45 protein-coding genes are annotated in these 46243 nt (G+C 63.9%); 21 read left to right on the forward strand and 24 right to left on the reverse strand.

Annotated features, from left to right (window positions below; all coding sequences use genetic code 11):
- Positions 1-158 precede the first annotated feature (158 nt).
- Positions 159-1037 (reverse strand): SDR family oxidoreductase, encoded by an 879-nt coding sequence (locus tag IRZ56_RS19970; protein WP_196146527.1) that lies wholly within the window; start codon positions 1035-1037, stop codon positions 159-161.
- Positions 1038-1227: 190 nt separating this feature from the next.
- Here IRZ56_RS19970 and exbB point away from each other — a divergent pair, with 190 nt between their 5' ends.
- From exbB to IRZ56_RS20000, 6 genes are all read left to right on the forward strand, one after another.
- Positions 1228-2223, forward strand: coding sequence for a tonB-system energizer ExbB (exbB, locus tag IRZ56_RS19975; RefSeq protein ID WP_196146528.1), 996 nt, complete (start codon positions 1228-1230; stop codon positions 2221-2223).
- Positions 2224-2226: 3 nt separating this feature from the next.
- Positions 2227-2655 (forward strand): TonB system transport protein ExbD, encoded by a 429-nt coding sequence (gene exbD / locus IRZ56_RS19980; protein WP_196146529.1) that lies wholly within the window; start codon positions 2227-2229, stop codon positions 2653-2655.
- Positions 2652-3386 (forward strand): energy transducer TonB, encoded by a 735-nt coding sequence (locus tag IRZ56_RS19985; protein WP_196146530.1) that lies wholly within the window; start codon positions 2652-2654, stop codon positions 3384-3386. Before exbD ends, IRZ56_RS19985 begins: the two co-directional genes overlap by 4 nt.
- Positions 3387-3480: 94 nt before the next feature.
- Positions 3481-4407: a hydrogen peroxide-inducible genes activator gene (locus tag IRZ56_RS19990; protein WP_084855326.1), complete on the forward strand. Its 927-nt coding sequence runs from the start codon at positions 3481-3483 to the stop codon at positions 4405-4407.
- Positions 4408-4411: 4 nt separating this feature from the next.
- Positions 4412-6490, forward strand: a complete 2079-nt coding sequence (gene recG / locus IRZ56_RS19995) for an ATP-dependent DNA helicase RecG (protein ID WP_196146531.1) — start codon at positions 4412-4414, stop codon at positions 6488-6490.
- A gap of 285 nt (positions 6491-6775) precedes the next feature.
- Positions 6776-8179: an aminoacyl-tRNA deacylase and HDOD domain-containing protein gene (locus tag IRZ56_RS20000; protein ID WP_196146532.1), complete on the forward strand. Its 1404-nt coding sequence runs from the start codon at positions 6776-6778 to the stop codon at positions 8177-8179.
- Between the two features lie 31 nt (positions 8180-8210).
- Here the strand turns inward: IRZ56_RS20000 and IRZ56_RS20005 are convergent, their stop codons facing one another.
- The 4 genes from IRZ56_RS20005 to IRZ56_RS20020 all read right to left on the reverse strand — a co-directional run bounded on the left by IRZ56_RS20005 (position 8211) and on the right by IRZ56_RS20020 (position 10576).
- The gene (locus IRZ56_RS20005) at positions 8211-8585 is read right to left on the reverse strand and encodes a helicase (RefSeq protein ID WP_196146533.1); all 375 of its coding nucleotides are present in this window, start codon (positions 8583-8585) and stop codon (positions 8211-8213) included.
- Between the two features lie 154 nt (positions 8586-8739).
- On the reverse strand, positions 8740-9039 hold the full coding sequence (locus IRZ56_RS20010; RefSeq protein WP_043209915.1) for an HU family DNA-binding protein: 300 nt from the start codon (positions 9037-9039) through the stop codon (positions 8740-8742).
- Positions 9040-9228: 189 nt separating this feature from the next.
- Complete coding sequence (locus tag IRZ56_RS20015) at positions 9229-10377, reverse strand: NAD(P)/FAD-dependent oxidoreductase (protein WP_196146534.1); 1149 nt, start codon at positions 10375-10377, stop codon at positions 9229-9231.
- A 31-nt stretch (positions 10378-10408) separates the two neighbouring features.
- Positions 10409-10576, reverse strand: coding sequence for a rubredoxin (locus IRZ56_RS20020; protein ID WP_011536423.1), 168 nt, complete (start codon positions 10574-10576; stop codon positions 10409-10411).
- Between the two features lie 181 nt (positions 10577-10757).
- On the opposite strand from IRZ56_RS20020, the gene IRZ56_RS20025 reads away from it, so the two are divergent.
- Both IRZ56_RS20025 and ubiA read left to right on the forward strand, forming a co-directional pair.
- The gene (locus IRZ56_RS20025) at positions 10758-11315 is read left to right on the forward strand and encodes a chorismate--pyruvate lyase family protein (RefSeq protein ID WP_196146535.1); all 558 of its coding nucleotides are present in this window, start codon (positions 10758-10760) and stop codon (positions 11313-11315) included.
- Complete coding sequence (ubiA, locus tag IRZ56_RS20030) at positions 11315-12205, forward strand: 4-hydroxybenzoate octaprenyltransferase (protein WP_196146536.1); 891 nt, start codon at positions 11315-11317, stop codon at positions 12203-12205. Before IRZ56_RS20025 ends, ubiA begins: the two co-directional genes overlap by 1 nt.
- 123 nt (positions 12206-12328) lie before the next feature.
- Here the strand turns inward: ubiA and IRZ56_RS20035 are convergent, their stop codons facing one another.
- Entirely contained in the window at positions 12329-12700 is a 372-nt protein-coding gene (locus tag IRZ56_RS20035; protein ID WP_196146537.1) for a hypothetical protein, read from the reverse strand.
- A gap of 170 nt (positions 12701-12870) precedes the next feature.
- On the opposite strand from IRZ56_RS20035, the gene phoB reads away from it, so the two are divergent.
- The 3 genes from phoB to IRZ56_RS20050 all read left to right on the forward strand — a co-directional run bounded on the left by phoB (position 12871) and on the right by IRZ56_RS20050 (position 16472).
- A complete protein-coding gene (gene phoB / locus IRZ56_RS20040) occupies positions 12871-13560 on the forward strand; it encodes a phosphate regulon transcriptional regulator PhoB (protein WP_003253341.1) in 690 nt (229 codons plus the stop codon).
- Positions 13561-13641: 81 nt separating this feature from the next.
- On the forward strand, positions 13642-14913 hold the full coding sequence (gene phoR / locus IRZ56_RS20045; protein ID WP_230386147.1) for a phosphate regulon sensor histidine kinase PhoR: 1272 nt from the start codon (positions 13642-13644) through the stop codon (positions 14911-14913).
- A gap of 218 nt (positions 14914-15131) precedes the next feature.
- Positions 15132-16472 (forward strand): hemolysin family protein, encoded by a 1341-nt coding sequence (locus tag IRZ56_RS20050; RefSeq protein WP_196146539.1) that lies wholly within the window; start codon positions 15132-15134, stop codon positions 16470-16472.
- Positions 16473-16535: 63 nt separating this feature from the next.
- On the opposite strand, the gene IRZ56_RS20055 is transcribed toward IRZ56_RS20050, so the two are convergent.
- The 8 genes from IRZ56_RS20055 to IRZ56_RS20090 form a co-directional block, all read right to left on the reverse strand.
- Positions 16536-17435 carry a peptidoglycan DD-metalloendopeptidase family protein gene (locus IRZ56_RS20055; RefSeq protein WP_196146540.1) on the reverse strand — a complete coding sequence of 300 codons (900 nt, stop codon included), beginning with the start codon at positions 17433-17435 and terminating at the stop codon, positions 16536-16538.
- A 186-nt stretch (positions 17436-17621) separates the two neighbouring features.
- A complete protein-coding gene (locus IRZ56_RS20060; RefSeq protein WP_196146541.1) occupies positions 17622-18524 on the reverse strand; it encodes a response regulator in 903 nt (300 codons plus the stop codon).
- A 164-nt stretch (positions 18525-18688) separates the two neighbouring features.
- Positions 18689-19459 (reverse strand): phosphate signaling complex protein PhoU, encoded by a 771-nt coding sequence (gene phoU, locus IRZ56_RS20065; protein WP_196146542.1) that lies wholly within the window; start codon positions 19457-19459, stop codon positions 18689-18691.
- Between the two features lie 159 nt (positions 19460-19618).
- Positions 19619-20452, reverse strand: a complete 834-nt coding sequence (gene pstB / locus IRZ56_RS20070) for a phosphate ABC transporter ATP-binding protein PstB (RefSeq protein WP_084855420.1) — start codon at positions 20450-20452, stop codon at positions 19619-19621.
- A 72-nt stretch (positions 20453-20524) separates the two neighbouring features.
- Positions 20525-22195 carry a phosphate ABC transporter permease PstA gene (gene pstA / locus IRZ56_RS20075; RefSeq protein ID WP_196146543.1) on the reverse strand — a complete coding sequence of 557 codons (1671 nt, stop codon included), beginning with the start codon at positions 22193-22195 and terminating at the stop codon, positions 20525-20527.
- 17 nt (positions 22196-22212) lie between these two features.
- Complete coding sequence (locus IRZ56_RS20080) at positions 22213-24501, reverse strand: ABC transporter permease subunit (protein ID WP_196146544.1); 2289 nt, start codon at positions 24499-24501, stop codon at positions 22213-22215.
- 139 nt (positions 24502-24640) lie between these two features.
- Positions 24641-25639: a phosphate ABC transporter substrate-binding protein PstS gene (locus tag IRZ56_RS20085; protein ID WP_196146545.1), complete on the reverse strand. Its 999-nt coding sequence runs from the start codon at positions 25637-25639 to the stop codon at positions 24641-24643.
- A gap of 230 nt (positions 25640-25869) precedes the next feature.
- Complete coding sequence (locus IRZ56_RS20090; RefSeq protein ID WP_196146546.1) at positions 25870-27159, reverse strand: MFS transporter; 1290 nt, start codon at positions 27157-27159, stop codon at positions 25870-25872.
- 362 nt (positions 27160-27521) lie between these two features.
- Between IRZ56_RS20090 and IRZ56_RS20095 the strand changes: the two genes are divergently transcribed.
- Together IRZ56_RS20095 and IRZ56_RS20100 are read left to right on the forward strand one after the other, a co-directional pair.
- Positions 27522-27920 (forward strand): acyl-CoA thioesterase, encoded by a 399-nt coding sequence (locus IRZ56_RS20095; protein WP_003253317.1) that lies wholly within the window; start codon positions 27522-27524, stop codon positions 27918-27920.
- 73 nt (positions 27921-27993) lie between these two features.
- Complete coding sequence (locus IRZ56_RS20100) at positions 27994-28890, forward strand: D-hexose-6-phosphate mutarotase (protein WP_196146547.1); 897 nt, start codon at positions 27994-27996, stop codon at positions 28888-28890.
- 56 nt (positions 28891-28946) lie between these two features.
- Here the strand turns inward: IRZ56_RS20100 and IRZ56_RS20105 are convergent, their stop codons facing one another.
- The 5 genes from IRZ56_RS20105 to IRZ56_RS20125 form a co-directional block, all read right to left on the reverse strand.
- Complete coding sequence (locus tag IRZ56_RS20105) at positions 28947-29480, reverse strand: DUF3299 domain-containing protein (RefSeq protein ID WP_196146548.1); 534 nt, start codon at positions 29478-29480, stop codon at positions 28947-28949.
- Between the two features lie 47 nt (positions 29481-29527).
- Complete coding sequence (locus tag IRZ56_RS20110; protein WP_084855307.1) at positions 29528-29776, reverse strand: GlsB/YeaQ/YmgE family stress response membrane protein; 249 nt, start codon at positions 29774-29776, stop codon at positions 29528-29530.
- Between the two features lie 95 nt (positions 29777-29871).
- Positions 29872-30954: a 5-(carboxyamino)imidazole ribonucleotide synthase gene (locus IRZ56_RS20115; protein WP_196146549.1), complete on the reverse strand. Its 1083-nt coding sequence runs from the start codon at positions 30952-30954 to the stop codon at positions 29872-29874.
- Positions 30955-30964: 10 nt separating this feature from the next.
- On the reverse strand, positions 30965-31456 hold the full coding sequence (gene purE, locus IRZ56_RS20120) for a 5-(carboxyamino)imidazole ribonucleotide mutase (protein ID WP_043209945.1): 492 nt from the start codon (positions 31454-31456) through the stop codon (positions 30965-30967).
- A 171-nt stretch (positions 31457-31627) separates the two neighbouring features.
- On the reverse strand, positions 31628-32569 hold the full coding sequence (locus IRZ56_RS20125) for a LysR substrate-binding domain-containing protein (RefSeq protein ID WP_196146550.1): 942 nt from the start codon (positions 32567-32569) through the stop codon (positions 31628-31630).
- Between the two features lie 180 nt (positions 32570-32749).
- Between IRZ56_RS20125 and aspA the strand changes: the two genes are divergently transcribed.
- The 4 genes from aspA (at position 32750) to IRZ56_RS20145 (ending at position 37760) form a co-directional block, all read left to right on the forward strand.
- Positions 32750-34174 (forward strand): aspartate ammonia-lyase, encoded by a 1425-nt coding sequence (gene aspA, locus IRZ56_RS20130; protein WP_196146551.1) that lies wholly within the window; start codon positions 32750-32752, stop codon positions 34172-34174.
- 244 nt (positions 34175-34418) lie between these two features.
- Complete coding sequence (locus IRZ56_RS20135; protein WP_196146552.1) at positions 34419-35411, forward strand: AraC family transcriptional regulator; 993 nt, start codon at positions 34419-34421, stop codon at positions 35409-35411.
- Between the two features lie 202 nt (positions 35412-35613).
- Positions 35614-36654 (forward strand): histone deacetylase family protein, encoded by a 1041-nt coding sequence (locus IRZ56_RS20140; RefSeq protein WP_196146553.1) that lies wholly within the window; start codon positions 35614-35616, stop codon positions 36652-36654.
- A gap of 2 nt (positions 36655-36656) precedes the next feature.
- Positions 36657-37760 (forward strand): polyamine ABC transporter substrate-binding protein, encoded by a 1104-nt coding sequence (locus tag IRZ56_RS20145; protein ID WP_196146554.1) that lies wholly within the window; start codon positions 36657-36659, stop codon positions 37758-37760.
- A 102-nt stretch (positions 37761-37862) separates the two neighbouring features.
- Here the strand turns inward: IRZ56_RS20145 and IRZ56_RS20150 are convergent, their stop codons facing one another.
- The gene (locus IRZ56_RS20150) at positions 37863-39392 is read right to left on the reverse strand and encodes a PLP-dependent aminotransferase family protein (RefSeq protein ID WP_196146555.1); all 1530 of its coding nucleotides are present in this window, start codon (positions 39390-39392) and stop codon (positions 37863-37865) included.
- A gap of 89 nt (positions 39393-39481) precedes the next feature.
- On the opposite strand from IRZ56_RS20150, the gene IRZ56_RS20155 reads away from it, so the two are divergent.
- Genes IRZ56_RS20155 through IRZ56_RS20165 form a run of 3 tightly spaced genes read left to right on the forward strand, consistent with a single transcriptional unit; the run spans position 39482 to position 41255 of the window.
- Entirely contained in the window at positions 39482-40111 is a 630-nt protein-coding gene (locus IRZ56_RS20155; RefSeq protein WP_196146556.1) for an FMN-binding negative transcriptional regulator, read from the forward strand.
- 18 nt (positions 40112-40129) lie between these two features.
- Positions 40130-40576 carry a GNAT family N-acetyltransferase gene (locus IRZ56_RS20160; RefSeq protein ID WP_196146557.1) on the forward strand — a complete coding sequence of 149 codons (447 nt, stop codon included), beginning with the start codon at positions 40130-40132 and terminating at the stop codon, positions 40574-40576.
- Between the two features lie 7 nt (positions 40577-40583).
- The gene (locus tag IRZ56_RS20165) at positions 40584-41255 is read left to right on the forward strand and encodes a GNAT family N-acetyltransferase (protein ID WP_196146558.1); all 672 of its coding nucleotides are present in this window, start codon (positions 40584-40586) and stop codon (positions 41253-41255) included.
- Between the two features lie 117 nt (positions 41256-41372).
- Here the strand turns inward: IRZ56_RS20165 and oadA are convergent, their stop codons facing one another.
- Both oadA and IRZ56_RS20175 read right to left on the reverse strand, forming a co-directional pair.
- The gene (gene oadA, locus IRZ56_RS20170) at positions 41373-43181 is read right to left on the reverse strand and encodes a sodium-extruding oxaloacetate decarboxylase subunit alpha (protein ID WP_196146559.1); all 1809 of its coding nucleotides are present in this window, start codon (positions 43179-43181) and stop codon (positions 41373-41375) included.
- Between the two features lie 11 nt (positions 43182-43192).
- Positions 43193-44608, reverse strand: a complete 1416-nt coding sequence (locus IRZ56_RS20175) for an acetyl-CoA carboxylase biotin carboxylase subunit (protein WP_070093419.1) — start codon at positions 44606-44608, stop codon at positions 43193-43195.
- A gap of 187 nt (positions 44609-44795) precedes the next feature.
- Between IRZ56_RS20175 and IRZ56_RS20180 the strand changes: the two genes are divergently transcribed.
- Complete coding sequence (locus IRZ56_RS20180) at positions 44796-45758, forward strand: LysR family transcriptional regulator (RefSeq protein ID WP_084855294.1); 963 nt, start codon at positions 44796-44798, stop codon at positions 45756-45758.
- Here IRZ56_RS20180 and IRZ56_RS20185 read toward each other — a convergent pair.
- A complete protein-coding gene (locus IRZ56_RS20185; RefSeq protein WP_196146560.1) occupies positions 45700-45918 on the reverse strand; it encodes a PA3496 family putative envelope integrity protein in 219 nt (72 codons plus the stop codon). The genes IRZ56_RS20180 and IRZ56_RS20185 overlap by 59 nt on opposite strands.
- Positions 45919-45948: 30 nt before the next feature.
- Positions 45949-46243 (reverse strand): hypothetical protein (locus IRZ56_RS23190; RefSeq protein ID WP_230390472.1); only part of this gene is annotated, 295 nt, incomplete at its 5' end.

Consider the following 46243-nt stretch of genomic DNA (forward strand, 5'->3'; position numbering starts at 1 on the left):
CAGCGCAGCCCGAAGGACTGGGATGTCTCTCATGGAACACGCGTAGCTAGTTGATTTGCGAGGCCCTGTGGGAGCGGGCTTGTCCCGCGATCGGGCCAGGCCCGATCTCCCCGGCGCCTGGCAAGGGCTTCGCCCTTGATCGCGGCGCAAGGCCGCTCCTACAGGGGATCAGCGCTAAACGGCGCCTGACCCTTCAGGATGGCGGCATAGCCTTCCTTGTAGCTCGGATACTGCGGCATCCACCCCAACGCCCGCGCCCGTGCGTTGCTGCAGCGTTTACTACCGGTGCGGCGTACCCGCTGCTCATCCGACCACTCGGTGACGCCCATGTGCTGGCGCAACCAGGCCACCACCTCGGCCAGGGGCGCCGGGTCGTCGTCCACGCCGATATAACAACCTTTCAGCGCCACGTCACGGGCATCGGCCTGCAGCAGGAAAGCCAGCAAGCCCGCCGCATCCTCGGCGTGGATACGATTGCCATACAGCGGTGGCTCCTCGGCGACCCGATACCCCTGACGCACCTGGCTCAGCAGCCATTCGCGCCCCGGGCCGTAGATACCGGTCAGACGTACGACGGTCGCAGGAAGACCACTGTCGACTGCCAACCGCTCGGCCTCCAGCATCACCCGCCCCGAATAGCCCTGCGGCTCGGTCTCGGCATCTTCATCGATCCACTGGCCATCAGCCTGCGCATACACGCTGCTACTGGAAACGAACAGAATCCGCCGCGGCCGCTGTTCGCGCTCGCCCAGCCAGCCCAGCACATGACGCAACCCCTCGACATAGGCCTGCTGGTAACCCGCCTCGTCGTGCTGGCTGGCCGCCACGCAATACACCAGGTAATCCGGCGACTGCGCCGGCCAGGCCACGGGAATCGTCGGCTCGGCCAGGTCGGCGGCGATCGGCCGAACGCCTGCCGGAAGGTGCTCGACCGAGCGCCGCAAGCCGCTGACCTGCCAACCCTGGGCAAGCAGCTGCCGCGCCAGGCGGCCACCTACATCACCACAGCCCACGATCAACACGGATGGTTCCGACATCTCCAAACTCCCAAGGCCAAAGGTTCAGGCTAGCCGGATTAATCGATGGGCGGCTAGACGTTGGTTAAAAAAGGCAACTTTATTACTTCTGCTAACAAGAATTACTTGCAATAATGGCGCCCTGTCTGTTCTCGGCCTGTCTCGAGGCCGTGGGGAACATCAATCTTTTTCTTCATCAGGTCCGGCCAGCATGACACGTACTCAACCCTCCGCTTCGCCAACCACATCGCGCGCCTGGCGCGCCATCGCCGCGCTGACCCTCAGCCTGGTGCTGGCCCCGGCAGCCATGGCCGATGAGCCTGTCGCCCCCGCCACCAACGCCCCGGCAGCCGCCGCAGCCCCCGCGGCTCCCGCGCAGGCCCCGGCAGCCGATGCCAAGGCGCCGGCCGACGCCGTCAATGCCAACGCCGCAGCCGCACCGGCCGACGCCCAGGCAGCAGGCGACGAGAATGTCCAGGCCCTGGCCGAAGACACTTCCCTGGGCATGGCCCATGACCTGTCCCCCTGGGGCATGTACAAGAACGCCGACGTGGTCGTCAAAGCCGTGATGATTGGCCTGGCCATCGCGTCGCTGATCACCTGGACCATCTGGATCGCCAAGGGCTTCGAGCTGATGGGTGCCAAGCGCCGCCTGCGTGGCGAGGTTGCCCTGCTGAAGAAGGCCGCCAGCCTCAAGGAAGCCAGCGATGCCGCCAACAAGCCAGGCACCCTGGCCCACACGCTGGTCCATGATGCCCTGGATGAAATGCGCCTGTCGGCCAACACCCGCGAGAAAGAAGGCATCAAGGAGCGCGTGAGCTTCCGCCTGGAGCGTCTGGTCGCCGCCAGCGGCCGCAACATGAGCAGCGGCACCGGCCTGCTCGCCACCATCGGTTCCACCGCCCCGTTCGTGGGCCTGTTCGGTACCGTCTGGGGCATCATGAACAGCTTCATCGGCATCGCCAAGACCCAGACCACCAACCTGGCCGTGGTCGCCCCCGGTATCGCCGAAGCCCTGTTGGCCACTGCCCTGGGCCTGGTCGCGGCGATTCCTGCCGTGGTCATCTACAACGTCTTCGCCCGCTCCATCGCCGGCTACAAGGCCCAGGTCTCCGACGCCTCGGCGCAGGTTCTGCTGCTGGTCAGCCGTGACCTGGACCACCAGGGCAGCGAGCGCGTCGCCCCACACGTGGTCAAAGTGGGGTAAGCCATGGGCCTGCATCTCAACGAAGGTGGCGACGACCTCGCCGAAAACCACGAAATCAACGTCACGCCTTTCATCGACGTGATGCTGGTGCTGCTGATCATTTTCATGGTCGCGGCACCGCTGGCCACCGTCGACATCAAGGTCGACCTGCCTGCCTCCAGCGCCAAGCCGGCGCCAAGGCCGGAAAAGCCGGTGTTCGTCAGCGTCAAGACCGACAAGAAGCTGTACGTCGGCGATGACGAGGTGGCCCAGCGCGACCAACTCGGTGCGATGCTCGACGCCAAGACCAAGGGCGACAAGGAAACCACCATCTTCTTCCAGGCCGACAAGGGTGTTGACTACGGCGACCTGATGGATGTGATGAACACCATGCGCGCGGCCGGCTACCTCAAGGTCGGCCTGGTCGGCCTCGAAACGGCAGCCAAGCAATGACGAACACACGGTCCAACCTGGCGCGCTACGGCGTCAGCCTGGCGATCGTGCTGGGCGTGCACGCCCTGGCGGTGCTGCTGACGCTGAACTGGTCGGTGCCCCAGGCCATCGAGCTGCCGCCGGCCGCCATGATGGTCGAGCTGGCGCCGCTTCCGGCACCGGCTCCACCGCCACCGCCCAAGGCCGCGCCCAAGCCTCCGGCCCCGGTCGAGGAGCCGCCGCTGCCCAAACTGGTAGAAGCGCCCAAGCCGAAGATCGCCATTCCCAAGCCGCCTAAGCCGAAGGCCAAGCCACAGCCGCCCAAGCCCGAGAAGAAGCCTGAGCCGCCCAAGGACCTGCCGCCGGCCAAGGAAGAAGTCGTCGATACGCCGCCAAGCAACACCCCACCGCAGAAGTCGGCGGCACCGGCACCGAGCGTCGCGGCCAACAGCAAAGCCCTGCCGACCTGGCAGAGCGACCTGCTGCGCCATCTGGCCAAATACAAGCGTTACCCGGAAGACGCACGCCGCCGTGGCCTGCAAGGTATCAACCGCTTGCGTTTCGTGGTCGATGCCGATGGCAAGGTGCTGTCGTTCGCCCTCGCTGGCGGTTCGGGCAGCGCGGCACTGGACCGGGCAACCCTGGAGATGATCCGCCGGGCCCAGCCCGTACCCAAGCCGCCGAAGGAACTGCTGAACAATGGCCAGATCGAGGTGGTAGCGCCGTTCGTCTACTCGCTGGATCGCCGCTGAGGCGTTTGCTTCTGTCACAAAACGGCAAGTCTGATAACGTGCGTCTATCGATTGCAGCCGCTATGCTGGGGCCGCAACTTCATGGACGCACGTTATGACCCTCACAGAATTACGCTACATCGTCACACTCGCCCAGGAGCAGCATTTCGGCCATGCCGCCGAGCGTTGCCATGTCAGCCAGCCGACCCTGTCGGTCGGGGTGAAGAAGCTCGAGGACGAGCTTGGCGTACTGATCTTCGAACGCAGCAAGAGCGCGGTGCGCCTGACCCCGGTCGGCGAAAGCATCGTCGCCCAGGCCCAGAAGGTCCTGGAACAGGCCCAGGGCATCCGCGAATTGGCCCAGGCCGGCAAGAACCAGCTGACCGCGCCCCTGAAGGTAGGTGCCATCTACACCGTCGGCCCCTATCTGTTCCCGCACCTCATCCCCCAGCTGCACCGGGTCGCCCCGCAGATGCCGCTGTACATCGAGGAAAACTTCACCCACGTACTGCGCGAGAAGCTGCGCAACGGCGAACTGGACGCAGTGATCATCGCCCTGCCGTTCAACGAGGCCGACGTGCTGACCCTGCCGCTGTACGACGAGCCCTTCTATGCGCTGATGCCGGCCGACCACCCTTGGACCGCCAAGAAGACCATCGACACGGCCATGCTCAACGACAAGAGCCTGTTGCTGCTTGGTGAAGGCCACTGCTTCCGCGACCAGGTGCTCGAGGCCTGCCCGACCATCAACAAGGGCGGCGAAGGCTCCAAGCACACCACGGTCGAGTCCAGCTCGCTGGAAACCATACGCCACATGGTCGCCTCGGGGCTGGGCGTGTCGATCCTGCCGTTGTCGGCTGTTCACAGCCATCATTATGCCCCCGGCGTGATCGAAGTGCGTCCATTGACCCCACCCTCGCCTTTCCGCACCGTGGCCATCGCCTGGCGTGCCAGCTTCCCGCGGCCGAAGGCCATCGAGATCCTCGCCGACTCGATCCGCCTCTGCTCGGTCGCCAAGCCGCCCGCGGACAAATCGGCCTGAGCCCATGACCGAGCTGTCGAACGTCCCGGTCACCGCCCTCAAGGGCGTGGGCGATGCCATGGCCGAAAAACTGGCCAAGGTTGGCCTGGAGAACCTCCAGGACCTACTGTTCCACCTGCCTCTGCGCTACCAGGACCGCACCCGCGTGGTGCCCATCGGTGCCTTGCGCCCAGGCCAGGACGCGGTGATCGAAGGCGTGGTCAGCGGTGCCGACGTGACCATGGGCAAGCGCCGCAGCCTGGTGGTGAGGCTGGGCGACGGTACTGGCGTGCTGAGCCTGCGCTTCTACCACTTCAGCAATGCCCAGAAGGAAGGCCTCAAGCGTGGCACCCACCTGCGCTGCTACGGCGAGGCCCGCCCCGGTGCGTCAGGGCTGGAGATCTACCACCCGGAATACCGCGCGCTCAATGGCAGCGAACCCGCACCACCGGTGGAACAGACCCTGACGCCGATCTACCCCACCACCGAAGGCCTGACCCAGCAACGCCTGCGCCTGCTCTGCCAGCAGAGCCTGGCCATGCTCGGCCCCCGTAGCCTGCCGGACTGGCTGCCTGCGGAACTGGCCCGGGACTACCAGCTGGCGCCGCTGGATGACGCCATCCGCTACCTGCACAACCCTCCGGCCGACGCCGACTTGGAAGAACTCGCCGAGGGCCAGCACTGGGCCCAGCACCGCCTGGCCTTCGAAGAGTTGCTGACCCACCAGCTTTCCCAGCAACGCCTGCGCGAAAGCCTGCGCACCCTGCGCGCCCCGGTGTTGCTCAAGGCCAGCCGCCTGCCGGCGCAGTACCTGGCCAACCTGGGCTTCAGCCCCACCGGCGCCCAGCAACGGGTCGCCAACGAGATCGCCTATGACCTCAGCCAGCATGAGCCGATGATGCGCCTGGTCCAGGGCGATGTCGGCGCCGGCAAGACCGTGGTCGCCGCCCTCGCCGCACTCCAGGCCCTGGAGGCCGGCTATCAGGTGGCGCTGATGGCGCCTACCGAGATCCTTGCCGAGCAGCATTACCTGACCTTCAAGCGCTGGCTCGAGCCCCTGGGCATCGAAGTGGCATGGCTGGCCGGCAAGCTCAAGGGCAAGGCCCGCGCCAGCGCGCTCGAGCAGATCGCCAGCGGCGTACCGATGGTGGTCGGCACCCATGCCCTGTTCCAGGAGGAAGTGAAGTTCCGTCACCTGGCCCTGGCGATCATCGACGAACAGCACCGTTTTGGCGTGCAACAGCGCCTGGCCCTGCGTCAGAAAGGCGTGGCCGGCCAGCTGTGCCCGCATCAGCTGATCATGACCGCCACACCGATCCCGCGCACGCTGGCCATGAGCGCCTACGCCGACCTGGACACCTCGGTACTCGACGAACTGCCGCCTGGCCGCACCCCGGTCAATACCGTGCTGGTGGCCGACAGCCGCCGCTTCGAGGTGGTCGAGCGGGTGCGCGCCGCCTGCGCCGAGGGGCGCCAGGCGTACTGGGTGTGTACCTTGATCGAAGAGTCCGAGGAACTGACCTGCCAGGCCGCCGAAAGCACCTTCGAGGAGCTCGGCAGCGCCCTGGGCGAGCTGCGTGTGGGCTTGATCCACGGGCGTATGAAGCCGGCAGAGAAAGCCGCGGTGATGGCCGAGTTCAAGGCCGGCAACCTCCAATTGCTGGTCGCTACCACGGTCATCGAGGTGGGAGTGGACGTGCCCAACGCCAGCCTGATGATCATCGAGAACCCCGAGCGCCTGGGCCTGGCCCAGTTGCACCAGCTGCGCGGTCGAGTGGGCCGGGGTAGCGCCGTCAGCCATTGCGTGCTGCTCTACCACCCGCCTTTGTCGCAGATCGGCCGCGAACGGCTGGGCATCATGCGCGAAACCAACGATGGGTTCGTGATCGCCGAGAAAGACCTGGAGTTGCGCGGTCCCGGGGAAATGCTGGGGACCCGCCAGACCGGCCTGCTGCAATTCAAGGTGGCCGACCTGATGCGCGACGCCGACCTGCTCCCGGCAGTGCGCGATGCCGCCCAGGCGCTGCTGGCACGCTGGCCGGACCACGTCAGCCCACTGCTCGATCGCTGGTTGCGCCATGGCCAACAGTACGGGCAGGTGTGACCCCCCTGGCCATCTGTTCTGCTCGCCTCCCTGGAGGAGCGGGCTTGCCCCGCGAAAAGGGCGCGAAGCGGCCCCGGGATCTTCGCCCTGCCAGAAATCTCGGGGCTGCCTTGCAGCCCTTTCGCGGCGCAAGGCCGCTCCTACAGGATCATGTGAAACCTTCGAGGCCCCAGTAGGAGCGCAGCCCCACAGGCTGGATGATTTCTTCCGATGACACAGAATGGATCCAGCTTCCGGTCCAGGCTGGTTATACTTCGCGTTTAAAGAAAACCGTGGACACAGACCATGACTGAAGTTGCCTTGGACACCGCAACCCCACACGCACCGTCTGTCATCCGGCTTTTGCTCGACAAGCTTGGCGTGCCCTACCGCGAAGTACCCGAGCATGCGCGGCTGCCGGCCAACGCACGTGTCCAGGCGATTCTCCTAGACGACGAGGTCGGCGCCCTGTTGGTGCTGTTCCCGCAGAACCAACTGCTGGACCTCAACCGCCTGGCCGAGCTGACCGGGCGCAAGCTGGTGGCCGTGCCGCTGGCGCGTCTGAAGCACATGCTCGACAAGCACGCCCTCAAGACCCTACCTGGGATCCCGGCGCTGACCAGCTACCCGTGCCTCTACGAAGCCAGCCTGTTGCAGGCCGACAACCTGCTGATCCAGTCCGGCGAGCGCGGCCTGTTGCTCGAAATCCCACGCGATGCCTTCAAGCGCATGCTGGCCAAGGCCAGCGCCGGCCACTTCGGGGAACAGATCGAGGACATTCGCCCGAACCTCGACCGCCCCGACGATGACTCCAAGGAAATCAGCCGCGCCGTCCAGGCCTTCACCGCCCGCCGTATCCAGCAACGCCTGGAGCAGACCATCGAGATCCCGCCGCTGGCCGACACAGCGCAGAAGATCATCAAGCTGCGCGTCGATCCCAATGCCAGCATCGACGACATCACCGGTGTGGTGGAAACCGACCCGGCCCTGGCGGCCCAGGTGGTCAGCTGGGCCGCATCGCCCTACTACGCGTCCCCGGGCAAGATCCGCTCGGTGGAGGATGCCATCGTCCGGGTGCTGGGCTTCGACCTGGTGATCAACCTGGCCCTGGGCCTGGCACTGGGTAAGACCTTGAGCCTGCCCAAAGACCATCCCCAGGAAGCCACGCCATACTGGCAACAGTCGATCTACACCGCCGCGGTGATCGAAGGCCTGACCCGCGCCATGCCACGGGCCGAACGCCCCGAGGCGGGCCTGACCTACCTGGCTGGCCTGCTGCACAACTTCGGCTACCTGTTGCTGGCCCACGTCTTCCCGCCGCACTTTTCGCTGATCTGTCGGCACCTTGAGGTCAACCCTCACCTGTGCCACACCTTCGTGGAACAGCACCTGCTGGGCATCAGCCGCGAACAGATCGGTGCCTGGCTGATGAAGCTATGGGACATGCCGGAAGAGCTCTCCACCGCGCTGCGCTTCCAGCACGACCCGAGCTATGACGGTGAATATGCAGCCTTCCCCAACCTGGTATGCCTGGCAGTACGCTTGCTACGTGCCCGTGGCATTGGCACGGGGCCCCAGGAAGAGATTCCGGATGCCTTGCTCGAACGCCTGAGCCTGACCCGGGAGAAGGCGGAAGAGGCGGTGAGCAAGGTGCTGGAAGCCGAGACGCTGTTGCGCGAGCTGGCGTCGCAGTTCCATGCGCCGCATTGAGCTGCGCAGGTAGGCCGGAACAGGCGCCCTATCAGGCTTTTTTCTTCGGCCTCAGGTATTTCATCAGCCCCTGGAACCAGATAACCAGCGCCGGGTTGCCCTTGATCTGGATGCTCTTGTCTTGGATCCCCTGCATGAAGGCCAGTTGCTTGTTGCCGGCCTGCAGGGTGGCGAAGCCGTAGGCCGCATCCTTGAAGGCGATGGCGAAGGCCGGCTGGGGATGCAGGCCGCCCTTGCTGCTGATGCGCTCGCCACTGACGATGAAATGCCGGCCCACCTTGCCATCGAGGGTCTGCATCTGGAAGACCAGGTCCTTGTCCCGCAATTGTTGCTGAAACGCCGGGTTGTTGCGGCTGGCCCGAGCCATCAGCATCCCCATGGCCCAGAGCAGGAAGCGAAACTTCATCGACACGCCTCGACTAAAAAGTGACTGAGCCGCGCAGTTTATCCTTTTATCGAACGTGAAATGCAACTCTGCTGTTTCCGGCTTTTTCCGTCGCCAAAAATGCACAACGGGCGCCCAGGGCGCCCGTTTGGATAACAGGGTTATCGAAACCCGATCACTTGCCTTTCTTTGCTGGCTTGGCAGGTTGGTTGACGCTGTCGCGCAGGTTCTTGCCAGGCTTGAAGGCGACGGTATTGCTGGCCTTGATCTTGACCGGTTGGCCGGTTTGCGGATTCTTGCCGGTACGAGCACCACGATGACGTTTTTCAAAGGTACCGAAACCGACCAGGGTGACGGTGTCCTTGTCCAGCGCACCGGTGATGCTGTCGAGGATCGCATTCAAGACCTGGTTGGCCTTTTCCTTGGTCAGATCGGCCTTTTCGGCGATAACAGCGGCGAGTTCTGGTTTACGCATAGTGAAGCCTCTTGGACGGGATTTCTTGTTGTTATTGCCGTGCTGCCGTGTAAAGCAGCGTTCAAGGCACCGCAGGCTCTAATCTGCGGCAGACGGGAGTGAGGATGGCACGCCCACCGAAGGCGCGCCAGTGTCTGGACGGCCATTGTCGCGCCAAGGACAGGCCATACCCGACAGAGCGCCCGCTATTTACGCCATCAAGGGTGGCAACTGCCGATTCAGCGCCAGCTTCTCCATCACCGCCGTGCCGGTCAGCGCATAACCCAGCAGCTTCCCGTCGCCAGCGTGGCAGAGCACCTTGAGGTCGGCGCCCTGCCCCTCCACATGCCAGACACCGTCATGGCCCGGCGGTGGCGGCGCAACCACCAGCGGGCAGGCCGGGGTCTTCACCGTCACCGGCATGGGCCCATAGGCCACGGCCGTGGGGTTGCCGGTCAGGGTCTGGGCCAGGGCACGCGCGCAGGTCATCAAGGGCATGACATAGAGCAGGTTGATACCATCGACCTCGGCGCAGTCGCCCAAGGCGAAGATATTGCCATGGGAGGTACGCAGCTGGCGGTCCACCACCACGCCGCGATTGACCTGCAGGCCAGCGGCGGCAGCCAGGTCGGTACGCGGTCGTAGGCCGATGGCCGACACCACCAGGTCGCAGGCGATCACGCTGCCGTCGGACAAGTGCGCCTCGAGGCCATCGCCGACGCGTTGCAGCTTGGTCAGTACGGGCCCCAGATGAAAGCGCACGCCCAAGCGCTCCAGGCCAGCCTGCACGGCGCCGGCCGCGGCGGGATGCAACAGGGTCGGCATCACCTGCTCGCAAGGCGCGACCACATCGATTTCGTAGCCGCCCAGGCTCATGTCGTTGGCGAACTCGCAACCGATCAGGCCAGCCCCGAGGATCAGCACGCGGCGCTTGCCTGCCGCTGCGGCACGAAAGCGCGCGTAGTCCTCCAGGTCATTGATGGGAAACACCAGGTCGCCGCCATCGCCTTCGATCGGTACCTGCACGGTCTGGGCGCCCCAGGCGAGGACCAGGTCGCGGTACTCGACCGCTTCCTCGCCGATCCACAAGCGCTTGTGCCCCGGGTCGATGCCGCTGATGCGGGTATGCGTGCGGATCTCGGCCTTGAGCTGCTCGGCCATCGCACCCGGTTCGGCCATGCACAGGCCGTCGGCATCCTTGTGCTTGGCAAAGCCCGTGGAGAGCATGGGCTTGGAGTAGGAGCGACCGTCGTCGGCGGTGATCAGCAGCAGCGGCGTCTGCGCGTCGAGCTTGCGAAACTCGCGGGCCAGGTTGTAGCCGGCAAGGCCGGTACCAATGATCACCACAGGGGACGTCATGTCGTGCTTCCTCTCGTTCAATGGATTGCGATCAGCCGATGGCGATCATTTCGAAGTCGCTCTTGCCGACACCGCAGTCGGGGCACAGCCAGTCTTCCGGCACATCTTCCCAACGGGTGCCCGGGGCGATGCCGTCGTCCGGCCAGCCCTCGGCTTCGTCGTAGATCAGGCCGCAGACAATACATTGCCACTTTTTCATGGGGTTGGTTTTCCTCGTTTCTATAGGCTGACTATTCGTAGGAACGGCCTCATGCCGCGAAAGGGCTGCCTTGCAGCCCTTTCGCGGCACAAGGCCGCTCCTACAGAGGCCGCCATTATGCAAGGAGTCGGGGCAATCATGCTAAGCTCGCGGCCTCTCTGGCTGTAACAAGCATATCGACGTGTCGTACGAATCCCCGCAAGCAGCCGCTGTCGCGTGGCTGCCGTATTCACGGCTGGCAACCGATGTCGACCAGCCGACTCTTGGCTGGCTGTTCGATGAAGGCTCGCTGACCCGCCGCCTGATCCACCTGTCCCAAGACCACTTCGCGGTCGACCCGCTGTTCGAAGGCTGGCAGACGCTGCGTGCCGACGAATGCCAGGCACTGGGCCTCGCGCCGGGCGCCGAAGGGTGGGTGCGCGAGGTGTACCTGCGTGGCCATGGCCAACCTTGGGTATTCGCCCGCAGCGTGGCCGGCCGCAGCGCCCTGGAGCGGGGCGGCCTGGACCTGGAGACGCTGGGCAGCCGCTCGTTGGGCGAGCTGTTGTTCTGCGACCAGGCGTTCGTCCGCCACCCTATCGAAGTCTGCCGTTATCCACAGGGTTGGTTGCCGCCCGCGGTGGCCGACGATGGTTTGTGGGGGCGGCGTTCGCGCTTCGAACGTGACAACCTCGACGTGCTGGTGGCCGAGGTGTTCCTGCCAGAGCTGTGGCGCGTGGCCAAGGAGGAAAGCCGCTGATGTACCTGCATTTGCTCAGGTCGTTCAACCGCCTGCACCCTCGGGCCTGGGACTTCATCCAGCTCAGCCGCATGGATCGCCCGATCGGCATCTATCTGCTGCTGTGGCCGACCCTGTCGGCGGTATGGATCGCCGGCAACGGCTCGCCGACCTTGGCCAACGTGCTGATCTTCGGCCTGGGCGTGGTACTGATGCGCGCCGCCGGCTGCTGCATCAACGATTTTGCCGACCGCAAGGTGGACGGCCACGTCAAGCGCACCGCCGACCGGCCGCTGGCCAGTGGCCGGGTGAAGCCTCGCGAGGCACTGATGCTGTTCGCCATCCTGGTCGGGGTCAGCTTCCTGCTGGTGCTGTGCACCAATGCCAGGACCGTGTGGCTGTCGTTCGGCGCGGTGGCCCTGGCGTTCTGCTACCCGTTCATGAAGCGCTACACCTATTACCCCCAGGTAGTGCTGGGCGCCGCTTATTCCTGGGGCATTCCCATGGCCTTCACTGCCGCGGGTGGCGAGCTGCCGGCCAGTGCCTGGCTGCTGTATATCGCCAACCTGCTATGGACCGTGGGTTACGACACCTACTACGCCATGGTGGACCGCGACGACGACCTGAAGATCGGCGTGAAATCCACGGCGATCCTGTTCGGCGAGGCCGACCGGACGATCATCCTGACGCTGCAGATGCTCTCGCTGGGCTGCCTGCTGCTGGCTGGCAGCCATTTCGACATGGGCGGCTGGTTCCACCTGGGCTTGCTGGCGGCAGCGGCGTGCTTTGCCTGGGAGTACTGGTCGACGCGCAGGCTGGACCGGGAGTCGTGCTTCAAGGCGTTCCTGCATAACCACTGGGCGGGGATGCTGATCTTCATCGGCGTGGTGCTGGATTACGCGTTGCGCTGAAGATCGTAGGGGGCTGCGCTGCAGCCCAATCGCTGGCATGCCGGCTCCCACAGGTACGGCGGCATCATTGAAGGCAGCGCAGGACCGGTGGCAGCCGGCTTGCCGGCGATTGCGCCCAAAGCCTCAAGGCTTGGCGATATGCCAGACGTCCTTCACACCATCACCGGTCTTGTCCCCGGCCTTCTTGTCCTTGATGAATGTGTACAGAGGCTTGCCGTCGTAGGCCCACTGCTTGGCCCCGTCGTCACGGGTGACCTGGGTCCATTTGTCCTTGGCGGCTTCGTCGTCGGGCTTGACCAGCAGCGGCGGCCAGTTCTTGGCGCATTCGCCGTTGCACATGGACTTGCCGTCGGCGTCCTTGTCGAACGTGTAGAGGGTCATGCCGGCATGATCGACCCACATGCCATCCTTCTCCGTCGCATGGTGGGCCGACGCCACCCCCGGTAGCGCCAGCGCAGCGAAAAGGGCCATCCAGCTCAGCGTATGTCGTGTCATTGGAATCACCATCGTTTCGGGGGAATGGGGCTGAAACACCGCCTCGGCGGCCCCTTCAAGCCTAGTCCAGTCATGGAATGTCGCCATAAACGCCAATGTCCTGTCACACAGCTGCAATAATTCCGTTATCTAATGCGGGCCAGACACAGTTCCCGGGAGAGGTATCAAGCATGGTTGGCAGAAACATTCTGATCGTCGACGACGAAGCGCCCATTCGCGAGATGATCGCCGTTGCATTGGAAATGGCCGGCTATGACTGCCTGGAAGCGGAAAACTCCCAGCAGGCCCACGCCATCATCGTCGACCGCAAGCCGGACCTGATCCTGCTCGACTGGATGCTGCCCGGCACCTCGGGCATCGAACTGGCGCGGCGCCTGAAGCGTGATGAGCTGACCGGCGATATCCCGATCATCATGCTCACCGCCAAAGGCGAAGAGGACAACAAGATCCAGGGCCTGGAAGTCGGCGCCGACGACTACATCACCAAGCCATTCTCGCCACGCGAGCTGGTAGCCCGGCTCAAGGCCGTGCTGCGCCGCACCGGCCCGAGCGACAGCGAAGCGCCGATCGAAGTCGGCGGCCTGCTGCTCGACCCGATCAGCCACCGTGTGACCATCGACGGCAAGCCGGCCGAGATGGGCCCCACCGAATACCGCCTGCTGCAGTTCTTCATGACCCACCAGGAACGCGCCTACACCCGCGGCCAACTGCTCGACCAGGTCTGGGGCGGCAATGTCTATGTCGAGGAACGCACGGTCGACGTGCACATCCGTCGCCTGCGCAAGGCGTTGGGTGAAGCCTACGAAAATCTGGTACAAACCGTCCGGGGCACCGGCTACCGCTTCTCGACCAAGAGCTGATCCAGCCCGAAGCCACGCCGCAAGCCGCTGTACAAGGACCGTCAATTGAACCAGAACTGGCACGCGACCCTGATTCGCCACATGCTGCTGCTGATCACCGTCTGCCTGATCGGCGGGCTGGTCAGCGGCTACTACGGGTGGAGCCTGGCCATCGGCCTTGCGCTCTACCTGGGCTGGACCCTCAAGCAACTGCTGCGCCTGCACGACTGGCTGCGTAACCACCAGCCCGATGAAGCTCCGCCCGATGGCTACGGCCTGTGGGGCGAGGTGTTCGACAGCATCTACCACCTGCAACGCCGCGATCAGCGCGTGCGTGGGCGTCTGCAGGCAGTGATCGACCGGGTCCAGGAGTCCACCGCAGCCCTGCGCGATGCGGTGATCATGCTCGACAGCGAAGGCAACCTTGAGTGGTGGAACCGCGCCGCCGAGACCTTGCTGGGCTTCAAGACTCCGCAGGACGGGGGCCAGCCGGTCACCAACCTGGTGCGCCACCCGCGCTTCAAGGAGTACTTCGAGGCCGAAAACTACGTCGAGCCACTGGAAATCCCGTCGCCGATCAACGATCACCTGCGCGTGCAGCTGCACATCACCCGATACGGCAATAACGAGCACCTGATGCTGGTGCGCGATGTCACCCGTATCCATCAGCTCGAACAGATGCGCAAGGACTTCGTCGCCAACGTCTCCCACGAACTGCGCACGCCGTTGACGGTGATCACCGGCTACCTGGAAACCTTGCTCGACAACGTCGAGGACGTGAACCCTCGCTGGAGCCGGGCATTGCAGCAGATGAGCCAGCAGGGCTCGCGCATGCAGACGCTGCTCAACGACCTGTTGCTGCTGGCCAAGCTCGAGGCCACCGATTACCCCTCGGACAACCAGCCGGTTGCGGTCGATACCCTGTTGCAGTCGATCACCAGCGATGCCCAGGCGCTCTCCGGCCCGCGCAACCAGCGCATCACGCTGGACGCGGCGCCAGGCGTACGTTTGAAGGGCAGCGAGTCGGAACTGCGCAGTGCCTTTTCCAACCTGGTGTTCAACGCGGTGAAGTACACCCAGGACGAAGGCACCATACGGGTCCGCTGGTGGGCCGACGACCAAGGCGCCCACCTGTCCGTGCAGGACTCGGGGATCGGCATCGATGCCAAGCACTTGCCGCGCCTGACCGAGCGTTTCTACCGGGTCGACTCCAGCCGCGCCTCCAACACCGGCGGCACCGGGCTGGGCCTGGCCATCGTCAAGCACGTTCTGCTGCGCCATCGTGCGCGCCTGGAGATCAGCAGCGTGCCGGGGCATGGCAGTACCTTCACCTGTCATTTCGCGCCGGCGCAACTGGCCAACCGTAAATCGTGAGCGGGGCTGCTTCGCAGTCCAATCGCCGGCAAGCCGGCCACACATGTCTTATTCGCTCCCTGTGGCCGGCTTGCCGGCGATTGGGCCGCAAAGCAGCCTAACAAGACCACTACCCTTTGCTTTTGCAGCTTCAGCCGCTACATTGGATCCCCTGTGCCAGCCAACGCTGGCACTTTTTTTCTCACCCTTACAAAGACGGACCCCGTAAAAACTCCATCATGGACCCTTCCCCTGGTTTTAGCTTCATCTCCCTCTTTGCCGACTTCGGCATGATTCTCTTCGCCTTCCTCCTGGTGCTGCTCAACGGCTTCTTCGTGGCCGCCGAGTTCGCCATGGTCAAGCTGCGCGCCACCCGCGTCGAGTCCATCGCCGAACTGCATGGCTGGCGGGGCAGCATCCTGCGCAAGGTCCACAACCAGCTTGACGCCTACCTGTCGGCCTGCCAGCTGGGCATCACCCTGGCCTCCCTGGGCCTGGGCTGGGTCGGCGAGCCGGCCTTCGCCCACCTGCTCGAGCCGGTGCTGGCCGCCGTAGGCGTCGACACGCCGGAGCTGGTCAAGGCGATCTCCTTCTTCGTCGCCTTCTTCGTGATCTCCTACCTGCATATCGTGGTCGGCGAACTGGCGCCCAAGTCGTGGGCGATCCGCAAGCCCGAACTGCTGTCGCTGTGGACGGCCGTGCCGCTGTACCTGTTCTACTGGCTCATGTACCCGGCCATCTACCTGCTCAACGCGAGCGCCAATACCATCCTGCGCATCGCCGGCCAGGGCGAGCCCGGCCCGCACCATGAACACCACTACAGCCGCGAAGAGCTCAAGCTGATCCTGCACTCCAGCCGTGGCCAGGACCCGAGCGACCAGGGCATGCGCGTGCTGGCCTCGGCCGTGGAGATGGGCGAGCTGGAAGTGGTCGACTGGGCCAACTCCCGCGAGGACATGGTCAGCATCGATGCCCATGCCCCGCTCAAGCAAATCCTGGCACTGGTGCGCCGCCACAAGTTCAGCCGCTACCCAGTCTACGATGCCGAGCGCGAGGAGTTCACCGGCCTGCTGCACATCAAGGACCTGCTGCTGGAGTTGGCCGAACTCGACCATCTACCCGAGACCATCGACCTCGAAGAGCTGGCCCGCCCCTTGGAGCGGGTGTCCCGACACATGCCGCTGGCCCAGTTGCTGGAGCAGTTCCGCAAGGGCGGCGCGCACTTCGTGCTGGTCGAGGAAGCCGACGGCAAGGTGATCGGCTACCTGACCATGGAAGACGTGCTGGAAGTGCTGGTAGGCGACATCCAGGACGAACACCGCAAAACCGAGCGCGGCATCCTCGCCTACCAGCCAGGCAAGCTGTTGGTGCGTGGCGACACGCCGCTGTTCAAGGTCGAGCGCCTGCTGGGCGTTGACCTGGACCACATCGAGGCCGAAACCCTGGCAGGGCTGGTGTACGAAACGCTCAAGCGCGTACCCGAGGAAGAGGAAGTGCTGGAAGTCGAAGGCCTGCGCATCATCATCAAGAAAATGAAAGGCCCGAAAATCGTCCTGGCCAAGGTGCTCAAGCTCGATTGAGCGCTCCGTCCCACAGGGTATGTGCACCACTGAACCCTGTGGGAGCAGCTCGGGCAGTACGAATCAAGGGTTCCCTGCAGTGAAATCCGGCAAACCACCCAGCGGCCGATTGAACCGGTAGGGAATCGACTCCAGCGCCAACCCCACATTGCGCTGCACCACGAAATGCAGGTGCGGCCCGGTGCTGTTGCCGGTGTTTCCCGACTTGGCCAGCAGCGCGCCCTGGGCCACCCGCTGCCCTTCGCTGACCACCACCGACCCACGCATCAGGTGCAAATACACGCCCATGGTGCCGTCCGGGTGCAGAACTCTGACGAAATTGCCCGCTGGGTTGTTGCCGCGACCGCGCTGGCTGTTCTCCACCTTCACCACCACGCCTTCGCGCGCCGCGACGATCGGCGTGCCTTCGGGCATGGCGACGTCCATCGCATAGCGCCCCTTGGGCCCGAAGTGGCTGAAGCGCCCGTTGGGCCCTTGGGTCAAGCGGAACGGGCCACCGCGCCAGGGGAATGGATAGCGGAAGGCTTGGGGCCGCTTGCTCGGGTCGCCCAGGGCATGGCGGAATTTCGTCTCGTATCGCAGCCGCCCGCCTGGCACCGCAGTCAACATGGTGAGCACCTGGGTCGAACGCGGCGCCACCACACGCCGGATGACCCGTGGCGCGTTACCGCCCTGGGCATCGGCCAGGCGATACAGGCGAAGCTCGACCTCCACCGGGGCGAACAGCTCGTTGCGCGCGAAGAAGCGGGTGCCACCGGCAACCTCCACGGCGCGCAAGCGTATCTGGCTGTCCAGGCGCTCGACCATGGGTTCGCGCAGCACGAACGGCCTGGCACCAGGCAGCGGGTTTTCGGAGTAGGAGACCACGCCAAAGGCATCGGTGGTCTTGTAGAGGGTCATGCCCAGGCTCGACGCCGAGGCCGTGAGCAAGGCACAGAACAGCAGCAGGCGGGCGGCGGGCATGATAGTGGCTTTTTGATAGTTGTTATGAACCGAAGCCTAGCAGCCACTTTCAGACGGGGTGTTGCAGTTGGTCGGGAATTGGTCGGTTGTCTGATTGCGGGAGAGGTCGGACCGCCCCAGCGCCGCTCCTACAAGAGGATCAGCGCTAGCCGCTTGTTCTCTGCGCAACGCAGGCCTGACGATAGATCAGGCGCCGGGGGTGAAGTGCTTCTGGGCGGTGCCACGGGCGATCAGCCGCGACAGGTAGTCGAGCTTCTGCGCATCCTGGTCGACGAACTTGAAGGTCAGTTGCAGCCAGTCGCTGTCCGGCTTGGGCTCCAGGGCCGCCACGGCATGCAGGTAGCCGTTGAGGCGTGCCACCTCGGCATTCTCGCCCTGCTCCAGGTCCAGCACTGCACCTTCGAGCACCTGCGGCAAGGTCGTGCCACGGCGCACCACCAGCAATGCTTCCTTGAGGCTCAAGGCCTTGATCACACAGGCCTGGGTACCGCTGGAAAGCCGCAGCTGGCCCTGGCCACGCCCGCTCTGGGCCGCCGCCGCCGCGCTCTTGGGGGCCGGTGCGTTGATCAGCGGCTTGTTGGGGGCCACGGCAGCCGCCACAGGCGCCTTGACCGTTTCGGCTCGCCCACCGGTGAGTGCACTCAACGAATCATTGGCGAACGCCGAGTTGATACGTGCCGGCGCGCTGTTCACCAGGCCTTCGAGCTTGCCGAGCTTGGTCAGGGCCTTCTTTACCTTGGTCAGCAGCTGCTCGTTGGTGAATGGTTTGCCCACGAAATCGGAGACGCCGGCCTGGATAGCCTGGATCACGTTCTCCTTGTCGCCACGGCTGGTCACCATGATGAACTGCAGGTCCTTGAGCTCGGCCTGCTGGCGGCACCAGGTGAGCAACTCAAGGCCGGACATTTCCGGCATTTCCCAGTCGCACAAGACCAGGTCGAAACGCTCCTTGCCCAGCAGGGTCATGGCCTTGCGACCATTGACCGCGTCCTCGATGGCGATGCCTGGGAAGGCATTGCGCAGACACTTCCTCACCAGGTCGCGAATGAACGGCGCATCATCCACGACCAGCACGTTGACCTTACTCATCGATACTCCTCTTGAACCCCGACTAGCTTACCGCCGACTGATGGCCATTTGCCAAACCATTGGTCACGCCGGGACTTCTCTCATCGTTCGCGGGTGCCTGCCGGCTGCCCGACCGCAAACGAAAACGCCCGGCCTAAGCCGGGCGTCGATGCTCGGGAGCAACCTTACTTATCGTCCGATTGCGCCGGAACATTAGCGATTTCGGCGTCGTCCGCCGTTTCGCCTTGCACTTCGGCCTTCATACGCTTGAGGCCCATGTGGCGTACGTCGGTGCCGCGCACCAGGTAGATCACCAGCTCGGAAATGTTGCGCGCGTGGTCGCCGATGCGCTCCAGCGAACGCAGGGCCCAGATCACGCTCAGTACGCGGGAGATCGAACGTGGGTCTTCCATCATGTAGGTGACCAGCTCGCGCAGTGCGGTCTTGTATTCACGGTCGATGGTCTTGTCGTACTGGGCCACCGACAGCGCAAGGTCGGCATCGAAGCGGGCGAAGGCGTCCAGGGCATCACGCACCATGTTGCGCACCTGGTCGCCGATGTGGCGCACCTCGACGTAACCGCGGGGCGATTCACCTTCCTCGCACAACTGGATGGCGCGGCGGGCGATCTTGGTGGATTCGTCGCCGATGCGCTCCAGGTCGATCACCGACTTGGAGATGCTGATGATCAAGCGCAGGTCGGAGGCCGCCGGCTGGCGACGGGCGAGGATGCGCACGCATTCCTCGTCGATGTTGCGCTCCATCTGGTTGATCTGTTCGTCGACTTCACGGACCTGCTGAGCCAGGCCCGAATCGGCCTCGATCAGTGCGGTGACCGCGTCGTTGACCTGCTTCTCGACCAGGCCGCCCATCGCCAGAAGGTGGCTACGCACCTCTTCGAGCTCGGCGTTGAACTGCTGGGAGATGTGATGGGTGAGGCTCTCTTTGTTGATCATCGTTTCGCTCCGCGAAGAAGCTGCAAGCTTCAAGAAATTCGTATCGTTCCCTGGCGGCACCTGTGGGAGCGGGCTTGCCCAGCGATTGCGATCGACCGCTCGGCATGGCTGCCCGCCCAGGCTCAATCGCGGGACAAGCCCGCTCCCACAGGGTGGGGATTAACCGTAACGACCAGTGATGTAGTCTTCGGTCTGCTTCTTCGCCGGGTTGGTGAACAGGGTATCGGTATCACCGAATTCGACCAGTTTGCCCATATACATGAACGCGGTGTAGTCCGAGACGCGCGCCGCCTGCTGCATGTTATGGGTCACGATGACGATGGTGTACTTGGACTTGAGCTCGTAGATCAGCTCCTCGACCTTCAGGGTCGAGATCGGGTCCAGAGCCGAGCACGGCTCGTCGAGCAGCAGGACTTCCGGCTCCACGGCGATGGTGCGGGCGATGACCAGACGCTGCTGCTGGCCGCCGGACAGGCCCAGGGCCGAATCGTGCAACCGGTCCTTGACCTCGTCCCACAGCGCGGCGCCCTTCAGGGCCCATTCGACGGCCTCGTCGAGCACGCGCTTCTTGTTGATGCCCTGGATACGCAGGCCGTAGACCACGTTTTCATAGATGGTCTTGGGGAACGGGTTGGGCTTCTGGAACACCATGCCGACCCGGCGGCGCAGCTCGGCCACGTCCTCGCCCTTGCGGTAGATGTTGTGGCCGTACAGGTTGATGGCGCCTTCCACGCGGCAACCGTCGACCAGGTCGTTCATGCGGTTGAAGGTGCGCAGCAGGGTCGACTTGCCGCAGCCGGACGGGCCGATGAAGGCGGTCACGCGCTGCTTGGGAATGTTCATCTGCACGTCGAACAGGGCTTGCTTGTCACCGTAGAACAGGGACAGGCCGGGTACTTCGATGGCCACGGTTTCTTCGGCCAGGCGCAGGCTCTGCTTGTCGCGGCCCAGGGCGGACATGTCGATGCCGTGGGCGTGGGATTCTTGCTGCATGGTCAACTCCATACGCTATCAATTCGTTTCAAAGGGCCGCCCGGCTTACGGGCGGCACGCTTGCAATCAGGATCAGCTGTCGAGGGCCTTGTACTTCTCGCGCAGGTGGTTACGGATCCACACCGCCGAGAGGTTGAGGGTGGCGATCACCAGCACCAGCAGCAACGCGGTGGCATACACCAGCGGTCGCGCGGCCTCGACGTTGGGGCTCTGGAAGCCGACGTCGTAGATGTGGAAGCCCAGGTGCATGATCTTCTGGTCCAGGTGCAGGTACGGGTAGTTGCCGTCCACCGGCAACGACGGCGCCAGCTTCACCACACCCACCAGCATCAGCGGTGCCACTTCGCCCGCGGCACGGGCCACGGCGAGGATCATGCCGGTCATCATGGCCGGGCTTGCCATCGGCAGGACGATCTTCCACAGGGTCTCGGCCTTGGTCGCGCCAAGGGCCAGGGAGCCTTCGCGCACGGTACGCGGGATCCGCGCCAGGCCTTCCTCGGTGGCCACGATCACCACCGGCACGGCCAGCAGCGCCAGGGTCAGCGAGGCCCACAGCAGGCCTGGGGTACCCAGGGTCGGGGCCGGCAGCGCCTCGGGGAAGAACAGCCGGTCGATCGAGCCGCCCAGCACGTAGACGAAGAAGCCCAGGCCGAACACGCCGTAGACGATCGCCGGTACACCGGCGAGGTTGTTCACCGCGATGCGGATCAGGCGCGTCACCGGGCCCTGCTTGGCATATTCGCGCAGGTATACCGCCGCCAGTACGCCGAACGGGGTGACGATCACGGCCATGATCAGGGTCATCATCACGGTGCCGAAGATGGCCGGGAAGATACCGCCCTCGGTGTTGGCTTCACGCGGGTCGTCGCTGAGGAATTCCCAGACTTTGCTGAAGTACACGCCCATCTTGGTCATGGCCGACATGCCGTTGGGCTGGTACGCGTGGACCACCTTGCTCAGGTTGATCTCCACTTCGCGACCGTTGCCGTCACGGGCCACCAGGCTGTCGCGGGAGAACGCCTGGTGCAGGCCGGTCAGGCGCTCTTCGATGGCCTTGTAGCGGTTGTTCAGCTCGGCGCGGTCGGCCTCGATATCGGCCTGGGCCGCGGCGTCCAGCTTGCCATCGAGCTCCAGCTTGCGGGTCTGCAAGCGCAGGCGCTCCAGGCCATGGTTGATGGCGCCGATGTCCTTCTTCTCGAGGGTCTGCAGTTCGGAAGCCAACTGGTCGGCACGCTTGAGGCGCGCCTGTAGCTCGGCCCAGGCACCTGCGCCTTCGGCGACCACGCGGCCTTCTTCCTTGACGCTCACCAGATAGCCGTAGAAGTTGCCCCACTCGCGGCGCTCCAGGGCGATCAAGTCGGCAGGCTTCTGCTGATCGACCAGCCACTCGCCGACCAGCCAGGTGAAGTCGCTGCCGTTGAGGTCGCGGTTGCCGACCTTGACCAGCTCGCGCGTCATGAACTCCGGGCCTTCGTCCGGCACCGGCAGGCCGGCACCCTTGAGGCGGGCGCGTGGCACTTCTTCCTTCTGCACCACTTCGCCGATGATCACATGGTCACCCTGACCCGGCACCTTGTAGGTGGCCTGGATCAGGTCGGCCGGCCAGAAGTGGCCCAGGCCACGGACGGCGATCACGGCAAGCAGGCCGACGGTCATGATCACCGCCATGGCGACCGCGCCACCGCTGATCCAGACGCCGGGGGCGCCGCTCTTGAACCAGCCTTTGAGGGAATCCTTTTTCACGGATCTCTACCTTTCTATCAAAGCGACGAGTATTTCTTGCGCAGACGCTGGCGAATCAGCTCAGCCAAGGTGTTCATGATGAACGTGAACATCAGCAGCACGAGGGCGGCGAGGAACAGCACACGGTAGTGGCTGCCGCCGACTTCCGACTCGGGCATTTCCACGGCCACGTTGGCGGCCAGGGTGCGCATGCCTTCGAACAGATTCAGCTCCATGACCGGGGTGTTGCCAGTGGCCATGAGCACGATCATGGTCTCGCCCACCGCACGGCCCATGCCGATCATCAGCGCCGAGAAGATGCCCGGGCTTGCGGTGAGGATGACCACGCGGGTCAGGGTCTGCCAGGGCGTCGCGCCCAGGGCCAGGGAGCCCAGGGTCAGGCTGCGCGGCACGCTGAACACGGCGTCCTCGGCGATCGAGTAGATGTTCGGGATGACCGCGAAGCCCATGGCGATACCGACTACCAGGGCGTTGCGCTGGTCGTAGGTGATACCCAGGTCGTTGGTGATCCACAGGCGCATGTCACCGCCGAAGAACCAGGTCTCTAGGAACGGGCTCATGTACAGGGCGAACCAGCCGATCACCAGGATCACCGGGATCAGGATCGCCGCTTCCCAGCCATCCGGGATGCGCAGGCGGATCGATTCGGGCAGGCGGCTCCAGGAGAAGCCGGCGACGAGGATACCGATCGGCAGGATCAGCAGCAGGCTGAACACGCCCGGCAGGTGCCCCTCAAGGTACGGGGCCAGGAACAGGCCGGCGAAGAAGCCCAGGATCACCGTCGGCATCGCTTCCATCAGTTCGATCACCGGCTTGACCTTGCGGCGCATGCCCGGGGCCATGAAGTAGGCGGTGTAGATAGCGGCGGCAATGGCCAGAGGCGCGGCGAGGATCATCGCGTAGAAGGCGGCCTTCAGGGTACCGAAGGTCAGCGGCGACAGGCTCAGCTTGGGCTCGAAGTCGGTATTGGACGCCGTGGACTGCCAGACGTACTTCGGCTCGTCGTAGTTTTCATACCAGACCTTGCCCCACAGCGCGCTGAAGGAAACCTCCGGATGCGGGTTCTTCAGGCTCAGCGGCAGCAGCTTGCCACCCTGCTCGATGATGATGCGGTTGGCGCGTGGCGACAGGGCCAGAATACCGGCACCTTCGGCTACCGGCTCGACCAGCAGGGTGCGATGCGCAGTGCTGTGGAACACGCCCAGCTGGCCTTCGCTGTCCAGGGCGATGAAGCCCTTGCGGCGCTCTTCGGCATCGATCTGCACGACCGGCGCCTTGCCCATCTGGAAGCTGCGGATCAGCTTGAAACGCGACTCGCCATCCGGATCGCGGGCCATGAACCACTGGCTCAGGCCGCCCTTGGAATCACCGAAGATCAGCGAGATGCCGCCGACCAGCTGGGCGCTGGCGGTGATCTCGGTGTTGCCGTCCTCGGACAACTTGTAGCGCCCGTTCAGGCTCTTCTCGCGCAGGCTGAAGACATCGGCGGTGGCGCGGCCGTTGACCACGTACAGCCACTGCTGGCGCGGGTCGATGAAGATAGCCTTGACCGTCTCGGTCATCTGCGGAAGGTCGATGCGGTTCTGCTCGCTGGTGACCTCGCCGGTCATCATGTTCTCTTCGCGAGTCAGCTCGATCACCTGCAGGTGCGAACCGGTGGAGCCGGCCAGCAGCAGGGTGTCGCCGTTAACGTTGACGCTCACGTGCTCGAGGGCACGGCCCTGGTCGTCCAGGGTGAACGCTTGCTGGCCATACGGGAAGTCGATGGCCGGCGTGATGGTCTTCTTGTTGTCCGGGTAGGTGATCTTGTAGCTGTGGTTGAACACCAGCGCCTGGCCGTTGGACAGACCCAGCACCACCACCGGGCTGCCTGGCTGGTCGGTGCTGATCGAGGCCACCTGGACGCCTGCCGGCAGCGGCAGGTCGATGCGCTTGACCTCGGCACCGGTCTTGGTGTCGAAGAACAGCGCCTGGCCCTTGTCGGAAACGCGCATGCCCACGAGGTTCTGCTCCTCGAGGGCGATCATCAGCGGCTTGCCGGCGTCCTGTTGCAGCCAGGTCGGTTCCAGGGCCTTCTTGCTGGTCAACTCGGCGCCCTGGAACAGCGGCAGCACCACATAGGCCAGGTAGAAGAAGATCAGGGTGATGGCTGCCAGCACGGCAAGCCCGCCCACCAGTACGTACCAGCGGGTCAGGCGGTCCTTCAGCGCACGCATGCGCCGCTTGCGTTGCAGCTCGGGCGTATTGAAGTCAATCCGCACGGGGGGAGAATTTTGGGTCATTGTGGAGTTGGCCAGATCATTCATGCGCACACCCTAGCGGTCCCGTATGACAAAAACATGACAATGCAGTGACGCAAAAAAGCCCGCCGCTCAGGAGCCCTGGCTTCGGACTGAGAATTCGTGGAAGAGGCCGGGCATTAGCGCCGGCCTCTTCCTCAGTTACTTACTTCTTTGCAACGTTACCGGCGTGGGACAGGCCCAGGTCAGCCAGGGTCTTGTCGACCACTTTGGCCGGCAGCGGGATGTAACCGTCCTTCACCACGACCTGCTGGCCAGCCTGCGACAGCACCAGCTTGACGAACTCGGCTTCCAGCGGGGCCAGAGGCTTGTTCGGTGCCTTGTTGACGTAGACGTACAGGAAGCGCGACAGCGGGTAGGTGCCGTTCAGGGCGTTGGCTTCGTTGTCCTCGATGAACGCGCCACCTTCCTTCTTGGCCAGGGGCACGGTCTTGACGCTGGCGGTCTTGTAGCCGATGCCCGAGTAGCCGATGCCGTTCAGCGAGCTGCTGATCGACTGCACGACCGAAGCCGAGCCAGGCTGTTCGTTGACGTTAGGCTTGAAGTCGCCTTTGCACAGGGCTTCTTCCTTGAAGTAGCCGTAGGTACCGGACACCGAGTTGCGGCCGAACAGTTGGATTGGCTTGTTGGCCAGATCACCCGTCACGCCGATGTCGCCCCAGGTTTTCACGTCGGCTTTGGCGCCGCACAGGCGAGTGGAGGAGAAGATCGCATCGACTTGGGCCATGGTCAGGCCTTTGATCGGGTTGTCCTTGTGCACGAACACGGCCAGGGCGTCGACGGCGACCGGGATGGCGGTCGGCTTGTAGCCGTACTTCTGCTCGAAGGCCTGCAGCTCGACATCCTTCATCTTGCGGCTCATAGGGCCGAGGTTGGCGGTACCTTCGGTCAGCGCGGGTGGCGCGGTGGAGGAGCCGGCAGCCTGGATCTGGATGTTTACGTTCGGATATTCCTTCTTGTAGGCCTCGGCCCACAGAGTCATCAGGTTCGCCAGGGTATCGGAACCGACGCTGGAGAGGTTGCCCGATACGCCAGTGGTCTTGGTGTAGGTCGGGATTGCAGGATCGACGGCGGCAACCGCATTGGCGGTAGCGACGCCAGCGGCGGCGAACGTGAGGGCCGCCATCAAACGCTTCAGTTTCATGCCTAACTCCTAGCAGGAATATTTGGGGTGTGAGATGGAACGGGCCCAAGTATCTGCAGGCCGCATGAACACTCTATGACTCGAATGTGACAATTGGATGAAAGGCCATCACCGGAAACCGGGATGGCCTTTGCAGGATGTTGCAAGGATGTGGGGGCGCTTCGCACCCCATCGCCGGCTCCCACCTGCCCCCGACACCTGTGGCAGCCGGCTTGCCGGCGATGACCGCCTCAGCGTTTCTTCACTATCAGATACAGCCCCACCAACAGACCAACGGCACACAGGCCCGCCACATAATAGGCCGGCGCCATCGGGCTGAACCTCAGCAGCGCCGTGACCACCATCGGCGTCAGCCCGCCAAAGATCGCGTAGGCCAGGTTGTACGAGAACGACAGCCCGCTGAACCGCACCACCGGCGGGAACGCCTTGACCATCACGTAGGGCACCGCACCGACGATCCCCACGCACAGGCCAGTGACCGCGTACAGCGGGAACAGCAGGTCAGGCCGGGTCGGCAGGCTATGGAAGAACATCCACGAGGTCACGAGCAACAGCAGGCTGCCCACCACGAACACCCGGCCGGCGCCGAAACGGTCGGCCAGGCTGCCGGCAACCACGCAGCCGAAGCTCAGCAACACGATGGCCAGGCTGTTGGCTTTCAGCGAGTCGGTGGGGCTGACCTGGTAGAGGCTCTGCAACAGTGCCGGGGTCATGAGGATGATCACGACGATGGCCGCCGACAGCAACCAGGTCAGCAGCATCGACAGGACGATCGCGCCGCGGTGGTCACGCAGCACCGCGCGCAACGGCAGCTCTTCGGCCAGGGCCTTGCGTTGCTGCATCTCGGCGAACACCGGGGTCTCGTGCAGCCAGCGCCGCAGATACACCGCCACCAGCCCGAACACGCCGCCCAACAGGAAAGGAATACGCCAGGCGTAGTCCGTCACTTCGTCGGGGCTGTAGAGGGTATTGATCAACGTGGCCACCAGCGAGCCGAGCAGAATACCGGCGGTCAACCCGGCGGTCAGCGTGCCGCAGGCATAACCGGTGTTGCGTGCCGGTACGTGCTCGGACACGAACACCCAGGCCCCCGGCACCTCGCCACCGATGGCGGCGCCCTGGACCACGCGCATGGCCAGGAGCAGGATCGGCGCCCACAGGCCGATCTGCGCATAGGTCGGGAGCAAGCCCATGACCAGGGTCGGCACCGCCATCATGAAGATGCTCAGGGTGAACATCTTCTTGCGCCCGAGCAGGTCGCCGAAATGCGCCATGATGATGCCGCCCAGCGGCCGGGCCAGGTAACCGGCGGCGAAGATGCCGAAGGTCTGCATCAGGCGCAGCCACTCGGGCATCTCGGCCGGGAAGAACAGTTTGCCGACCACCGTGGCGAAGAACACGAAAATGATGAAGTCGTAGAACTCCAGCGCTCCGCCGAGGGCGGACAGTGAAAGGGTTTTGTAGTCACTGCGGGTCAGCGGCCGGGAAGGCTGCTCGATACTGCTCGGCACGGAGGTCATGGATAATTCTCTTTATTGTCGTGCAGGCCGTTTGTCACGCGGCTTCTGGAAGATGTAGCCGGCGAAGATAACAAATTGCCGCGTGCGACTCATAGCGGTACAAAATCTATACAGATATTCATGAATGCACGGTCGTCGCTGGCTGTTCAGCTCTATATACTGCCGATTCGTAGGAAAAGGTTGCGCCTCTCGTGGGATGTTGTGCGAAAACGCCGGTCAAGTGTTTCAGGCGGTTTCGCAGAGTTTCCCTTTGGCCGCCCACCGAAGCGAAATCAGCGTAGTATGTTTTCAGCTGAATCGTTTTCCCGGCGTCCGTTCTTTGCGCCAACCAACGAAGCGTCACGGGTCCGAGGCCCCATCGCATGATTGAGCTCGAACAAGAAGATCCTATTCCACAGGGCGACCTGGCCCTGCAGATTACCGCCCTGCCGCGCGAAACCAATGGTTTCGGCGACATCTTCGGCGGCTGGCTGGTTGCCCAGATGGACCTGGCCGGCACGGCCATGGCCAGCCGCGTCGCCGGTGGCCGCGTCGCCACCGTGGCCATCGACCGCATGGCGTTCCTGGTACCGGTCGCCGTGGGCGCGCAGTTGTCCTTCTATACCCAGACCCTGGAAATCGGCCGCAGCTCTATCCAGATGATGGTGGAAGTGTGGAGCGACGATCCGCTGTCCAGCGAATGGCGCAAGGTCACCGAAGCCGTCTTCGTGTTCGTCGCCATCGACGGCAGTGGCCGCACCCGCTCCGTCCCTCGTCGCTGAGCCACAGGCGCGTTAAACTCGTTGCACGGCATGAGGTCCAAGGCCTCATTTGCATCCCAACGAGACGCGCACAATGGCTACCTTCCAGGTCGAAACCGAACAACACGGCGAGCTCAACTGCTGGCGCATCACCAGCGAGCATGCAGAACTGCTGGTCGCTCAACAGGGCGCCCAGGTCCTGAGCTACCAAAGGCTGGGCGAGCCGCCGCTGCTGTGGCTGAGTGACCAGGCCATCTTCCGCCAGGGCAAGTCGGTACGCGCCGGCGTGCCGGTGTGCTGGCCCTGGTTCGGCAACCTGCAGCGCAACCCTCAGGCCGTGCAGGCCATGTATCAGGGCGAACAGGCGCCAGCGCACGGTCTGGCCCGTACCCGTGACTGGCAATTGCTGGGTATCGAGGAAGCGGACGAAGGCCTGCGTATTGAGTTCGGCCTGCCCGAAGCCCAGGGCGCCCTGCCCGGCTGGCCCCATGACGTTGAGCTCAAGCTGCTGATCGAAATGGGCTCACAGCTGAAAATGACCCTGCGCAGCCAGAACATGGGCAATGACGATGTCACCATCAGCCAGGCACTGCACAGCTATTTCGCGGTGAGCGATGTGCGCCAGGCGCGCGTCGAAGGCGTGGAGAACCTGGGCTATATAGAGACCCTGGCCGATTGGGAGCTGCGTCAGCAGCATGGCGCACTGGCGTTTGCCGGGGAAACCGACCGCATCTACCTGCAGGTACCTGCCGTGCTGAAGATCGTCGACCCGCACTGGAACCGTCGCATCACCTTGCAAAGCACCGGTTCGCGCTCGGCGGTGATCTGGAACCCCTGGACCGACCGCGCGCGCGACCTGCCGGACATGGCGGACGATGGCTGGCAGCGGATGCTGTGCATCGAGACGGCGAACGTGTGGGATGACGTGGTAGCGTTGAAACCTGGGGCCAGCCATTCGCTGAGCGTCACGATCGGCAGCGAGGCCTTGTAGCGGGGCCGCTACGCTGCTCAATCGCCGGCAAGCCGGCGATTGGGCAGGAATGAAAATCAGAGGTCGGCGTCTTCCACCACCCTCACCTTTCCTGCATCCATGGCATAGGCCGCATCCGCCAAGTCATTGCTGACCTTTTCCACCCTCAGCGTCCCGCTGACCCACAACGGCGTGTAGATATCGTCGATCTTCAGCCCCTTGGGATAACGCACCAGCACCAGTTGGTTCGGCGGCGGCGGTGGCACATGGATGCAGGCGCCGGGGTATGGCACCAGGAAGAACAGCGTGCTGTTGCCCTTGGCATCGCTCTCCAACGGCACGGGATACCCGCCCAGGCGGATCTGCTTGCCGTTCATGGCCGCCACGGTCTTGGTCGAGTACATCACCGCTGGCAACCCCTTGGCCTGCTTGAGCCCACCCTTGTCGGTGAAGGTGCCCATGGCCTCGGGTGAGTTGTGGTCGATCTCGGGCATCTGCTCGAGTGCCTTCTGGTCCGACTTGGGCATCAATTCCAGCCAATCGGTCTCGGGCAATTCGGCATGGGCCAGGGTGCTGGCCAACAGCAGGGAAGCAAGGAAAAACGCACGCATGGAAAATGCTCGGCAACTCAGGTGAATTGCCGGGCATTCTAAACCAGTCATCCGCGTTTCTTGATGAATCCGTAGATCACCAAAAGGACGATGGCACCGATCAGGGCGCCAACGAAACCTGCAGCCTGGCCCGCCTGGTAGATACCCAGGGCCTGCCCGCCGTAGGTGGCGACCAGGGAGCCGGCGATGCCCAGGAGGATGGTCATGATCCAGCCCATGCTGTCGTCCCCAGGCTTGAGGAAGCGGGCCAGCAGGCCGACGATAAGGCCGATGAAGATGGTTCCGATGATACCCATGGCAATCCCTCTGCAGTGAAATGAAACAAGCCAAAGCCTAGACAGCGCTTTGGCTTGTTGCCATTTCAGAGGGCCTGCCGGGGGCAGAGGTTCAATCAGCCGGCGATCAGGGCTTCGACTTCGGCGATCTTGCCCTTGAGGGTGGCCATGTCGGCGCAGCGCAAGGTGGCGTGACCAACCTTGCGGCCGACCTTGAAGGCCTTGCCGTAGTGGTGCAGGTGGCAGCCCTCGATGGCCACGACCTGGTCCACTGCCGGCACTTCACCGATGAAGTTGAGCATGGCGCTCTCGCCAACCTTGGCAGTGGAGCCCAGCGGCAGGCCGGCAACGGCGCGCAGGTGGTTCTCGAACTGGCTGCACTCGGCGCCTTCGATGGTCCAGTGCCCCGAGTTGTGCACCCGTGGCGCGATCTCGTTGGCCTTCAGGCCCCCGTCGACTTCGAAGAACTCGAAGGCCATGACGCCGACGTAGTCCAGCTTCTCGAGCACACGGCCAACGTAGTCTTCGGCCAGGGCCTGCAGCGGGTGTGCCTGGCTGGCCACCGACAAGCGCAGGATGCCGCTTTCATGGGTGTTGTGCACCAGCGGGTAGAAGCGGGTTTCGCCATCGCGGCCACGCACGGCCACCAGCGAGACTTCGCCGGTGAACGGCACGAAGCCCTCGAGCAGACACGGCACGCTGCCCAGCTCGGCGAAGGTGCCTACCACGTCGTCGGCAGTGCGCAGGACCTTCTGGCCCTTGCCGTCGTAGCCCAGGGTACGGGTCTTGAGCACCGCCGGCAGGCCGATGCTGGCCACGGCGGCGTCCAGGTCTTCCTGGGAGAGGATGTCAGCGAAGGCCGGGGTCGGGATGCCCAGGTCGCGGAACATGCTCTTCTCGAACAGGCGATCACGGGCGATGCGCAGGGCTTCGGCGCTGGGGTAGACCGGGACGAACTGCGAAAGGAAGGCCACGGTCTCGGCCGGGACGCTTTCGAACTCAAAGGTCACCAGGTCGACTTCGTCGGCCAACTGGCGCAGGTGATCCTGGTCGCCATAATCGGCGCGAAGATGCTCGCCCAGAGGCGCCGCACAGGCGTCCGGGGCGGGGTCGAGGAAAGCGAAGTTCATGCCCAACGGCGTTCCCGCCAGGGCCAGCATGCGGCCCAGCTGGCCGCCACCGATTACACCGATCTTCATGTTGATAGCCTCAGGCCTGGCGCGGGTCCGGGTTGTCCAGGACGGTTTCGGTCTGCTCCGTGCGGAACTGCTTGAGTGCCGCGTGGTACTGCGGGTACTTGGCGCCCAGGATGCTCGCCGACAGCAACGCCGCGTTGATCGCGCCGGCCTTGCCGATGGCCAGGGTAGCGACCGGCACGCCTGCCGGCATCTGCACGATCGACAGCAGCGAATCGACACCCGACAGCATCGACGACTGCACCGGCACGCCCAGCACCGGCAGGTGGGTCTTGGCGGCGCACATGCCTGGCAGGTGGGCAGCGCCACCGGCACCGGCGATGATCACCTCGATGCCGCGGCCTTCGGCCTCCTCGGCGTACTGGAACAGCAGATCCGGGGTACGGTGGGCGGAAACCACCTTCACCTCGTAGGGAATGCCGAGTTTTTCCAGCATATCGGCGGTGTGGCTAAGGGTGGACCAATCGGACTTGGAGCCCATGATCACGCCAACCAGTGCACTCATCGTCGAGCCTCTTCGCTTGTGCGCCCGCGGGCGCGTCAAAAAACAACAAGCCACGCGGGACGACCGGCGTGGCTTGTTTGCTGATCAATGACCGGATCGATCCGGTCCAGGGGCCGCGCAGTATACCGTAAGCCAGTGCCGTAAAGGCACCCCGGCGACCAACTGTCGGCCTTATTTTTCGGGGGTTTGGCTGACTTTTGGGTCAACTGACACAGCGGCCGTGCCACCCTCGAGCTTGCGCCACAGCAAGCGCACATTGGCCTTGCGCACCAAGGCGCAGCGATACAGGCGGATTTCCAGCGGTACGTGCCACTGGCTGCCCCCACAGATCGCCAGCTCGCCGCGCTCCAGCTCACCGCGCATCGACAGCCGCGGCACCCAGGCGATGCCCATGCCCTCGAGGGCCATACTCTTGAGACTGTCGGCCATGGCGGTTTCATAGACCGTGGTATAGCGCAGGTTGCGCTGGCGCAGCAGCAGGTTGACCGAGCGGCCGAGGAAGGCGCCGGCACTGTAGGCCAGCAGCGGCACACTGCTTTCACCCTCGAGGTCGAACAGCGGCTTGCCGTCGGCACCCACCGCACACACCGGCAACATCTCCGTGGTGCCCATGTGCAGCGACGGGAAGATCTCGGCATCCATCTGCAGGGCGGCGTCGGGGTCATAGAAGGCCAGCATCAGGTCACAACCGCCTTCGCGCAATGCATGCACCGCGTCACCCACGTTGGTGGCCACCAGGCGGGTGGCGATGTTCAAGCCATCGTTGCGCAACTGGGCGACCCAGCGGGGGAAGAAACCCGACGCCAGGGAGTGCGCCGCCGCCACCTGCACCACTTCACCCTGCCCGCCTTCCAGGTGATGCAAATGGCGCAAAACTTCGCTCAATTGGTCGACAACGGTGCGCGCCGTGACGAGAAACAGCTGCCCGGCCTCGGTCAGTTCGATCGGCGTGCGGGAACGATTCACCAAGGTCAGCCCCAAGGCAGCCTCGAGGCTTCGGATCCGCCGGCTGAAGGCCGGCTGGGTCACGAAGCGGCGTTCCGCCGCCTGGGAAAAACTGCGGGTAGCGGCCAGGGCGCTGAAGTCTTCCAGCCACTTGCTTTCGAGGTTCATGAAGCGATCTCCCAGCGTGCACCAAAATGGAACACGCTCGATTGTCAATTGGCGTCACATGAATCGGTATGCCGTTTGTGCATAGGTTAGCGTGCAACAGCATTGGCCGCAAAATCCGCCCCGGCCTAGGATTGGCGCCATTCCGGCAGGTGCCGGGTTTAAATCGAGATGATATCCGTCATGTCCTCCGCTGCATCGTTCCGCATCGAAAAAGACCTGCTTGGTACCCTTGAAGTCCCTGCCGATGCCTACTACGGCATCCAGACCCTGCGCGCTGCCAACAACTTCCACCTCTCCGGCGTTCCGCTGTCGCACTACCCGAAGCTGGTCGTGGCCCTGGCCATGGTCAAGCAGGCCGCTGCCGACGCCAACCGTGAGCTGGGCCACCTGAGCGATGCCAAGCACGCCGCCATCAGCGAGGCCTGTGCCCGCCTGATCCGCGGTGAATACCACGACCAGTTCGTGGTGGACATGATCCAAGGCGGTGCTGGTACTTCCACCAACATGAACGCCAACGAGGTCATCGCCAACGTCGCGCTGGAGGCCATGGGCCACAAGAAGGGTGAGTACCAGTACCTGCACCCGAACAACGACGTGAACATGGCGCAGTCGACCAACGACGCCTACCCGACCGCCATCCGCCTGGGCCTGCTGTTGGGCCACGACGCCCTGCTGGCCAGCCTCGACAGCCTGATCCAGGCCTTCGCTGCAAAAGGCAAGGAATTCGACCACGTACTGAAGATGGGCCGTACCCAGCTGCAGGACGCCGTACCGATGACCCTGGGCCAGGAATTCCGCGCCTTCGCCACCACCATGACCGAAGACCTGAACCGTCTGCGTTCCCTGGCGCCTGAGCTTTTGACCGAAATCAACCTGGGCGGTACCGCGATCGGTACTGGCATCAACGCCGACCCAGGCTACCAGGCCCTGGCCGTACAACGCCTGGCGACCATCAGCGGCCAGCCGCTGGTCCCGGCTGCCGACCTGATCGAAGCCACCTCCGACATGGGCGCCTTCGTGCTGTTCTCCGGCATGCTCAAGCGTACCGCGGTCAAGCTGTCGAAGATCTGCAACGACCTGCGCCTTCTGTCCAGCGGCCCACGCACCGGCATCAACGAGATCAACCTGCCGGCTCGCCAGCCAGGCAGCTCGATCATGCCAGGCAAGGTCAACCCGGTTATCCCGGAAGCCGTCAACCAGGTCGCCTTCGCCATCATGGGCAACGACCTGGCCCTGACCGTCGCCGCCGAAGGGGGCCAGCTGCAGCTGAACGTCATGGAACCGCTGATCGCCTACAAGATCTTCGACTCCATCCGCCTGCTCCAGCGCGCCATGGACATGCTGCGCGAGCACTGCATCGTCGGCATCACCGCCAACGAACAGCGCTGCCGTGAACTGGTCGAGCATTCGATCGGCCTGGTCACCGCCCTGAACCCGTACATCGGCTACGAGAACGCCACCCGTATCGCCCGCGTCGCCCTGGAAACCGGCCGCGGCGTGCTGGAACTGGTGCGCGAGGAACAGCTGCTGGACGAAGCGATGCTCAACGACATCCTGCGTCCGGAAAACATGATCGCCCCACGTCTGGTTCCGCTGAAGGCGTAACCGACGGCTTGAAACGTCTCACCAGGTCGAGGGACTAGACACCTCTCAACCGTTCAAGGGCCCGAGCGCATGCTCCGGGCCCTTTTTTTATGCTCAACCGCTTCATGGTCTTCCGCGGCACAAGGCCGCTCCTACAGGTTCAGCGCAGGCCTTGTGCTGCGAAAAGACTGCGCGGCAGCCCCAAAGGACCAACCGGGCACACAACTTGCTCCATAATGCGTCCCAGCCCAACGGGATACCGAGCATGCTGCACAGTCACCTCACCACCCTCAACGCGGTTTCGCTGATTCTCACGGTCTTCCAGGAAGAGGGCTGCGATGCCGCGCGGTTGCTGGCAGGCAGCGGCATTGCGCTGGAGGATCTGGGCCATGCCGATGCGCGCATCACCACCCAGCAGGAATTGCAGGTGTGCGCCAACGCCGTGACCCTGCGCGAGGAGATCGGCCTGGAGCTGGGCCGGCGCATGCATGTGTCGTGCTACGGGATGCTCGGTTACGCCCTGCTCTCCAGTGCCACTTTGGGTGACGCCCTGAGCCTGGCGCTGCGCTACCCGGCGTTGCTGGGCACGGCATTCCAACTGCGCCTGGAGGATGACGGCCAGCGGGTCTGGTTCAGCGCCAACGACTACCGGGACAGCCCGGAGCTGGCGGCCTTCAACGTGGAGTTCTGCCTGGTTTCCTTGAAGGTCATCTGCGATGACCTGCTGGGCAAGCCCCTGCCGCTGCTGGCGGCACGCTTCGAGTATCCAAGGCCCGGCTACCATGGCCTGTACGCGGATGCCTTCCAGTGCCCGCTGGGCTTCGAGGCCAACGACAATGCGTTCGCCTTCGAGCGCCGCTGGCTGGACATGCCCCTGCCTCTGGCCGACCCCATCACTCATAAGGCCATGGCCGAACGCTGCCGGCAGCTCAACCTGGAATTCACCGGGCGCCAGGCCTGGCTGGGGCGTATTCGCCAGCTGCTGATGCAGCAACTGGACGCCGCGCCCGGGCTCGAAGGCCTGGCGCGACAGATGAACTGCTCCTCGCGCACTTTGCGCCGGCACCTGCAGGCGCTTGGGTGCAGCTATCAACAATTGCTCGACGAGCTGCGCTTCGAACGGGCCAAACAGTTGCTGGCCGAGGACCAGATGCCGATCTACCGCATCGCCGAGACACTGGGGTTCAGCGAGACGGCGAGCTTCCGGCATGCCTTCCAGCGCTGGAGCGGCGTGGCGCCCAGTCATTTTCGCGGCTGACTGCATTGACCCAATCGCCGGCAAGCCGGCTCCCACAGGTACAGCGCAGAACAGCTGGGAGTCGGCTTGCCGGCGATTGGGCCTTGGAAATCGCACACCGGCTTTGGCCACATCGATCCCCTTTTGGCCGTTTCCGTCGTTCTCCCCCGCCACGCCGCCTCACACAATGAGGCACGCCAGTAAAAAACCGGAGAACAACAACGTGCTGACGATCTATTCCGATGACCACCGCCTGCACCATGGCCGCTGCGAGCTGATCGACGGCAAGCTGATGCCGTGCTTCGAGATGCCTTCGCGTGCCGACCATGTCCTGGACCAGGTGAAAAAGCGCAACCTCGGCCCCATCGAGGGCCCGCGCGACTTCGGCCGCGCTCCGCTGCTGCGGGTGCATGGCGCCGATTACCTGGACTTCTTCGAAGGCGCCTGGGCACGCTGGGCGGAACTGGGCCAGGAAGGCGACCTGCTGCCGTTCACCTGGCCGGCGCGCACCCTGCGCAAGGTCAAGCCCACCGGCCTGCACGGCGAGCTGGGCTACTACAGCTTCGATGCCGGCGCACCGATCACTGCCGGTACCTGGCAGGCCGCCTACAGCGCCGCGCAGGTTGCCCTGACCGCCCAGGCGGCGATCCAGCAGGGCGCCCATTCGGCCTTCGCCCTGTGCCGCCCACCGGGACACCACGCCGCCGCCGAGGTCATGGGCGGTTATTGCTACCTGAACAACGCCGCCATCGCGACCCAGGCATTCCTCGACCAAGGCCACCGCAAGGTCGCCATCCTGGACGTCGACTACCACCATGGCAACGGCACCCAGGACATCTTCTACCAGCGCGGCGATGTGTTCTTCGCCTCGATCCATGGCGACCCGCAGGACGAATTCCCGTTCTTCCTCGGTTATGCCGACGAAACCGGGGAAGGCGCCGGGGAAGGCTGCAACATCAACTACCCGCTGCCTGCCGGCAGCGACTGGGCCGCCTGGAGCCAGGCGCTAGAGGATGCCTGCCAGCGCATCGCCGCCTACGGCCCGGATGTGGTGGTGGTCTCCCTGGGCGTAGACACCTTCAAGGACGACCCGATCTCCCAGTTCAAGCTCGACAGCCCCGACTACCTGGCCATGGGTGAGCGCATCGGCCGCCTGGGCAAACCGACCCTCTTCGTCATGGAAGGCGGCTACGCTGTGGAAGAAATCGGTATCAATGCCGTCAACGTGCTGGAAGGCTTTCAGCGTACCCAGCCAGGAGCCTGACCATGGCCCGACTCACGCGTCTGCTCGCCCCGCTCATCGCCGCCGGCCTTGTGGCCGGCGCCCTGCCGGCCCAAGCCGAACAGCGCACCCTGCGGGTGTACAACTGGTTCGACTACATCACGCCGCAAACCCTGACGGACTTTCAGAAGGACAGTGGCGTCAAGCTGATCTACGACATCTTCGACACCAACGAAGCCCTGGAGGCCAAGCTGCTCACGGGCAACTCCGGCTATGACGTGGTGGTCCCGTCGAACGTGTTCCTGGCCAAGCAGATCGAGGCCGGCGTATTCCAACCCCTGGACCGCAGCAAGCTGCCCAACTGGCAGCACCTGGACCCGGCGCTGATGAAGCTGATCGAGGCCAACGACCCCGGTAACAAGCATGCCGTGCCTTATATGTACGGCACCGTGCTGATCGGCTTCAACCCTGACAAAGTCAAGGCCGCGCTGGGCGACAAGGCCCCGGTGGACAGCTGGGACCTGATCTTCAAGGAAGAAAACATTGCCAAGCTCAAGCAGTGTGGCGTGGCCTTGCTCGATTCGCCGTCGGAGATCCTGCCGCTGGCCCTGCAGTACCTGGGGCTGGCGCCAAACAGCGAGAAGCCGGCCGACTACAAGAAAGCCGAAGCACTGATGCTCAAGATCCGCCCGCATATCACCTACTTCCACTCCTCCAAGTACATGGCGGACATCGCCAATGGCGATATCTGCGTGGCCGTGGGCTATTCGGGCAGCTTCTCCCAGGCTGCCAACCGCGCCCGCGACGCCAAGAACGGCGTAGTGGTGGACATGCGCCTGCCCAAGGAAGGCGCGCCAATCTGGTTCGACATGCTGGCCATCCCGAAGAACGCCGCCAACCCGGATGACGCCCACACCTTCATCAACTACCTGTTGCGGCCAGAGGTGATTGCCCCGATCAGCGACTTCGTCGGTTATCCGAACCCGAACAAGGACGCTACCGACAAGGTCAGCCCGGCGATCCGCAACAACCCCAACCTGTACCCGACTGCCGAGGCGATGGCCAAGCTGTACACCTTGAAACCCTTGCCGCGTGAGGCCGAGCGGGCGCGCACCCGGGCCTGGACACGCATCAAGTCCGGGACCTGACCTAAGACCCGATCGCCGGCAAGCCGGCTCCCACCTGTTCTGCGCTGTTTTCACAGACACCGCTAAACCTGCGGGAGCCGGCTCGCCGGCGATTTCAGGCCCTCATGCTCTCCATGCCTTGCGCAACCGCATCAGCGCATCCGCGATCTGCGCCTCTGGCACCGCCGCGAACCCCAACACCAGCCCTGCCCGCTTATCCACAGGCACATCGCTGTCCTCCAACCAGTAACCGCTCAGCGGGTTGACTTCCACCCCCACCGCCTCTGCCCGCGCCACCAGTTCCTGCTCGCGCGCAAAGTTATCCACATCCACTTTCACATGCAGCCCCGCCGCCACTTCCGGCATCGCGCCAAGCCCCGCAACGTCCACAGGCCACCCCGCCTTGAGCACGTTGCGCCGGCTCAGCGCTGCCTTGCGCATGCGCCGGATGTGCCGCTGGAAGTGCCCCTGGGCCATGAACTGCGCCATCACGCACTGGGTGCCGACCTCTGAATGGCGCACCGCCAGCGCCCGCCCCTGGCTGAACGCTTCCACCAACTGACGGGGCAACACCAGGTAACCCAGGCGCAGGGCCGGAAACGCAATCTTGCCAAAGGTGCCCACATACAACACCCGCCCTTGACGGTCCAACGACGCCAAGGGCGCCAGCGGCGCGCCGCTGTAGCGGTACTCGCCGTCGTAGTCGTCCTCGATGATCCAGCCATCCTGGCGCTCCGCCCAGGCCAGCAGCGACAAGCGCCGGGCCAGGCTCATGGTGACGCCGGTAGGGTACTGATGCGCGGGCGTCACATAGGCAAGCCGGCAATCGGGCAGGCGCAGCAGCCGTTCGCACTCCAGGCCTTCATCGTCCACCGGCACGCCTTTGACCTTCGCGCCCGCCAGGGCAAAAGTATGCCCGGCCGCCCGATACCCAGGGTTTTCCACAGCCACGGCATCGCCAGGCTGCAACAGCAACTGTGCACAAAGGCTGATGGCTTGCTGCGCACCACTGGTGATCACAATTTGTTCAGCACTGCAGGAGAGCCCCCGGGAGCGCCGCAGATAGGCGGCGATGAGTTCGCGCAACGGAAGCTCCCCGGCCGGGTCGCCATACCCCAGCGACGCAGGGTCGGGGTTTCGCCAGAAACCCGCTTGCAGCCTGGCCCAGACCTCGAAAGGGAACAAATCGAACGCCGGCACACCCACCCGGAAAGCCCGCGGTATTCCCACCTTGGGTGGCGGCAGATGGTTGTTTTTCAGGCGCTGCAAGGGCTCGCTCGAACGCTCGAAACTGGATAAATCCTCAGTATCAGAAGCCTTAAATGTGGATAAGTCTGTTGATAACCCCAGGGATAACCCTGTGGACAGTTGTGTGGATAGTTTAGGCAGCTGGCTGACGTAGGTGCCGTCCCCCACCCGGCTTTCGATGTAGCCCTCGGCGTACAGCTGGTCGTAAGCGCGTACCACGCTGTTGCGAGACAACGACAACATCGCCGCCAGGTCCCGCGTGGCCGGCAAGCGCGTGCCACTGCCCAGACGGCCATCGAGCACCCGCACACGCAGCGCCTGATAAAGCTGATGGCTGAGGCCCCGGCTACGGTCGAGCACGATGCCGGCAGGGTCGAAGGGCAACGCGAGGGCACGTTCGTTCATGTCATTGGACCTATCAAAACAGCCGGTATTGGCTCTTACAGAGAACCAATAGCCTGCCTAGGATGGAGCCATTCGACAAGGAACCTCGCATGTACAACGCCAAGCCCCATCAAGAACATGACCTTGAGCGTTTGCACCAGCAAATGCTGCAAACCCGCCTCGCCCTGCTGGTCAGCCATGGCGAACAAGGCCTGCTGGCAACTCACCTGCCGGTACTGCTCGATCCCCATGAAGGCGCGTACGGCACGGTCTACGCCCACCTGGCCCGGGCCAATCCCCAATGGCAGGTGCTGGAACAAGGCGACGAAGCCCTGCTGGTGTTCGCTGGCGCCGACGCCTATGTCAGCCCCAGCTACTACCCCAGCAAAGCCGAACATCACAAGGTCGTGCCCACCTGGAACTACCTGGCGGTACACGCCTACGGCGCCGTGGAAGTGATCCAGGATGCCCCGCGCCTGCTGGACATCGTCACCCGCCTGACCGACCGGCACGAACAGGGCCGGGCCGAGCCCTGGAAAGTGACCGACGCCCCCCGCGACTACATCGACGGCATGCTTCGCGCCATCGTTGGCATCCGTCTGCCCATTGCGCGCCTGCAAGGGGCGCGCAAGCTCAGCCAGAACCGCTCGGCCGAGGATATCCAGGGTGTACGCGAGGGCCTGGCCGCCAGCGCGGATCACCTGGACAACCAGCTTGCAGCCCAAATGCATTCACTCTGAAGGAAAAGGAAAACCACCATGTCCGAGATCACCCTGCGCCCTGTCAGCGCCCACGACCATGCTGCCTGGCTCGCCCTGTGGCAGGCCTACCTGCGGTTCTACCAGACCGAATTGGCCGACGAGGTCAGCGCCAGCACCTGGCAACGCCTGCTCGACCCGAACGAACCCACCCATTCGGCTCTGGCCTGGGCCGATGGCAAGGCGGTGGGGATGGTCAACTGGATCTATCATCGATCCAACTGGAGCATCGAAAACTCCTGCTACCTGCAAGACCTGTACGTCAATGCCGAGCAGCGCGGCCTGGGCATCGGCCGCCAACTGATCGAATGGGTCTACGCGACAGCCAAGGCAGCGGGTTGCATCAAGGTGCACTGGCTGACCCATGAAACCAACGCCACCGCCATCAGCTTGTACGAGCAAGTCGCCGAGCGGCCGGGCTTCATTCAATTTCGCAAAGGGCTGTAGGCCAATCATGACCGACGCATTGAACTGGAAACCCGCAGCGACGCCCAAGGCCGAGCCTCTTGAGGGCCGTTTCATCCGCCTGGAAAAACTCGACCCTGCCCGCCACGGTGATGATCTATGGGAAGTCCTGCAAGGGCCGGGATCAGATCCGGTGCTATGGGACTACTTGCCCTACGGCCCCTTCAGCGAGCGCGCCAGCTTCGACCGCTGGCTGGAAGGCAACGCCGCCGGTCGCGACCCGCTGTTCTACAGCGTCATCGACCGCGCCTGCGACCAGGTGCAGGGCATCTTGAGCTACATGTCGATCGTCCCCGAGCAGGGCCGCTTCGAGATCGGACACATCGCCTTCGGCGCCGCCATGCAACGCACGCCACGTGGCACCGAGGCCGTCTATTTGCTCGGCAAGCTGGGCTTCGAACTGGGCAACCGCCGCCTAGAGTGGAAGTGCAACAACGCCAACGCTCGCTCCAAACGTGCGGCCGAGCGGTTTGGCTTTACCTTCGAAGGGGTGTTCCGCAAACACATGGTGGTCAAGGACCACAATCGGGACACGGCCTGGTACTCGATCACCGATGATGAGTGGCCCGCGGTGGAAGCTGGGTTCCAGCGCTGGTTGAGCGAAGATAACCAGCGGCCCGAGGGGCAGGTGAAGACCTTGGAGGCTTGCCGCAAGGGCTGAGTTGCAGAGCCTGTGGGAGCGGGCTTGTGCCGCGATTGCGCACAAAAAGGCAGCACAAAAAAAAGGGGAGCATATCGCTCCCCATGAGGTAAACCGCTTATGAGTCGAAGGCTTCGATCAGCCTTCGATCTCGATCAGGATCTCGCCCGGCGTGACGCGATCGCCCTTGGCCACATGGATGGCGGTGACCTTGCCGGCGATCGGCGCCTGGACTTCGGTCTCCATCTTCATGGCTTCGGTGATCAATACCGCCTGGCCGGCCTTGACCGTGTCACCTTCCTTGACCAGCACATCGACGATGTTGCCCGGCATGGTGGTGCTCACGTGACCCGGGCCACTGGCTTGCTTGCGCTTGCTGCCGCCACCGCTGACGAATTCATTGAGGGGCTCGAAGACCACCTCTTCCGGCATGCCGTCGATGGACAGGTAGAAGTGACGCTTGCCTTCGGCCTTGACGCCCACACCGGTGATGTCGACGCGGTAGGTCTCGCCGTGCACATCGATGACGAACTCGGTCGGCACGCCTTCGCCACCTGGGCCGGCCACCGCGCCCGCTTCCGGAATCGGCAGCAGCGCTTCAGGGGTCAGGGTGCCGGCCTCGCGTTCCTCGAGGAACTTGCGGCCGATGTCCGGGAACATGGCGAAGGTCAGCACGTCTTCCTCGCAGCGGGCCAGGCTGCCGATTTCGGCACGCAGCTTGGCCATCTCCGGCTTGAGCAGATCGGCCGGGCGCACGTCGATCACTTCTTCGCTGCCGATCGCCTGGCGGCGCAGTTGCTCGTTGACCACACCCGGCGCCTTGCCGTAGCCACCTTGCAGGTACAGCTTCACCTCGTTGGTGATGGTCTTGTAGCGCTCGCCAGCGAGCACGTTGAAGAACGCCTGGGTACCGACGATCTGCGAGGTCGGGGTTACCAGCGGCGGGAAGCCGAGGTCTTCACGCACCCGCGGGATCTCCGCCAGCACTTCGTTCATGCGGTTGAGCGCGCCCTGCTCCTTGAGCTGGTTGGCCAGGTTGGAAATCATGCCGCCCGGAACCTGGTTGACCTGCACGCGGGTGTCCACGGCGGTGAACTCGCTTTCGAACTGGTGGTACTTCTTGCGCACGGCGTAGAAATACAGGCCGATTTCCTGCAACAGCTCCAGGTCCAGGCCGGTGTCGAACTCGGTGCCTTTGAGCGCGGCGACCATCGACTCGGTGCCCGGGTGGCTGGTACCCCAGGCGAAGCTGGAGATGGCGGTGTCGATGTGGTCGGCACCGTTTTCCACCGCCTTGAGCTGGCACATGGCGGCCAGGCCGGCGGTATCGTGGGAATGGATGAACACCGGCAGCGACTGCTCGGCCTTCAGTGCCTTGACCAGCTCGCCGGTGGCGAAGGGTGTCAGCAGGCCGGCCATGTCCTTGATCGCCACGGAGTCGCAACCCATCGCCTCCATCTGCTTGGCCTGCGCCACGAAGGCATCGATGGTGTGCACGGGGCTGGTGGTGTAGGCGATGGTGCCCTGGGCGTGCTTGCCGGCAGCCTTGACCGCTTCGATGGCAACACGCAGGTTACGCACGTCGTTCATGGCGTCGAAGATGCGGAACACGTCGATGCCATTGACCGCGGCCTTGGCGACGAAGGCCTTGACCACGTCATCGCTGTAGTGACGGTAGCCCAGCAGGTTCTGGCCGCGCAGCAGCATCTGCAGGCGGGTGTTGGGCAGGGCCGCGCGCAGCTTGCGCAGGCGCTCCCAGGGGTCTTCCTTGAGGAAGCGCACGCAGGCATCGAAAGTGGCGCCGCCCCAGACTTCCAGGGACCAGTAGCCGACCTTGTCGAGCTTGTCGCAGATCGGCAGCATGTCTTCGGTGCGCATGCGGGTGGCCAGCAGGGACTGGTGGGCGTCGCGCAGGATTGTGTCGGTGACAAAGATTTTCTTGGACATTATTCGGTTCCTCACAGGCCTGCGTGTGCAGCAATGGCGGCGGCGATGGCCAGGGCCAGCTCTTCGGGTTTGCGCTTGATCGAGTAGTTGGTCAGTTCCGGGTGGCTTTCCACGAAGCTGGTGTTGAACTGGCCGCTACGGAATTCCGGATTGCGCAGGATCTCCTGGTAGTACGCGGCGGTGGTCTTCACGCCTTGCACGCGCATGTCGTCCAGGGCCCGCAGGCCGCGGTCCATGGCTTCTTCCCAGGTCAACGCCCAGACCACCAGTTTCAGGCACATGGAGTCGTAGAACGGCGGGATGGTGTAGCCGGTGTAGATCGCGGTATCGGTGCGCACGCCTGGGCCGCCGGGCGCGTAGTAACGGGTGATCTTGCCGAAGCTGGGCAGGAAGTTGTTCTTCGGGTCTTCGGCGTTGATGCGGAACTGCAACGCGTAGCCGCGGTGCTGGATGTCTTCCTGCTTGACCGACAGCGGCAGACCCGAGGCGATGCGGATCTGTTCGCGAACGATGTCGATACCGGTGATTTCCTCGGTGATGGTGTGTTCCACCTGCACACGGGTGTTCATCTCCATGAAGTACACCTCGCCATCGGCGAGCAGGAACTCCACGGTACCGGCATTCTCGTAGTTCACCGCCTTGGCTGCGCGCACGGCCAGATCGCCGATGTAGGCGCGCTGTTCGGGGGTCAGCTGGGGGCTTGGGGCGATCTCGATGAGCTTCTGGTTGCGGCGCTGGATCGAGCAGTCGCGCTCGAACAGGTGCACCACGTTGCCGAAGCTGTCACCCAGGATCTGCGCCTCGATGTGCTTGGGGTTGACGATGCATTTTTCCAGGAACACTTCCGCCGAACCGAAGGCCTTGGTCGCTTCGGAAATCACGCGAGGGAAGGCCTGCTCCAGCTCCTCGCGGCTGTTGCAGCGACGGATACCACGACCGCCACCCCCGGAGGTGGCCTTGAGCATCACCGGGTAACCGATGCGGTCGCCCTCGGCCAGGGCTTCGTGGATATCGGCGACGTTGCCTTCGGTACCTGGGGTGACCGGCACACCGGCCTGGATCATGGTGCGACGCGCTTCGGTCTTGTCGCCCATGCGGCGAATGACGTCGGCGGCCGGCCCGATGAACTTGATGCCACGCTCGGCGCAAATTTCCGCCAGCTCAGCATTTTCCGAAAGGAAACCGTAACCTGGGTGCAAGGCGTCGCAGCCGGTCTCTACAGCGAGGTTCACCAGCTTGCGCGGGTTCAGGTAGCCGGCCAGGGGCTCGGCTCCGATGCTGTAGGCCTCGTCGGCGCGCTTGACGTGCAAGGCATGACGGTCGGCGTCGGAATAGATCGCCACGGAGCGAATGCCCATCTCGGCGCACGCACGCACGATCCGAACTGCGATTTCACCCCGGTTGGCGATCAGGATTTTTTTTATCACTGGAGTCTTCCCAAAGCCGATGGAACACACGAGCCGGTACTGCCGGTCGGCGTGACCAGACGCTGCTGGCCAGTCGCATATGCACCCTAGCGCTGTAGGTTGATAAACAAAAATCAATATTTGTTAGGGTCGGCATTAGCAAAAGCTTATAGTGCCGTAACAGGGTGTTGCGCGGAGACGGGGAAAAATGCGTAAGTCATTGATGCGCATGACTTTAAGGCAATTGCAGATTTTCAACGAGGTGTGTGACCTGCGCTCTTACAGCCGGGCGGCCGAAGAGATGGCGCTGACGCAACCCGCCGTAAGTCTACAGATCCGCCAGCTCGAAGAGCTGGTCGGCCAGCCGTTGTTCGAATATGTCGGCAAGAAGCTGTACCTCACCGAGGCGGCCGAAGCCCTGCAGCGCGCGAGCCGGGACATCTTCGGGCGCCTGGAAAACCTCGACATGCAGCTGTCGGACATGCAGGGCTCGCTGCAAGGGCAGCTGAAGCTGGCGATCGAATCCAGCGCCAAGTACTTCGTGCCGCACCTGTTCGCCGCGTTCAAGCAGCGCCACCCGGAGGTCAACCTGACCCTGACGGTGGTCAACCGCGCCCAGGCGATCCGGCGCCTTTCAGATAATCGCGACGACCTGATCATCATGTCGATGGTGCCCCAGGACATGGGCCTGGAGTTCATGCCGTTCCTGAACAACCCAATCGTTGCCGTGGCACCGCCGGACCATCCGCTGTGCAAGCTGGAAAAGCTCCGTCTGCAGGACCTGGAACCTCACACGCTGCTGGTTCGCGAGCAAGGCTCGGGCACGCGCAAGGCCTGCGAAGAATACTTCAAGGACAAACGCGTGCATTTCACCCAGACCCTGGAAGTCGCTTCTGCCGACGCCCAGCGCGAGTGCGTGATCGCAGGCCTGGGCGTCGCCCTGCTGACCCGCCATGCAGTGAACATGGAGCTGGCCACCGGTGTGCTGAAAGAGTTGCCGGTCGAAGAACTGCCCCTGTACCGCAGCTGGTGCGTGGTGCAGTCCAAGGCCAAGCGTCAGTCACCGGTGGCATTGGCATTCCTGGCGTTCATTCGTAACGAACGGGCGAAAATCAGCGGGCTTGTGGAGCGATTTTCGGGGAAGATGCCGCCGATACCTGCCATACCATGATGTCCTGCAGGTCAGGGTAATCGGTGATCTCGCGCAGCAGTTGGCGCTGGTCGCAATAGATTTCGATCGCGCGGCGGAACTCCATGCGGCGCTGGTCCTTTTCCTGCTGCTTGCGAGCCTTGGCGCTGGGTTGGTACGAACCGTCATGATCACGTGCCATTGCCTGTCTCCCTGAAAGGATGCGGGAGTTTCAGACTGGCCTTGCGGGTTTACGGTTTTGCGGTGGATTGGTGACAGAATCGTGAATTTTCACTGCCTGTAGGAGCGGGCTTGTCCCGCGATCAAGGGCGAAGCCCTTGCCAGGCGACGGTGGATTGGTGACAGAATCGTGAATTTTCACTGCCTGTAGGAGCGGGCTTGTCCCGCGATCAAGGGCGAAGCCCTTGCCAGGCGACGGTGGATTGGTGACAGAATCGTGAATTTTCACTGCCTGTAGGAGCGGGCTTGTCCCGCGATCAAGGGCGAAGCCCTTGCCAGGCGACGGT

The sequence above is a fragment of the Pseudomonas guariconensis genome (assembly GCF_015680235.1).
Classification (GTDB): Bacteria; Pseudomonadota; Gammaproteobacteria; order Pseudomonadales; family Pseudomonadaceae; genus Aquipseudomonas; species Aquipseudomonas guariconensis_A.

What these genes read in the sequence shown, in the direction of transcription:
- IRZ56_RS19970 (WP_196146527.1), bottom strand. Translation starts at nt 1,037, where the DNA reads ATGTCGGAACCATCCGTGTTGATCGTGGGCTGTGGTGATGTAGGTGGC.
- exbB (WP_196146528.1), top strand. Translation starts at nt 1,228, where the DNA reads ATGACACGTACTCAACCCTCCGCTTCGCCAACCACATCGCGCGCCTGG.
- exbD (WP_196146529.1), top strand. Translation starts at nt 2,227, where the DNA reads ATGGGCCTGCATCTCAACGAAGGTGGCGACGACCTCGCCGAAAACCAC.
- IRZ56_RS19985 (WP_196146530.1), top strand. Translation starts at nt 2,652, where the DNA reads ATGACGAACACACGGTCCAACCTGGCGCGCTACGGCGTCAGCCTGGCG.
- IRZ56_RS19990 (WP_084855326.1), top strand. Translation starts at nt 3,481, where the DNA reads ATGACCCTCACAGAATTACGCTACATCGTCACACTCGCCCAGGAGCAG.
- recG (WP_196146531.1), top strand. Translation starts at nt 4,412, where the DNA reads ATGACCGAGCTGTCGAACGTCCCGGTCACCGCCCTCAAGGGCGTGGGC.
- IRZ56_RS20000 (WP_196146532.1), top strand. Translation starts at nt 6,776, where the DNA reads ATGACTGAAGTTGCCTTGGACACCGCAACCCCACACGCACCGTCTGTC.
- IRZ56_RS20005 (WP_196146533.1), bottom strand. Translation starts at nt 8,585, where the DNA reads ATGAAGTTTCGCTTCCTGCTCTGGGCCATGGGGATGCTGATGGCTCGG.
- IRZ56_RS20010 (WP_043209915.1), bottom strand. Translation starts at nt 9,039, where the DNA reads ATGCGTAAACCAGAACTCGCCGCTGTTATCGCCGAAAAGGCCGATCTG.
- IRZ56_RS20015 (WP_196146534.1), bottom strand. Translation starts at nt 10,377, where the DNA reads ATGACGTCCCCTGTGGTGATCATTGGTACCGGCCTTGCCGGCTACAAC.
- IRZ56_RS20020 (WP_011536423.1), bottom strand. Translation starts at nt 10,576, where the DNA reads ATGAAAAAGTGGCAATGTATTGTCTGCGGCCTGATCTACGACGAAGCC.
- ubiA (WP_196146536.1), top strand. Translation starts at nt 11,315, where the DNA reads ATGTACCTGCATTTGCTCAGGTCGTTCAACCGCCTGCACCCTCGGGCC.
- IRZ56_RS20035 (WP_196146537.1), bottom strand. Translation starts at nt 12,700, where the DNA reads ATGACACGACATACGCTGAGCTGGATGGCCCTTTTCGCTGCGCTGGCG.
- phoB (WP_003253341.1), top strand. Translation starts at nt 12,871, where the DNA reads ATGGTTGGCAGAAACATTCTGATCGTCGACGACGAAGCGCCCATTCGC.
- phoR (WP_230386147.1), top strand. Translation starts at nt 13,642, where the DNA reads ATGCTGCTGCTGATCACCGTCTGCCTGATCGGCGGGCTGGTCAGCGGC.
- IRZ56_RS20050 (WP_196146539.1), top strand. Translation starts at nt 15,132, where the DNA reads ATGGACCCTTCCCCTGGTTTTAGCTTCATCTCCCTCTTTGCCGACTTC.
- IRZ56_RS20055 (WP_196146540.1), bottom strand. Translation starts at nt 17,435, where the DNA reads ATGCCCGCCGCCCGCCTGCTGCTGTTCTGTGCCTTGCTCACGGCCTCG.
- IRZ56_RS20060 (WP_196146541.1), bottom strand. Translation starts at nt 18,524, where the DNA reads ATGAGTAAGGTCAACGTGCTGGTCGTGGATGATGCGCCGTTCATTCGC.
- phoU (WP_196146542.1), bottom strand. Translation starts at nt 19,459, where the DNA reads ATGATCAACAAAGAGAGCCTCACCCATCACATCTCCCAGCAGTTCAAC.
- pstB (WP_084855420.1), bottom strand. Translation starts at nt 20,452, where the DNA reads ATGCAGCAAGAATCCCACGCCCACGGCATCGACATGTCCGCCCTGGGC.
- IRZ56_RS20080 (WP_196146544.1), bottom strand. Translation starts at nt 24,501, where the DNA reads ATGAATGATCTGGCCAACTCCACAATGACCCAAAATTCTCCCCCCGTG.
- IRZ56_RS20085 (WP_196146545.1), bottom strand. Translation starts at nt 25,639, where the DNA reads ATGAAACTGAAGCGTTTGATGGCGGCCCTCACGTTCGCCGCCGCTGGC.
- IRZ56_RS20090 (WP_196146546.1), bottom strand. Translation starts at nt 27,159, where the DNA reads ATGACCTCCGTGCCGAGCAGTATCGAGCAGCCTTCCCGGCCGCTGACC.
- IRZ56_RS20095 (WP_003253317.1), top strand. Translation starts at nt 27,522, where the DNA reads ATGATTGAGCTCGAACAAGAAGATCCTATTCCACAGGGCGACCTGGCC.
- IRZ56_RS20100 (WP_196146547.1), top strand. Translation starts at nt 27,994, where the DNA reads ATGGCTACCTTCCAGGTCGAAACCGAACAACACGGCGAGCTCAACTGC.
- IRZ56_RS20105 (WP_196146548.1), bottom strand. Translation starts at nt 29,480, where the DNA reads ATGCGTGCGTTTTTCCTTGCTTCCCTGCTGTTGGCCAGCACCCTGGCC.
- IRZ56_RS20110 (WP_084855307.1), bottom strand. Translation starts at nt 29,776, where the DNA reads ATGGGTATCATCGGAACCATCTTCATCGGCCTTATCGTCGGCCTGCTG.
- IRZ56_RS20115 (WP_196146549.1), bottom strand. Translation starts at nt 30,954, where the DNA reads ATGAAGATCGGTGTAATCGGTGGCGGCCAGCTGGGCCGCATGCTGGCC.
- purE (WP_043209945.1), bottom strand. Translation starts at nt 31,456, where the DNA reads ATGAGTGCACTGGTTGGCGTGATCATGGGCTCCAAGTCCGATTGGTCC.
- IRZ56_RS20125 (WP_196146550.1), bottom strand. Translation starts at nt 32,569, where the DNA reads ATGAACCTCGAAAGCAAGTGGCTGGAAGACTTCAGCGCCCTGGCCGCT.
- aspA (WP_196146551.1), top strand. Translation starts at nt 32,750, where the DNA reads ATGTCCTCCGCTGCATCGTTCCGCATCGAAAAAGACCTGCTTGGTACC.
- IRZ56_RS20135 (WP_196146552.1), top strand. Translation starts at nt 34,419, where the DNA reads ATGCTGCACAGTCACCTCACCACCCTCAACGCGGTTTCGCTGATTCTC.
- IRZ56_RS20145 (WP_196146554.1), top strand. Translation starts at nt 36,657, where the DNA reads ATGGCCCGACTCACGCGTCTGCTCGCCCCGCTCATCGCCGCCGGCCTT.
- IRZ56_RS20150 (WP_196146555.1), bottom strand. Translation starts at nt 39,392, where the DNA reads ATGAACGAACGTGCCCTCGCGTTGCCCTTCGACCCTGCCGGCATCGTG.
- IRZ56_RS20155 (WP_196146556.1), top strand. Translation starts at nt 39,482, where the DNA reads ATGTACAACGCCAAGCCCCATCAAGAACATGACCTTGAGCGTTTGCAC.
- IRZ56_RS20160 (WP_196146557.1), top strand. Translation starts at nt 40,130, where the DNA reads ATGTCCGAGATCACCCTGCGCCCTGTCAGCGCCCACGACCATGCTGCC.
- IRZ56_RS20165 (WP_196146558.1), top strand. Translation starts at nt 40,584, where the DNA reads ATGACCGACGCATTGAACTGGAAACCCGCAGCGACGCCCAAGGCCGAG.
- oadA (WP_196146559.1), bottom strand. Translation starts at nt 43,181, where the DNA reads ATGTCCAAGAAAATCTTTGTCACCGACACAATCCTGCGCGACGCCCAC.
- IRZ56_RS20180 (WP_084855294.1), top strand. Translation starts at nt 44,796, where the DNA reads ATGCGTAAGTCATTGATGCGCATGACTTTAAGGCAATTGCAGATTTTC.
- IRZ56_RS20185 (WP_196146560.1), bottom strand. Translation starts at nt 45,918, where the DNA reads ATGGCACGTGATCATGACGGTTCGTACCAACCCAGCGCCAAGGCTCGC.